At 69.7% G+C, this 56,977-nt stretch carries 51 protein-coding genes (2 of these 51 cut by a window edge); 28 read left to right on the top strand and 23 right to left on the bottom strand.

From position 1 onward, the window contains the following. The 4 genes from RN607_RS06070 to ctaC all read right to left on the bottom strand — a co-directional run. Positions 1 to 937, bottom strand: the 5' portion of a protein-coding gene (locus RN607_RS06070; protein WP_313545052.1) for a GNAT family N-acetyltransferase. 482 nt of this gene lie to the left of the window's left edge; the window shows 937 of its 1,419 coding nt (coding positions 1–937); the start codon lies at positions 935 to 937; its stop codon lies beyond the left edge, outside the window. A 176-nt stretch (positions 938 to 1,113) separates the two neighbouring features. Beyond that, complete coding sequence (locus RN607_RS06065; RefSeq protein ID WP_313500999.1) at positions 1,114 to 1,515, bottom strand: cytochrome c oxidase subunit 4; 402 nt, start codon at positions 1,513 to 1,515, stop codon at positions 1,114 to 1,116. A gap of 12 nt (positions 1,516 to 1,527) precedes the next feature. After that, positions 1,528 to 3,240, bottom strand: a complete 1,713-nt coding sequence (ctaD, locus tag RN607_RS06060) for an aa3-type cytochrome oxidase subunit I (RefSeq protein WP_313500996.1) — start codon at positions 3,238 to 3,240, stop codon at positions 1,528 to 1,530. Further along, entirely contained in the window at positions 3,240 to 4,082 is an 843-nt protein-coding gene (ctaC, locus tag RN607_RS06055; RefSeq protein WP_313500993.1) for an aa3-type cytochrome oxidase subunit II, read from the bottom strand. The genes ctaD and ctaC overlap by 1 nt, the downstream gene beginning before the upstream one ends. A 56-nt stretch (positions 4,083 to 4,138) precedes the next feature. Between ctaC and RN607_RS06050 the strand changes: the two genes are divergently transcribed. Next, positions 4,139 to 5,314 (top strand): cysteine desulfurase family protein, encoded by a 1,176-nt coding sequence (locus RN607_RS06050; RefSeq protein WP_313500990.1) that lies wholly within the window; start codon positions 4,139 to 4,141, stop codon positions 5,312 to 5,314. An 82-nt stretch (positions 5,315 to 5,396) separates the two neighbouring features. On the opposite strand, the gene erpA is transcribed toward RN607_RS06050, so the two are convergent. Together erpA and RN607_RS06040 are read right to left on the bottom strand one after the other, a co-directional pair. Further along, positions 5,397 to 5,750, bottom strand: coding sequence for an iron-sulfur cluster insertion protein ErpA (gene erpA, locus RN607_RS06045; RefSeq protein WP_313500987.1), 354 nt, complete (start codon positions 5,748 to 5,750; stop codon positions 5,397 to 5,399). Between the two features lie 172 nt (positions 5,751 to 5,922). Then, a complete protein-coding gene (locus tag RN607_RS06040) occupies positions 5,923 to 6,915 on the bottom strand; it encodes a glycerate kinase (RefSeq protein WP_313545049.1) in 993 nt (330 codons plus the stop codon). Between the two features lie 77 nt (positions 6,916 to 6,992). Here RN607_RS06040 and nadA point away from each other — a divergent pair, with 77 nt between their 5' ends. From nadA to RN607_RS06020, 4 genes are all read left to right on the top strand, one after another. Further along, positions 6,993 to 8,198 (top strand): quinolinate synthase NadA, encoded by a 1,206-nt coding sequence (gene nadA, locus RN607_RS06035; protein ID WP_313545047.1) that lies wholly within the window; start codon positions 6,993 to 6,995, stop codon positions 8,196 to 8,198. A 35-nt stretch (positions 8,199 to 8,233) separates the two neighbouring features. Continuing rightward, positions 8,234 to 8,803, top strand: coding sequence for a DUF3043 domain-containing protein (locus RN607_RS06030; protein ID WP_313500978.1), 570 nt, complete (start codon positions 8,234 to 8,236; stop codon positions 8,801 to 8,803). 98 nt (positions 8,804 to 8,901) lie between these two features. Further along, complete coding sequence (locus tag RN607_RS06025) at positions 8,902 to 9,918, top strand: aldo/keto reductase family protein (RefSeq protein ID WP_313545045.1); 1,017 nt, start codon at positions 8,902 to 8,904, stop codon at positions 9,916 to 9,918. A gap of 183 nt (positions 9,919 to 10,101) precedes the next feature. After that, a complete protein-coding gene (locus RN607_RS06020; RefSeq protein WP_313545043.1) occupies positions 10,102 to 10,518 on the top strand; it encodes a hypothetical protein in 417 nt (138 codons plus the stop codon). Here RN607_RS06020 and RN607_RS06015 read toward each other — a convergent pair. Then, positions 10,511 to 11,410 carry a LysR family transcriptional regulator gene (locus RN607_RS06015; RefSeq protein WP_313500969.1) on the bottom strand — a complete coding sequence of 300 codons (900 nt, stop codon included), beginning with the start codon at positions 11,408 to 11,410 and terminating at the stop codon, positions 10,511 to 10,513. The genes RN607_RS06020 and RN607_RS06015 overlap by 8 nt on opposite strands. Positions 11,411 to 11,491: 81 nt before the next feature. Here RN607_RS06015 and RN607_RS06010 point away from each other — a divergent pair, with 81 nt between their 5' ends. Further along, the gene (locus RN607_RS06010; RefSeq protein ID WP_313545042.1) at positions 11,492 to 12,571 is read left to right on the top strand and encodes a TDT family transporter; all 1,080 of its coding nucleotides are present in this window, start codon (positions 11,492 to 11,494) and stop codon (positions 12,569 to 12,571) included. Here the strand turns inward: RN607_RS06010 and RN607_RS06005 are convergent. Then, entirely contained in the window at positions 12,563 to 13,579 is a 1,017-nt protein-coding gene (locus RN607_RS06005; protein WP_313545040.1) for a quinone-dependent dihydroorotate dehydrogenase, read from the bottom strand. The genes RN607_RS06010 and RN607_RS06005 overlap by 9 nt on opposite strands. Before the next feature lie 32 nt (positions 13,580 to 13,611). Here RN607_RS06005 and RN607_RS06000 point away from each other — a divergent pair, with 32 nt between their 5' ends. Beyond that, complete coding sequence (locus RN607_RS06000; RefSeq protein WP_313545038.1) at positions 13,612 to 15,069, top strand: leucyl aminopeptidase; 1,458 nt, start codon at positions 13,612 to 13,614, stop codon at positions 15,067 to 15,069. Between the two features lie 92 nt (positions 15,070 to 15,161). Here RN607_RS06000 and RN607_RS05995 read toward each other — a convergent pair whose 3' ends face one another. After that, positions 15,162 to 15,500: an oxidoreductase gene (locus tag RN607_RS05995; RefSeq protein ID WP_313500957.1), complete on the bottom strand. Its 339-nt coding sequence runs from the start codon at positions 15,498 to 15,500 to the stop codon at positions 15,162 to 15,164. A 93-nt stretch (positions 15,501 to 15,593) separates the two neighbouring features. Here RN607_RS05995 and lpdA point away from each other — a divergent pair, with 93 nt between their 5' ends. The 3 genes from lpdA to RN607_RS05980 are packed head-to-tail and all read left to right on the top strand — an operon-like array spanning position 15,594 to position 19,623. Next, positions 15,594 to 16,979: a dihydrolipoyl dehydrogenase gene (lpdA, locus tag RN607_RS05990; RefSeq protein WP_313500955.1), complete on the top strand. Its 1,386-nt coding sequence runs from the start codon at positions 15,594 to 15,596 to the stop codon at positions 16,977 to 16,979. 25 nt (positions 16,980 to 17,004) lie between these two features. After that, a complete protein-coding gene (gene sucB, locus RN607_RS05985) occupies positions 17,005 to 18,726 on the top strand; it encodes a 2-oxoglutarate dehydrogenase, E2 component, dihydrolipoamide succinyltransferase (protein ID WP_313500953.1) in 1,722 nt (573 codons plus the stop codon). 6 nt (positions 18,727 to 18,732) lie between these two features. Further along, entirely contained in the window at positions 18,733 to 19,623 is an 891-nt protein-coding gene (locus RN607_RS05980; protein WP_313500950.1) for a TIGR01777 family oxidoreductase, read from the top strand. Here the strand turns inward: RN607_RS05980 and RN607_RS05975 are convergent. Next, entirely contained in the window at positions 19,610 to 20,986 is a 1,377-nt protein-coding gene (locus RN607_RS05975) for a serine/threonine-protein kinase (RefSeq protein WP_313500947.1), read from the bottom strand. The two genes, RN607_RS05980 and RN607_RS05975, sit on opposite strands and share 14 nt — an antisense overlap. 63 nt (positions 20,987 to 21,049) lie before the next feature. Next, positions 21,050 to 23,272: an MMPL family transporter gene (locus RN607_RS05970; protein ID WP_313500944.1), complete on the bottom strand. Its 2,223-nt coding sequence runs from the start codon at positions 23,270 to 23,272 to the stop codon at positions 21,050 to 21,052. Positions 23,273 to 23,400: 128 nt separating this feature from the next. Here RN607_RS05970 and lipB point away from each other — a divergent pair, with 128 nt between their 5' ends. From lipB to RN607_RS05955, 3 genes are read left to right on the top strand one after another with little or no spacing between them, the layout of a single operon-like run. Further along, positions 23,401 to 24,096 carry a lipoyl(octanoyl) transferase LipB gene (gene lipB, locus RN607_RS05965; protein WP_376784243.1) on the top strand — a complete coding sequence of 232 codons (696 nt, stop codon included), beginning with the start codon at positions 23,401 to 23,403 and terminating at the stop codon, positions 24,094 to 24,096. 9 nt (positions 24,097 to 24,105) lie between these two features. Then, positions 24,106 to 25,113 carry a lipoyl synthase gene (gene lipA / locus RN607_RS05960; protein ID WP_313500941.1) on the top strand — a complete coding sequence of 336 codons (1,008 nt, stop codon included), beginning with the start codon at positions 24,106 to 24,108 and terminating at the stop codon, positions 25,111 to 25,113. Between the two features lie 48 nt (positions 25,114 to 25,161). Next, the gene (locus tag RN607_RS05955; protein WP_313500938.1) at positions 25,162 to 25,884 is read left to right on the top strand and encodes a DUF4191 family protein; all 723 of its coding nucleotides are present in this window, start codon (positions 25,162 to 25,164) and stop codon (positions 25,882 to 25,884) included. 89 nt (positions 25,885 to 25,973) lie between these two features. Here the strand turns inward: RN607_RS05955 and RN607_RS05950 are convergent, their stop codons facing one another. Beyond that, positions 25,974 to 26,399 carry an RDD family protein gene (locus RN607_RS05950; RefSeq protein WP_313500935.1) on the bottom strand — a complete coding sequence of 142 codons (426 nt, stop codon included), beginning with the start codon at positions 26,397 to 26,399 and terminating at the stop codon, positions 25,974 to 25,976. A 166-nt stretch (positions 26,400 to 26,565) separates the two neighbouring features. On the opposite strand from RN607_RS05950, the gene glnA reads away from it, so the two are divergent. After that, positions 26,566 to 27,999, top strand: coding sequence for a type I glutamate--ammonia ligase (glnA, locus tag RN607_RS05945; RefSeq protein ID WP_313500932.1), 1,434 nt, complete (start codon positions 26,566 to 26,568; stop codon positions 27,997 to 27,999). A 101-nt stretch (positions 28,000 to 28,100) separates the two neighbouring features. On the opposite strand, the gene RN607_RS05940 is transcribed toward glnA, so the two are convergent. Genes RN607_RS05940 through RN607_RS05920 form a run of 5 tightly spaced genes read right to left on the bottom strand, consistent with a single transcriptional unit; the run spans position 28,101 to position 34,574 of the window. After that, positions 28,101 to 30,728 carry a cation-translocating P-type ATPase gene (locus tag RN607_RS05940; RefSeq protein ID WP_313545035.1) on the bottom strand — a complete coding sequence of 876 codons (2,628 nt, stop codon included), beginning with the start codon at positions 30,726 to 30,728 and terminating at the stop codon, positions 28,101 to 28,103. Between the two features lie 43 nt (positions 30,729 to 30,771). Next, positions 30,772 to 32,004: a multidrug effflux MFS transporter gene (locus tag RN607_RS05935; RefSeq protein ID WP_313545033.1), complete on the bottom strand. Its 1,233-nt coding sequence runs from the start codon at positions 32,002 to 32,004 to the stop codon at positions 30,772 to 30,774. Further along, positions 32,001 to 32,423: a VOC family protein gene (locus RN607_RS05930; protein ID WP_313500893.1), complete on the bottom strand. Its 423-nt coding sequence runs from the start codon at positions 32,421 to 32,423 to the stop codon at positions 32,001 to 32,003. Before RN607_RS05930 ends, RN607_RS05935 begins: the two co-directional genes overlap by 4 nt. Then, positions 32,416 to 33,807 (bottom strand): FAD-binding oxidoreductase, encoded by a 1,392-nt coding sequence (locus RN607_RS05925; protein WP_313545031.1) that lies wholly within the window; start codon positions 33,805 to 33,807, stop codon positions 32,416 to 32,418. The genes RN607_RS05930 and RN607_RS05925 overlap by 8 nt, the downstream gene beginning before the upstream one ends. After that, entirely contained in the window at positions 33,804 to 34,574 is a 771-nt protein-coding gene (locus tag RN607_RS05920; protein ID WP_313545029.1) for an SDR family NAD(P)-dependent oxidoreductase, read from the bottom strand. Before RN607_RS05920 ends, RN607_RS05925 begins: the two co-directional genes overlap by 4 nt. Before the next feature lie 295 nt (positions 34,575 to 34,869). Here RN607_RS05920 and RN607_RS05915 point away from each other — a divergent pair, with 295 nt between their 5' ends. The 7 genes from RN607_RS05915 to RN607_RS05885 all read left to right on the top strand — a co-directional run bounded on the left by RN607_RS05915 (position 34,870) and on the right by RN607_RS05885 (position 41,521). Then, positions 34,870 to 35,628, top strand: a complete 759-nt coding sequence (locus RN607_RS05915) for an SDR family NAD(P)-dependent oxidoreductase (protein ID WP_313545027.1) — start codon at positions 34,870 to 34,872, stop codon at positions 35,626 to 35,628. Next, positions 35,625 to 36,596: a heme-binding protein gene (locus RN607_RS05910; protein ID WP_313545025.1), complete on the top strand. Its 972-nt coding sequence runs from the start codon at positions 35,625 to 35,627 to the stop codon at positions 36,594 to 36,596. Before RN607_RS05915 ends, RN607_RS05910 begins: the two co-directional genes overlap by 4 nt. After that, positions 36,593 to 37,531, top strand: a complete 939-nt coding sequence (locus tag RN607_RS05905) for a ketopantoate reductase family protein (protein WP_313545023.1) — start codon at positions 36,593 to 36,595, stop codon at positions 37,529 to 37,531. Before RN607_RS05910 ends, RN607_RS05905 begins: the two co-directional genes overlap by 4 nt. Next, entirely contained in the window at positions 37,528 to 38,415 is an 888-nt protein-coding gene (locus RN607_RS05900) for an NAD(P)H-dependent oxidoreductase (RefSeq protein WP_313545020.1), read from the top strand. The genes RN607_RS05905 and RN607_RS05900 overlap by 4 nt, the downstream gene beginning before the upstream one ends. Positions 38,416 to 38,571: 156 nt before the next feature. After that, the gene (locus tag RN607_RS05895) at positions 38,572 to 39,594 is read left to right on the top strand and encodes a sugar ABC transporter substrate-binding protein (protein WP_313545018.1); all 1,023 of its coding nucleotides are present in this window, start codon (positions 38,572 to 38,574) and stop codon (positions 39,592 to 39,594) included. 23 nt (positions 39,595 to 39,617) lie between these two features. Further along, on the top strand, positions 39,618 to 40,727 hold the full coding sequence (locus tag RN607_RS05890; RefSeq protein WP_313500872.1) for an ABC transporter permease: 1,110 nt from the start codon (positions 39,618 to 39,620) through the stop codon (positions 40,725 to 40,727). 5 nt (positions 40,728 to 40,732) lie between these two features. Continuing rightward, positions 40,733 to 41,521: an ATP-binding cassette domain-containing protein gene (locus RN607_RS05885; RefSeq protein WP_313545016.1), complete on the top strand. Its 789-nt coding sequence runs from the start codon at positions 40,733 to 40,735 to the stop codon at positions 41,519 to 41,521. Between the two features lie 76 nt (positions 41,522 to 41,597). Here the strand turns inward: RN607_RS05885 and RN607_RS05880 are convergent, their stop codons facing one another. Both RN607_RS05880 and RN607_RS05875 read right to left on the bottom strand, forming a co-directional pair. Next, a complete protein-coding gene (locus RN607_RS05880) occupies positions 41,598 to 42,227 on the bottom strand; it encodes an MBL fold metallo-hydrolase (protein WP_313545014.1) in 630 nt (209 codons plus the stop codon). 117 nt (positions 42,228 to 42,344) lie between these two features. Continuing rightward, on the bottom strand, positions 42,345 to 44,627 hold the full coding sequence (locus tag RN607_RS05875; protein WP_313545012.1) for a family 65 glycosyl hydrolase domain-containing protein: 2,283 nt from the start codon (positions 44,625 to 44,627) through the stop codon (positions 42,345 to 42,347). A 161-nt stretch (positions 44,628 to 44,788) separates the two neighbouring features. Here RN607_RS05875 and RN607_RS05870 point away from each other — a divergent pair, with 161 nt between their 5' ends. From RN607_RS05870 to RN607_RS05850, 5 genes are all read left to right on the top strand, one after another. Further along, positions 44,789 to 45,430, top strand: coding sequence for a YesL family protein (locus RN607_RS05870; protein ID WP_313545010.1), 642 nt, complete (start codon positions 44,789 to 44,791; stop codon positions 45,428 to 45,430). 263 nt (positions 45,431 to 45,693) lie between these two features. Continuing rightward, a complete protein-coding gene (locus tag RN607_RS05865) occupies positions 45,694 to 47,052 on the top strand; it encodes an ABC transporter substrate-binding protein (protein ID WP_313545008.1) in 1,359 nt (452 codons plus the stop codon). 107 nt (positions 47,053 to 47,159) lie between these two features. Further along, positions 47,160 to 48,002, top strand: coding sequence for a carbohydrate ABC transporter permease (locus RN607_RS05860; protein ID WP_313500859.1), 843 nt, complete (start codon positions 47,160 to 47,162; stop codon positions 48,000 to 48,002). Continuing rightward, a complete protein-coding gene (locus RN607_RS05855) occupies positions 47,999 to 48,832 on the top strand; it encodes a carbohydrate ABC transporter permease (protein WP_313500857.1) in 834 nt (277 codons plus the stop codon). The genes RN607_RS05860 and RN607_RS05855 overlap by 4 nt, the downstream gene beginning before the upstream one ends. Before the next feature lie 146 nt (positions 48,833 to 48,978). Next, on the top strand, positions 48,979 to 50,049 hold the full coding sequence (locus RN607_RS05850; RefSeq protein ID WP_313545005.1) for a LacI family DNA-binding transcriptional regulator: 1,071 nt from the start codon (positions 48,979 to 48,981) through the stop codon (positions 50,047 to 50,049). A 35-nt stretch (positions 50,050 to 50,084) separates the two neighbouring features. Here RN607_RS05850 and RN607_RS05845 read toward each other — a convergent pair whose 3' ends face one another. From RN607_RS05845 to RN607_RS05835, 3 genes are all read right to left on the bottom strand, one after another. After that, positions 50,085 to 51,413 carry an oligosaccharide MFS transporter gene (locus RN607_RS05845; RefSeq protein ID WP_313545003.1) on the bottom strand — a complete coding sequence of 443 codons (1,329 nt, stop codon included), beginning with the start codon at positions 51,411 to 51,413 and terminating at the stop codon, positions 50,085 to 50,087. Further along, positions 51,410 to 52,426 (bottom strand): glycoside hydrolase family 43 protein, encoded by a 1,017-nt coding sequence (locus tag RN607_RS05840; protein ID WP_313545001.1) that lies wholly within the window; start codon positions 52,424 to 52,426, stop codon positions 51,410 to 51,412. The genes RN607_RS05845 and RN607_RS05840 overlap by 4 nt, the downstream gene beginning before the upstream one ends. 421 nt (positions 52,427 to 52,847) lie before the next feature. Continuing rightward, positions 52,848 to 53,570, bottom strand: coding sequence for a GTP cyclohydrolase II (locus tag RN607_RS05835; RefSeq protein WP_313544999.1), 723 nt, complete (start codon positions 53,568 to 53,570; stop codon positions 52,848 to 52,850). Between the two features lie 216 nt (positions 53,571 to 53,786). Here RN607_RS05835 and RN607_RS05830 point away from each other — a divergent pair, with 216 nt between their 5' ends. Both RN607_RS05830 and RN607_RS05825 read left to right on the top strand, forming a co-directional pair. Continuing rightward, positions 53,787 to 55,451: a glycoside hydrolase family 13 protein gene (locus tag RN607_RS05830; protein ID WP_313544997.1), complete on the top strand. Its 1,665-nt coding sequence runs from the start codon at positions 53,787 to 53,789 to the stop codon at positions 55,449 to 55,451. A 33-nt stretch (positions 55,452 to 55,484) separates the two neighbouring features. Beyond that, positions 55,485 to 56,537, top strand: coding sequence for a LacI family DNA-binding transcriptional regulator (locus tag RN607_RS05825; RefSeq protein WP_313544995.1), 1,053 nt, complete (start codon positions 55,485 to 55,487; stop codon positions 56,535 to 56,537). A gap of 28 nt (positions 56,538 to 56,565) precedes the next feature. Here the strand turns inward: RN607_RS05825 and RN607_RS05820 are convergent, their stop codons facing one another. Beyond that, positions 56,566 to 56,977: the final stretch of a hypothetical protein gene (locus RN607_RS05820; RefSeq protein WP_313544993.1), read on the bottom strand. It continues 461 nt past the right edge of the window; only the last 412 of its 873 coding nucleotides appear in the window; its start codon lies off the right edge, out of view — the gene reads right to left on this strand; the stop codon is at positions 56,566 to 56,568.

Below are 56,977 nucleotides of genomic sequence, written 5' to 3'. Positions count from 1 at the left end.
AGGCGATCAACGCCCCCGCGCTGTCCCCGGCCAGAGCCACGGGCCGGCCTGGCTCATCGGTGGCCAGTGCACGGACGACGGCGCAGACGTCGTCGACGGCGGCCGGCGCGGCGTGCTCAGGCGCGAGCCGGTAGTCCACGGCGATCACCTCCACAGCGGCAAGCGTCGCGAGGCGCCTGCACACGCGATCATGCGAGTCCAGCCCGCCGTGGACGAAGCCACCGCCGTGCACGTACACGACGCAGGCGGCGTCAGCGTCGGCCGGGACGTAGCGCCTCACCGGCAAGGGGTGCGGCGTCCCCATGGTCGCATCCACGGCCGACGCCACCTCCGGCCCGGGCCGACGCTCGCGGGGTGCCCTGAGCTCGCTCAGCAGGGGTGTCCTTGGCGCCTCGCGCCGGCTCCGTTCCACCCACTCCTCGAGTTCCGGGTCCGCGAGGCGCCCGCGGAACGGCTCCGGCGGGACCAGACCCAGAAGCATCGTGTCCGAGCTGCCCGCGCGCCCGACGGCGACGAAGCCCAGCGACTCGTACAGACGCCTCGCGCCGTCGTTGCCGTCCTCGACGGACAGGCTCAGGCCGGGCAGGCCCTCGGCCCGCGCACGCGCGATCAGCGTCTCGAGAAGCTTCCTGCCGACGCCCCTGCCCTGGAGCTCCGGGACGACGGCGAGACCGATCTCCGGGACATCCTCGGCCACGAAGCCGTAGCCAGGGTCCGAGGCGTCGGCCAGGCGCCACCACGCGCAGCCGACGGGCGTGTCGGCATGCTCGGCCAGCAGCCCTGCATCGCCGTCGCGCATCCACCCCTCGATGTAGTGGGCGATCGCGGGAGCCGCGAGCACCCGGGCCTCGTCCCAGTCGCGGCCGGCCTCCCAGTTCATGGTGAGCACCAGGAACGGCATGAGGTCGTCTTCCGGGGTCATCGGGCGGATGTGCACGGGGTTCCTTTCGCGGGCGAACGGCACTGGCTCACCCCTCAGGCGCACGAGTCTCTCAGAAGCGGCACTGGCTCACCCGGACACGTTCGGAAGCGTTCTCGTGGAACAAGCGCGCCACGGGCAGACGCCGGAGGGCCCGGCTCCCACGGAACCGGGCCCTCCGCGCGTACGACGGGTCAGTGCGCGAAGCGTCCCGTCGAGAACTCCATGACCCAGCCGACCAGGCCGACCGTGCCGACGATCGCCGCCGGCACCATGAGCCACCACCCGACGGCGAGCGCCAGGAACCCGATCGCGCCGCCACCGGCGAGGACGATCGGCCACCAGCTCCAGGGCGCGTACAGACCCTGGTCGCCCGACAGCTCGGCGATCTCCGCGTCGTCCCTGTCCTCGGGACGGACGCCGTGACGGCGCTCCAGCATCTTGAAGTAGATGCCGACCATGAGCGCCAGACCCGCGGTCAACAGGATCGCGGGGAAGCCGACCATCTCCTCGAAGTGCGTGAGCGCCCCGTAGACGATGCCGATGAACAGGAAGAATGCTCCTGGGAGCAGGAAGAGGTTGGACTCGATCTTCATCTCAGGTGCCTCCTACTTCGCCGCGACCTTGACGGGCTTGTCGTGATCGTGCGCGTGGTCGATCGCGGCCACCTCGGGGTGGTGCAGGTCGAACGCGGGGCGCTCGGATCGGATGCGCGGGATGGACGTGAAGTTGTGACGCGGCGGGGGGCAGGAGGTGGCCCACTCGAGCGAGCCACCGAAGCCCCACGGGTCGTCGACCGTCACCTTGGGCGCGCGCTTGTGCGTGATGTACACGTTCCACAGGAACGGCAGCGTGGAGATGGCCGTGAGGAACGCGCCCACGGTGGAGACCTGGTTCATCCAGGTGAAGCCATCCTCCGGGAGGTAGTCGACGTAGCGTCGCGCCATGCCCGCCGCACCCAGCCAGTGCTGGATGAGGAACGTGGTGTGGAAGCCGATGAACAGCAGGAAGAAGTGGACCTTGCCCCACGTCTCGTTCAGCATCTTGCCGGTGAACTTGGGCCACCAGAAGTAGAAGCCGGCGAACATCGCGAAGACCACCGTGCCGAACACCACATAGTGGAAGTGAGCCACGACGAAGTACGTGTCGGAGATCGGGAAGTCAAGGACCGGCGAGGACAGGATGATGCCTGTCAGGCCACCGAAGAGGAACGTGATGAGGAAGCCGACGGACCACAGCATGGGCGTGGCCATGACGATCTTGCCTCGCCACATGGTGCCGATCCAGTTGTAGAACTTCACGCCCGTCGGCACCGCGATCAGCATGGTCATGAACGAGAAGAACGGCAGCAGCACCGCACCCGTCACGTACATGTGGTGCGCCCACACGGAGACGGACAGCGCGGCGATCGCGATCGTGGCGTAGACCAGCCCGTGGTAGCCGAACAGCGGCTTGCGGCTGAACACCGGGAAGATCTCGGACACGATGCCGAAGAACGGCAGCGCGATGATGTAGACCTCGGGGTGACCGAAGAACCAGAACAGGTGCTGCCACAGGATGGCGCCGCCGTTGTCAGGGTTGAACACCTGCGCGTGAAGCACGCGGTCGGCACCGAGCGCGAAGAGGGCCGACGCGAACGGCGGGAACGCGATGATGACCAGCATGGAGGTCACGAGCGTGTTCCAGGTGAAGATCGGCATCCGGAACATCGTCATTCCGGGGGCACGCATCGTCACGATCGTCGTGATGAAGTTGACCGAGCCCAGGATGGTTCCGAATCCGGCGAGGGCCAGGCCGAACACCCACAGGTTGCCTCCGACGCCCGGCGAGTACACCTCGTTCGACAGGGGCGCGTAGGCGAACCATCCGAAGGAGGCGGCGCCGGACGGAGTGAAGAAGCCGGAGATCGTGATCAGACCGCCGAACAGGTAGAGCCAGTAGGCGAACATGTTCAAGCGCGGGAACGCCACGTCGGGCGCGCCGATCTGGAGCGGCATGATCACGTTCGCGAAGCCTGCGAAGAGCGGGGTCGCGAACAGCAGCAGCATGATCGTGCCGTGCATCGTGAAGAGCTGGTTGTACTGGTCCGCCGACTGCACGATCTGGATGCCGGGCTCGAAGAGCTCGGCGCGGATCAGCAGGGCGAGGATGCCGCCCACGATGAAGAAGAAGAACGACGTGATCAGGTACATGTACCCGATGGTCTTGTGGTCGGTGGAGGTGATCCACTTGATGACCTGCGACCCGGAACGGCTGGGGGCTGCCGGGATCGTGCGGACGGTGTCGAGAGCGCCTGGCTCCTCGTATGCGACGGTGGCCATTACTCCCCGCTCTCCTCGATGCCGATCCGAACTGCCTGGTCGCGCGAGTAGTCGAGGCCGATGGCGCCGGTCTGACCCTTGGCGCGCAGCGACTCGATGTACGCGTCGTACTCCTCGCGGGAGACGACCTTGACGTTGAACAGCATGGAGGCGTGGTACTCGCCGCAGAGCTCGGCGCACTTGCCGACGTAGGTGCCCTCCTCCTGGGGCACCACCTGGAAGACGTTCGTCTTGCCGGGGATCGTGTCCTCCTTGTAGAGGAAGGCGGGGATCCAGAAGGAGTGGATGACGTCACGCGAGTTCAGGTGGAACTCGACGGTCTCGTCGACCGGGAGGTACAGCGTGGGGATGGTGTCCTCGACGTCGGTGCCGTTGTTCAGCTGCGCCTGCACGCCGATCGAGTGGACGTCGTCAGTGAGGTAGTTGAAGTCCCACGACCACTGCTTGCCGATGACCTGGATCACCACGTCCGGCTCGGCCGAGGTGTCCTTGATCTCCCACACGCCGCGCACGGTCCAGGTGAAGAGCACGCCGACCATGACGATGGGGACGATCGTGTACATGAGCTCGAGCGGCACGTTCGCGCGCGTCTGCTTGGGCAGCTTGTCATCGCCCTTGCGCTTGCGATAGACGGCCACCGCCCAGAGGATCAGGCCCCAGGTGATCACGCCCACGGTGAGGGCTGCGATCCAGGAGCCGTTCCACAGCCGGATGATGGTGCCGGTGTGGTTGGTGACCTCGGGGGTCGAGGGAAGCGCACCGTTCTCGATGCCGGTCGAGCAGCCTGCGAGCAGCGTTGCCGCGCCGGCGAGCACGACCGCAGTCAGGGTGCGCCTGAGCATACGGGGACTGGTATTTGGGGACACGTCCACAGCATAGCGCGCGGTACCGTTCTGTCATGGCTCTGACCCGCACGTATCTTGACGCGAGCGGCAGTTCTCCGATGACACCCAGGGTCCTCGAGGCCATCCGCGCAGGATTCGCAGACGGGTGGGCGGATCCGCGTCGTCTCCACGCCGAGTCGCGGCGCGCGCAGGCCCTGGTGGAAGGCGCGCGCGAGGCGATCGCAGAGGTGCTCGGCTGCCCCACCCACGAGGTCGCGTTCTCCCCCAGCGCCGTCATCGCTCTGGAGCGGACGATCGGCGCCGTGCATACCGCCCGGCGCGGCCGCGAGCGGATCGTCGCCTCCGCCGTCGAGCGCGACGCGACGCTCCATGCCGCCCACTACTACGCGCAGGGTCGTCTGGAGACTGTCGCGGTCGACGAGCAGGGCCACCTGGATCTCGAGGCCTTCGCCGCCGCGCTCGACTACCCCGACGTGACCATCGCCGCCGTGCAGCACGTCAACCACGAGCTGGGCACCGCGCAGCGGCTCGACGACGTTCATGAGATCGCCAAGGCTCACGAGGTGCCGCTGGTGGTCGACGCGACCGCGTCCATCGGGCACATGGAGTCGCCGGCGGCGTGGGATGCGCTGGTCGCGAATCCGGCCGACTGGGGCGGGCCCGCAGGCATCGGCGTGCTGGCGATCCGTTCCCGCACCCGTTGGCTCCCCGCATGGCCGGAACGCTCCGGCTGGGAGGCCGGCGGGATCTCGGTGCCGCTGGTGCTCGCTGCGGCGGTCGCCCTGCAGGAGCGCGTGGAGCATCGGCAGGCCGTCGAGGCCCGCATGCGTGCGATGACGGAGTGGATCCGCTCCACGGCTGCCACGATGCCCGGAGTGACTGTGGTCGGGGACCCGTTGGAGCGCGCCCCACATCTGGTGACGCTCCTGTGCAGCGGCGTCGACGGGGAGGCCGTCCTGGCCCGCCTGGACAAGGAAGGCATCGCCGTCGGATCAGGGTCGGCGTGCGAGCACGACGGGTTCGAGCCGAGCCGCGTGCTCGCGGCGATCGGGTCCCCCTCCACCGGCAACGTCAGGATCGGTCTCCACCCGGGCGTGGACGAGCCGATGGTGGACCGGTTCCTCGCGCTGCTCCCGCGCATCATCGGCGAGGCTCGCGCCGACGCGGGGCTGGGGGTGCCGTGGGCCGGCGCCCAGCATCAGCCGTCATGGGGCCGCGTCCAGCACTGAGGCCGAGCACTCCACACCGACACGAAGAAGGACGGCGGGGCCGAGGCCCACGCCGTCCTTCTTCGTCAGACGATCGCGCCGATCAGGCGAACGAGTCTCCGCACGCGCAGGAGCTCGAGGCGTTCGGGTTGTCGATCGTGAAGCCCTGCTTCTCGATCGTGTCCGCGAAGTCGATGGTCGCGCCGTCGAGGTACGGCACCGACATCTTGTCGACCACGACGCCCACGCCGCCGAACTCACGGATCGCGTCGCCGTCGAGCGTGCGCTCATCGAAGTACAGCTGGTAGATCAGGCCGGAGCACCCGCCGGGCTGCACGGCGAGTCGCAGACGGAGATCGTCGCGGCCCTCCTGCTCCAGCAGGCTCTTGACCTTCGCGGCAGCGGCGTCGGTGATGGCGACGCCGTGGGTGGGGGTCTCGGTGGCGGTGTCGGTCATGGCCACTTCCTTTCGTTGATACCTCTACAAGCGTACGACGCGCGGGTCGATTCCCGAAGAGCCCCCACCAGCACGGAAGGGAGAGGCGGACCCGACGGCAGCTGAGGGGTTCCACCGCCGGGCCCTGCTCAAGTGAACGCGCGACGCTCCGACGTTGTGCCCGGCCGGCTCCTCAACACGCTCCGGATCCGCGCACGGGGGTCCATGTCTGCGCTGCTCGGGTCACCGCGTCTCGCAGTCCTTCCATGCCCGGAGAGCCGATGTGGGCCGCATGGATGCCCGCAGCCATCAGGTCACGTCGTCCGACGTGCGAGTCGGACGTGACCACCACTGCCGGCACGCCCCGCGCGGCCGCCAGCGCGCCGACCGGAGCGCTCACGCCGTGGTCGAGCGCCGCATGCGAGAGCGTCCCGACGATCGCCACCGCGACGTCGGCTCCTTCGATCGCCGCCGCCACGCCCGCGCGCGACGCAAGGTGGTGCGCGCCAGGCTCAAGCCGGGCGCCCAGAGCGGCGAGCGCGTACGCGAGACCGCCCGCCGCACCGGTGCGCGGCTGGTCCGACAGGCGACGCGGTCCGAGCAGCATGGCGTGCGCCGAGGCGATGTCGTCGGCGGCGAGCGCACGCTCACGCCACCGGTCCTCCTGCTGCTGCGCAGCGACGGCGAGGGCCGCGTCGGCCTCGCGTCCTTCGCGCACCGCGGCGCTCATGCCGTGGAAGCCGAGCAGCGGCCGGTCCGAGGCGACCAGCGCGACGATCTCGAGCGGCGACAGCGTCTGTCGCGTCGCGGCCAGCGACTCTCCCCAGAGGTCGGCTGCGTCCCCTGCCGGCGGCGCATCACCCACGGGAACCACGACGCGTCGAGGTGCCGACGGGTCCGCCGCGACGGTCAGCAGCGCCTGACGGAGCGCCTGAGGATCCCAGCGGAGCGCACCGGCGGCGGGCGCCAGCATCACGGCGTCGTCGAGTGCGACGGCATCCGCCGCGGCGATCGTCCCCTGGGTGCCTGCCTCCGCGTCCAGGCTCCGCGGACCGCCATCACCGACCGCCAGGGCCTCGACGTCCACCCCGGGCGCGGCGACCCCCCAGGCCTCGCGCGCGACGTCGACGCCCGGGCCGCCGGCGGGCAGGCCCGGCCACCCCTCCATCACCAGCACCACTCGCATGCCACCAGTGTGCCTGCAGTTCCGAGCGCCCCTGACCGTCGAGATTCCCGATCTCGCGAGCGTGAGACAATGCACAGATGAGCGCGACCTTCACGGAACCTGCCGAGTCGCCCGCCCTCCTTCTGCTGGGTCAGCGTCGTGACCTGCTGTCGGAGCGAGGCGTCGACTGCCCCGGAGACCTTCCCGCACCGTCGGATCCCGACCTCGTGGAACGGGCTCGCAAGGCCAAGGAGAAGCTGGGCGACCGCGTGTTCGTCCTGGGCCACCACTACCAGCGTGACGAGGTCATCCAGTTCGCCGACGTGACGGGCGACTCCTTCAAGCTGGCCCGCGACGCGCAGAACCGTCCTGAGGCGGAGTTCATCGTCTTCTGCGGCGTCCACTTCATGGCGGAGTCTGCCGACATCCTCACGTCGGACGAGCAGCAGGTGGTGCTGCCCGACATGGCAGCCGGCTGCTCGATGGCCGACATGGCGGACATCAACCAGGTCGAGGATGCGTGGGCGCAGCTCGCCGAGGCGGGCATCACCGACCGCACCATCCCGATCACGTACATGAACTCCACCGCTGCGCTGAAGGCCTTCTGCGGGCGCCACCGCGGCGCGGTGTGCACGTCGTCGAACTCCGAGACCGCCTTGCGCTGGGCGTTCGACCAGATCGGCGGCGTGGAGGGCGACGGCAAGGTCTTCTTCTTCCCGGATCAGCACCTGGGCCGCAACACCGCCGTGCTGAAGCTCGGGATGAGCCTCGACGACTGCGTCGTGTGGGACCCCCGAAAGCCGCTGGGCGGCAACACCGTCGAGCAGCTCGCCGCCGCGCGGATGATCCTGTGGAAGGGCCACTGCTCCGTGCACGGCCGCTTCCGCAAGGAGAACGTTGACGCGCTGCGCGAGCGGGTGCCTGACATCACAGTCATCGTGCACCCCGAGTGCGCGCACGATGTCGTGAACGCTGCGGACATGGTGGGCTCCACGGAGTACATCATCAAGGCGATCGAGGCCGCCGAGCCCGGCACCGCCTGGGCCATCGGCACCGAGTTGAACCTGGTGCGTCGCCTCGCGAACGCACACCCCGACAAGCAGATCCACTTCCTGGAGGACACCGTCTGCTTCTGCTCCACGATGAACCGCATCGACCTCCCGCACCTGGTGTGGGCGCTCGAGTCGCTCGTCGCCGGCGAGGTGCCCAACCGCATCGTCGTCGACACGCAGACCCAGGCAGAGGCCAAGGTGGCGCTGGACCGGATGCTCGCGCTTCCGGCCCCCGCACCAGCGAACGACTGACCCACCGCACTGACGCGGCAACCCACCGGAGAGCAATGAGCAGCAAGGACAGCACCATCGACCTTCCCGACGAGGACAGCACCATCCCTGTCGGCAAGGGACGCCCCACTCCCAAGCGCAAGGAGCAGGAGGCCGCGAACCGGCGGCCTCTGGTGGGAGGGACCAAGGAGGACGCGAAGGCCCGCAAGGAGGCGTCACGCGCGCAGCGCGCGAAGGAGAACGCGGCGCTCATGAGCGGCGACGACCGCAACATGCCGCTCGAGCACCGCGGCCCCGAACGCCGCTGGATCCGCGACTTCATCGACGCGCGCTCGTCCGCCGCCGAATGGGCCATGCCCGTCATGCTCGGCTTCGTGGTGCTGACCCTGTTCGTGGGCAGCTCCGCGATCGGCACCATCCTGATCCTCGGCTTCTACATCGTCCTGCTGGGCATGGCGATCGAGGTCTGGATGATCACACGGTCGCTGAAGAAGCACTTCGAGACGCGGTTCGGCGTCGGCAGGATGCCGCGCGGATGGCGCCTGTACGCCATCACCCGGGCCATGAACCTGCGTCGCATGCGCGTGCCCAAGCCCAAGGTGAAGCGCGGCGAGTACCCCAGCTGACCGAAGCGTCGTCACGAAGGCCCCTGGATCTGTCCAGGGGCCTTCGTCGTACCACCGCGGCCGTCGCTCGCCTCCGGCCACGGCCTAGGGTGGGGAGCATGATCGAATACCGCTACCTCGGCAACTCGGGGCTCAAGATCACGGAGCTCACCTACGGCAACTGGCTCACCCATGGATCGCAGGTGGAGAACGACCAGGCGAGGGCGTGCGTCAACGCCGCGCTCGACGTGGGCATCTCCTCCTTCGACACGGCCGACGTGTACGCGAACACTGCGGCCGAGACCGTCCTTGGTGAGGCGCTCAAGGGTGAGCGACGCGAGAGCCTCGAGATCTTCACCAAGGTGTACTGGCCCACAGGACCCGGCGGCCCCAACGACACCGGCCTGTCACGCAAGCACATCATGGAGTCCATCAACGGGTCCCTGCGACGCCTGCAGACCGACTATGTCGACCTCTACCAGGCGCATCGCTACGATCACGAGACGCCGCTCGAGGAGACGATGCTCGCCTTCGCGGACATCGTGCGTCAGGGCAAGGCGCTCTACATCGGCGTGAGCGAGTGGACTGCAGAGCAGATCAGGGCCGGTGCCGCGCTCGCCAAGGAGCTGCGGGTGCCGTTCATCTCGAACCAGCCGCAGTACTCGATGCTGTGGCGCGTGATCGAGGACGCGGTGGTGCCTGCGTCCGAGGAGGCAGGGCTGTCGCAGATCGTCTGGTCCCCTGTCGCGCAGGGCGTGCTCACCGGCAAGTACCTGCCCGGCGCGCCCGCACCCGCGGGGTCACGCGGGACGGACGAGAAGGGCGGCAAGGGGATGATCGCGCGCTTCCTGGACGATCAGGACCTGCTGGCACGCGTGCAGGGGCTGAAGCCGATCGCGGAGGAGCTGGACCTGACGATGGCACAGCTCGCCGTCGCGTGGGTGCTCCAGAACCGGAACGTGGCTGCGGCGATCATCGGGGCCTCCCGCCCGGAGCAGGTGATCGACAACGCGAAGGCGTCGGGCGTGTCCATCCCTGCCGAGCTGATGGCGCGGATCGACGAGGTGCTGGGAGACAAGGTGGCGCGTGACCCGGCGCTCACCGCCCAGACCAGCCCCGCGACGCGGCGCGCCTGACGGGCCCCGAATCTCCTGCACGCATGCGAAGGCCCCCGGAATATGTCCCAGTTCCGGGGGCCGACGCACGTTCAAAGGAGAAAACAATGCACTTGTACGCCTGGCAGGTGCGTACACAGTCTTCAACGCGCCAACCCGCGGCAGCGTTCCCGGGTGCGCGACGATTCTTGCAAGGAGGTGCGCATGCTCGACTGGGATGAGGTGCGAGCAAGGATCGTCGCGCTGGGGATGGGCCTCGACGACGTGATCCTCATGGGATCCGGACCGATGCTGGCGCACGGGTTGGTGGACCGCATCGGGGACGTGGATCTGGTCGCCCGCGGCGCTGCGTGGCGTCACGCCGCCCTGTGCGGCAGGCCGGAGGCGGGGGCGCGCGGCGACCAGGTGGTCCGGCTCCACGGCTCGGTCGAGGTGTTCTCCGGCTGGTTCGGACGCCCGGCCGATGAGGTGTTCGCCACCGCGTCGCGCGTCGACGGCATCCTTGTCGGGTCGCTCGAGGAGGTGCTCGCGTTCAAGCTCGTGCTGGGCCGCCCCAAGGACCTTCCCCACATCGCGATCCTCCGTGAGGCCATCCGGCGCTCGGGGACCTCCTTCAGCTGACCGCCGACGCGATCTCCAGGATCCTCGACGCACCGGGGGCGAGCCGTCGCCGCGGGTCCCACACCGCGGCGAACGGCCGGACCATCGGCGGACCGTCGACGCGCACCGCCCGCAGGCGTCCGGCGTCGAGGTCGTCCCGCACCGCGCGCGCGCTGAGCGCCCCGACTCCCCCGCCTGCCATGATCGTCGCTCTCACCGCGGCCGTGGTCGAGAGCTCGGCTGCGGGAGCGACCACCGTGCCGAGGCCCGTGATCGCCTCGACGGCGCGCTCGAGTGTGAGCCGCGTGCCCGAGCCCGCCTCGCGGCTGACCAGCGGCGTGCGCGCGACCTCAGCGGGGCTGACGGAGGTGCGCCGGGCCCAGGGGTGCTCAGGGGCTACGACGAGCACCACCTCATCGCGCATGAAGACGAGGCTCGCGAGCCCGTCGGGCAGGTCGGGCGACTCGACGAAACCGAGGTCGTCCTTGCCTGCGCGCACCCGCTGCGCGACGGTCACGGAGTTGACGGCGGTGAGCTCCACGTGCGCCGCGGAGGGATCGGCAGCGTACGTGACGAGCCAACCGGGCACCAGGTGCTCGGCGATGGTGAGGCTCGCGCCGACGCGCACGTGCGCTGCGCGGTCGCTGCGCAAGGACGCGACGGCGGAGTCGAACGCCTCCGCGTGACCCACCATGGTCGCCGCCCACTCGGCGACGAGCGTGCCGTGATCCGTGAGCCGGGTGCCGCGCGCGCTGCGCGTGAACAGCGAGAGGCTCCACCTGCGCTCGAGCGCGCGCATGCGCTGGGACACGGCCTGCTGGGTCACCCCCAGCGCCGTCGCGGCGCCGGTGAGGCTGCCGTGCTCCTCCACCGCCACGATCATGCGCATCTCGTCGAGCGTGGTGCCGTTCACTCCGCCTCCCACAATCCAGACTTGTGGATACCCACGGGATCCACCCTACCGGCGCCCGCGATCGCTTGGAACGCTGGAGACATGAGCCCGCGCACACCTGCTCCCGCCGTCACCCCCAACTGGTTCGCCGTCGTGATGGGCACCTCGATCCTCGCCACCGCCGCCGCGACGCTCCCTGTGTCCAGCCCGGTGCTCACCGGCATCGCGTGGACGGCGTGGGCGCTCGCCTCCGTCGTCCTCGTGGCAGCGGTGGCCACCACGACACGCCACTACCTCGACGACCGCGGCGCGATCCGGCGGTACCTCGACGACCCGGGCATGGCGCACTTCTACGGCGCGCAGGCGATGGGCCTGCTCGCCTACGGCGCGGCCACCCTGGTGGTCGCGAAGCCGCTGCTGGGCCAGGGCGTCGCGGTGGGAGCCGATGCGACGCTGTGGATCCTCGGCACCGCGCTCGGTCTTGCGACGGCGGTCGGCGTGCCCGTGCTGGCGTTCACCCGGCACAGCGTCGCGCCCGGTGCCGCCTCAGGCGCCTGGCTGATGCCCGTCGTCCCGCCGATGGTGTCCGCCGCGACCGGCGCCATGCTGCTCCCTTACGTGGGCGGCGAGCTGGCGCGAACGCTCGCGCTCGCGTGCTACGCCATGTTCGGGCTCAGCGGCCTCGCGGCGATCATGGTGATCGCCTCTCTCTGGAACCGCCTCGCGCACCATCAGGTGGGTGCCGCCGCAGCGGTACCGACGCTGTGGATCGTGCTGGGTCCGCTCGGACAGTCCGTCACCGCGGTCGGGCTGCTCGCCGACCACGCCGCCCAGCCCCTGGGCATCGACAGCCACGCACTGCTGGTGTTCTCGCTCCTCTACGGAGTGCCGGTGATGGGCTTCGCGCTCATGTGGCTCGCCATCGCGCTCGCGGTCACGGTGCGGACGGCGCGCGTCGGCCTCCCCTTCACCCTCGCCTGGTGGGCGTTCACGTTCCCCGTGGGCACCTGCGTGACGGGAGCCAGTCAGCTCGCCAAGCACACGGGCTCCGCAGCGATGACCGGGCTGGCCGTGCTCCTGTACGCACTCCTGGCCGCGGGTTGGGGCGTCGCTGCGACCGGTACCCTGCGCCACCACCTGCCGCGTCGGGAGCGCGCCCACGCGCTCAGCGTCTCAGCGTGAGCCGAGCGCCGCGTTGATGCGCGCGGGCCAGGCCGGGCCCTCATAGACGAACGCGGTGTAGCCCTGCAGCAGGGTCGCGCCCGCGGCGAGCATCGCGCGCGCGTCCGCGACGGTCGTGATGCCTCCGACGCCCACCAGGCACATGCCGGGCCCCACGCGCGCACGCAGGCGCGTGATCACCTCGAGCGCACGCGGAAGCAACGGAGGGCCGGACAGCCCCCCGGGCCCCCTGTCATGACCGATGGTCGTGTTCGTGGCGACGATGCCGTCGAGGCCGAGCTCGACGGCCAGGTCCGCCACGGCGTCGACGTCCTCGTCGGCAAGGTCCGGTGCGATCTTCACGAGCAGCGGCACGTGCCTGTCGCCCACCGCATCGTCCGCAGCCGCCCTCACGTGCTCGAGGATCGGCCGAAGGGCCTCCGTGGACTGCAGGTCCCGCAGGCCCGGCGTGTTGGGCGAGGACACGTTGACCACCAGGTAGTCGGCGTACGGGGCGAGCAGACGCGCCGAGTAGCCGTAGTCCGTCGGAGCGTCCTCGGGGGAAGTCACCTTCGTCTTGCCGATGTTGACGCCCAGGATCACGTCCCCGCCCTTGCGACCCGACCGGAGCCGCGCGAGCCGCCGGGCCACCGCGTCGGCGCCCTCGTTGTTGAATCCCATCCTGTTGCGCAAGCCGCGCACGTCCTTCTCCCGGAAGGAACGCGGACGGTCGTTGCCCGGCTGCGCGCGCGCCGTCACCGTGCCGATCTCGATGTGCGAGAAGCCGGCGGCGGCGAGACCCCGCACCGCCTCCCCGTTCTTGTCCATACCGGCGGCGAGGCCCAGCGGCGCGGCGAACTCCATCCCGAGCGCGTGCACCGCCGCGGAGGCGGGCGGGGCGGGAAAGGACCGGCGCCCGCCGAGCGCCCGCAGCAGCCTCCCGCCGTAGCGGAACCCGACCACGGCGAAGCGATGAGCGAACTCCGGATCCATCCGGTAGATGACATTCCTGAGGACGAGGTCGTACATGGGTCCAAGGTAGTCGGGGCTAGGCTCGAACCATGACATCACTGAACGCCACAAGCGACATCGTCACGTCCATCGAGGCCGACGCTCTCATCCTCGGCGTCGACGCGCAAGGCACCATCCTCGCGCACCCCCAGCTGCCTACGGAGGCCGTTGCGCCGCTGCAGGCCGCCGCCGAGCTGCTCGACGTCAAGGGCGCCTGCTGCTCCACCACCGTGCTCCCCGGGAGCGGCACGTCCGCACGCCGCGTCGTGCTCGTCGGCGTCGGCGACGGCTCTGCGCGCAGCCTCCGCGAGGCCGCCGGCACCGCCGCGCGGTGCTGCGGCACCGACCCAGACACCGTCGTGGTCGCCATCCCCGCCGCTGACGACGACGGCTACGCAGCCATCGCCGAGGGCGCCGTGCTGGGCGCATACACGTTCCGCGACTACAAGACCGACGCAGAGCCCGCCGAAGGCGAGGAGCCCTGGGCCGGCACCGACTGGCTCGTCGCAAGCGCCTCCGACGCCGCGATCGACCGCGCCTCGATCCTCGTGGCCGCCATCGCCGGAGTGCGTGACCTGGTGAACACGCCTCCGCGCGACATGTACCCCGGCGCGGTCGCCGCGATCGCCCAGGAGCTCGGCTCCAAGGTGGGCGTCGACGTGCAGGTGTGGGAGCCCGAGCAGCTCGCGAAGGAGGGCTTCGGCGGCATCCTCGGCGTCGGCATGGGCTCGTCGCGTCTGCCCCGCCTGGTGCGGGTCGAGTGGAAGCCCGCCGATTCGAAGGGCCACGTCGCACTCGTGGGCAAGGGCATCACGTTCGACACCGGCGGCATCTCGCTGAAGCCGCCGAAGGGCATGGAGACCATGAAGTCCGACATGTCGGGCTCGGCCGTGGTGCTGCACGCCACGCTCGCCGCGGCACGTGCCCAGCTTCCCGTCACCGTCACCGCCTGGCTCTGCCTCGCCGAGAACATGCCGTCCGGCACCGCGCAGCGCCCGTCCGACGTCATCAAGATCTACGGCGGCAGGACGGTCGAGGTCATGAACACCGACGCCGAGGGTCGCCTGGTCATGGCCGACGGCCTCGCGAAGGCGATCGAGGAGAAGCCCGACATGGTGCTCGACGTCGCGACGCTCACCGGAGCCCAGGGCGTCGCGCTGGGCTCGCGCACCTCAGGCGTCATGGGCGACGAGGCCATCCGCACCGCCGTGGTCGAGGCCGCCGAGCGCGCGGGCGAGGACTTCTGGCCGATGCCGCTGCCCGGCCACCTGCGCAAGGCCCTCGACTCGCAGGTCGCCGACCTCAAGAACATCGGTGACCCCATGGGAGGCATGCTCTCGGCAGGTCTGTTCCTCAAGGAGTTCGTGGGCGACACGCCGTGGGCGCACCTCGACATCGCACGTCCCGCGTTCAACGAGGACGCGCCGTGGGGCTGGACGACCAAGGGCGCCACCGGCCACTCCGTCCGCACCCTGCTGGAGCTGTTCACGGCGCACGCCCAGGCGTAGCCGCAACGTGCACGACGCCCGCCCTGCATCACTGCAGGGCGGGCGTCGTCGCGTCCGCAGACCTCGGCCCGAGCATCAGGCCACCCGCCCGATCAGAGCGGCTTGCGGTGCGTCTCGTTCCACTCCCGCATGCGTGACGGATACCCCGAGAGATTGACGTCGAAAGCGGGCACACCGAGCTGGGTCGCGAGCTTGCGGGCCGTGACCTCGTCGGGCACCTTGCGCCGCGTCCACTCCCCCGAGCCAGCGACGAGGACCATCGTCGTCTGCGTCACACGCGTCGCCGGCTCGATGAACGCCTCGCAGCCCGGCCGCGACGCCGCGAAATCCTTGAAGTGCGCGACAGTCTGCGACTGAGCGCTTCGTGACGTCGAACCCGCTGCCGGGCCCGCCGCCTTGCGGGAGCCGAAGATCCTGGACAGGAAGGACATGAGGCCAGCGTATGCCAAGGCCCTTGCGGTTCGCGCGAAGCGCGCCAGGTGGCAAGATGGGCGGTACCGAATTCCTTACAAGGAGAGCTCATAGTGTCCGAGTCCACCCCGCGCTCGTTTGATGTCCTGATCCTTGGAGGCGGTTCCGGCGGCTACGCCGCCGCGCTGCGCTCCGCCCAGCTCGGCCTCACGGTCGGTCTGGTCGAGGAGGCGAAGGTCGGAGGCACATGCCTTCACAACGGCTGCATCCCCACCAAGGCGCTGCTGCACGCTGCCGAGGTCGCCGAGACCGCCGCGCACGGCCCGTCGATCGGCGTCGCCACCACGTTCGCCGGCGTCGACATGAACGGCGTGAACGCCTACAAGCAGGGCGTCATCGACCGTCTCTACAAGGGCCTGCAGGGTCTGATCAAGTCACGCAAGGTCACCGTCATCGAGGGCCACGGCACGCTCGTGGGCCCGGACGCGATCGAGGTGCGCGGCGAGCGCTACACCGGCAAGAACATCGTCCTCGCCTCCGGCTCCTACGCCCGCTCGCTTCCCGGCCTCGAGATCGGCGGCCGTGTCATGACGTCCGACCAGGCGCTGTCGCTCGACTTCGTGCCCCGGTCCGCGATCGTGCTCGGCGGAGGCGTGATCGGCGTCGAGTTCGCTTCGGTGTGGAAGTCGTTCGGCTCCGAGGTGCACATCATCGAGGCGCTGCCCCACCTCGCGCCGAACGAGGATGAGTCGCTGAGCAAGGGCCTCGAGCGCGCGTTCCGCAAGCGCGGCATCGGCTTCACGCTCGGCAAGCGCTTCCAGTCGGTCACGCAGGACGCGAACGGTGTGACGGTCACCCTCGAGGACGGCACCACCCAGCAGGCCGACATCCTGCTCGTCGCCGTCGGCCGCGGACCGCGCACCGCCTCGCTCGGCTACGAGCAGCAAGGCTTGAACATGGACCGAGGGTTCGTGCTCACCGACGAGCGTCTCCACACCGGCGTGGGCAGCATCTACGCCGTGGGCGACATCGTCCCGGGCCTTCAGCTCGCGCACCGCGGCTTCCAGCAGGGCATCTTCGTCGCCGAGCAGATCGCGGGACTGAACCCCCAGCCGATCGTGGAGTCGAACATCCCGCGCGTCACCTACTGCGAGCCCGAGGTCGCCTCGGTCGGCCTCACCGAGGCGAAGGCAAAGGAGCAGTACGGAGACGCCGCGATCAAGACGGTGGAGTACAACCTCGGAGGAAACGGCAAGAGCCAGATCCTCGGCACGACCGGCTTCATCAAGCTGGTCCGCGTCGTCGACGGCCCTGTGGTCGGCGTCCACATGCTCGGCGCCCGCGTCGGCGAGCAGATCGGCGAGGCTCAGCTGATCGTGAGCTGGGAGGCGCACCCGGAGGACGTCGCGCCCCTGATCCACGCCCACCCCACCCAGAACGAGGCGCTGGGCGAGGCCCACCTCGCACTCGCCGGCAAGCCGCTGCACGCGCACGACTGATTCGAACTGAAGGAAGTTCCCTCTGATGAGCAACGAAGTCACCCTTCCCGCGCTCGGTGAGTCCGTCACCGAGGGCACCGTCACCCGCTGGCTCAAGAACGTCGGCGACACCGTGGCCGTCGACGAGCCCCTGCTGGAGGTCTCCACCGACAAGGTCGACACGGAGATCCCCTCGCCGTTCGCGGGCACCCTGACCGAGATCCTCGTGGCCGAGGACGACACCGTCGAGGTCGGCACCGTGCTGGCCCGCATCGGCGACGCATCCGAGGCCGCCGCAGCTCCTGCCGCGCCTGCACCCGCCGAGGCCCCTGCACCTGCCCCCGTCGCAGCGACGCCGGCGCCCGTGGCCGAGGCACCCGCGCCCGCCGCAGCACCGGCTGCGGCACCCGCCGTCGCGCCCGCTGCCGCTGCCGCTGGTCGCGACGTGACGCTCCCCGCGCTCGGTGAGTCCGTCACCGAGGGCACCGTCACCCGCTGGCTCAAGAACGTCGGCGACACCGTGGCCGTCGACGAGCCCCTGCTGGAGGTCTCCACCGACAAGGTCGACACGGAGATCCCCTCGCCGTTCGCGGGCACCCTGACCGAGATCCTCGTGGCCGAGGACGACACCGTCGAGGTCGGCACCGTGCTGGCCCGCATCGGCGACGGATCCGCGGTCGCCGCCGCCCCGGCGCCTGTTGCGGCTCCGGCTCCCGTCGAGGCTCCGGTCGCAGCCGCACCTGTGGCGCCCGTCGCACCTGTCGCCCAGGCCACGGTTGCTGCCCCCGCACCCGCGCCCGCACCTGCAACCGTCGCCACCTCGGTGCCTGCGGGAGGCTCGGGCTACGTGACCCCCATCGTGCGCAAGCTGGCCTCCGAGCGTGGCGTGGACCTGTCTGCTGTCGCTGGCACGGGCGTGGGCGGACGCATCCGCAAGGAGGACGTCATCGCGGCAGCGCAGGCCCCTGCTCCTGCCGCCGCACCGGCTCCTGCCGCGACGGCTGCTGCTCCTGCTGCTCCGACCGCCGCTCCTGAGACCAAGGTCTCCGAGCTGCGCGGCCAGACGGTCAAGATGTCGCGGATCCGCAAGATCACGGCGGACAAGATGATGGAGTCGCTGCACGGCATGGCGCAGCTGACCTCCGTCGTCGAGGTCGATGCCTCGAAGATCTGGGCGCTGCGTGCTCGTTCCAAGAGCGCGTTCGCGGCGAAGCACGGCACGAACCTCACGTTCCTGCCGTTCTTCACGCGCGCGGTCGCTGAGGCGCTCACCGAGCACGCGTTCCTGAACGCGTCGGTGGTGGACGACTCGATCGTGTACCACCCGACCGTCAACCTGTCCCTCGCGGTCGACACTCCCAAGGGCCTCATGCTTCCGACCATGAAGGACGCGGACAGCAAGACGGTCGCTGAGCACGCCAAGGCGATCGCGGACCTGGCCAACCGTGCCCGCAACGGCGGCCTCGCGGCCGACGAGATCTCTGGCGGCACCTTCTCGGTCACCAACACCGGCTCCGGCGGAACGCTCTTCGACACGCCGATCGTCCCGGCCCCGCAGGTAGGCATCCTCGCCACCTGCGCGATCGTGAAGAAGCCTGTGATCGTCAAGGGTCCGGACGGTGAGGAGGTCATCGCGATCCGTCCGATGGTCTACCTGCCGCTGAGCTACGACCACCGCATCGTCGACGGTGCCGACGCCGCCCGCTTCCTGCAGACGGTCAAGGCTCGTATCGAGGGCGGCGCCTTCGAGGACGAGCTCGACCTGTAGGACCTCATGCGCGTCGTCATCTCAGGGGCCTCTGGCCTCATCGGCACCGCGCTATCCGCTTCGCTGCGCGAGGGCGGCCACTCCGTGGTCGCCCTCGTGCGGCGTCAGGCCCGTTCCGCAGACGAGTCGTCGTGGGCGCCTGCGGCAGGGACCATCGACCTCGACGTCATCGCCTCCGCTGATGCGATCGTCAACCTCGCCGGCGCCTCGATCGGGGCGCGACGGCTGACCTCGTCGTATCAGCAGGTGGTGCGGCAGTCACGCGTCGACTCGACATCGACCATCGCCCGCGCGATCGTTCAGGCGAAGCCTGATGCGGTGCTGCTCCAAGGCTCCGCGATGGGCTACTACGGCTCGCGCGGCGAGGAGCCGCTGTCCGAGCGGTCCAGCTCCGGGCAGACGTTCCTTGCGAGCATCTGCCGCGACTGGGAGGCCGCCGCCGTGCCCGCACAGGACGCAGGTGCTCGAGTGGTGTACCTGCGCACAGGCCTCGTGCTCGCGCCGCACGGCGGGTTCGCGGAGCGGCTCCTGCCACTCGTGCGACGGGGGCTCATCTCCTCGCTGGGCTCCGGAAGAGCATGGCACTCATGGATCTCGCTGCAGGACGCGATCCGAGCGCTCGAGTTCCACCTCACCTCGGGCCACCACGGTGCCTCCAACGTCATCGCCCCCGTGGCGGTGCGGGATCGTCCGTTGATCACGGCGCTGTGCGAGGCGATGGGCACCTCCCCGGGTCTGTCGGTCCCCGCGTGGGCGATGAGGCTCGCCGTGGGCCCCGCCGCCGATGATCTCCTGAACTCGCAGCTCGCCTCGCCCGGCGTGCTCAATCGGCTCGGCTTCACGTGGGATCACGCGCAGATCGACGCCGCCGCGCGGTGGATCGTCACTCCTGACTGACGTCGCTCACACGCCATCCACCGTCCTGCGCGACGAGCGCCAACTGCACACTCTCCTCAGCGGGCGGCACAGTGGTCTGCTCTCCGTCCACGGCGACCACGTACTGACTCGTCGAGTAGGCGACCGACACGAGCGCCGAGTCCGGGGCGCTGCTCAGCACCTGCACCTCGCCCACGGTGACCGCCAGCCCTTCGTAGGCGAGGCCACCTCCGGTCAGGGAGATCGCCTGCTCCTCCGCGCGCTCACGGGCGGGCGAGCCCGCCGCTGTCGTCGCGATCAACGCCTCCGCGTCGGATGCCGCGAGCGCGCCGAAGCGCTGCGTGGTCAGCTGTGCCGCGGCCACGCCTGGATCGCCTGGCCCTGACGTCTGGACCTGCTCGGGGTCCCCGCTCGGCGTGGTCGTGAAGCCCTCCTCCGTGCGGGGCGCTCCCGTCTCTGTGCTCGCTGAAGGCGACGCTGACGCCGACACGTCCGGCGCGGACGAGGTGGCGGACAGCTCACCGGCCGCGGTCGCCTGCGCGTCGCCGTCCCGGGTGAGGACTGTCGCGGCCAGCACGCCTGCCAGGAGGAGGAGTACGAACGCGACGCCGGCGACCCCGAGCGTCAGGCGTCGCGGAGTGGTCGACAGCCGTGCGGCGAGGCTCCTGCGGCCCGGCGCGACGGCACGCGCGGGGGCCGCCGCACGCCCGCGCGCGCCGGAGGACGTGGGCTTCCCCGCTCCACGTCCCCCGGCCGGCTGAGCGGACAGCGAGATTCCGGCTGCGCTGTCACGCATGTGGGAAGCCACCGACGGCCCCGGCAGTGCGACGGGACGCTCCTGCGCGGCTCCTGGCAACGCCCGCGCGATCATGGCGGCTGTGGGGCGTGCCGCCGGATCGTCCGCCGCCATGGGATCCGTCCACGCCCTCATGACCTCGCCATCGACGGCGCGAACCGCCGCACGGAGCAGGCCTCCGAGGGCGGCGACGTCATCCGCGGGGCTCGCCGAAGCGACGCCCGTGCCCGGATCCAGCAGCACCGCGCTGCCGTCCTCGATGACGATGCTGTCCGCGTCCACGGCGCCGTGGGCCATGCCTGCGCGGTGCAGACGGGCGAGGGCCCGAGCGGCCCTGGTGCCCACCCAGACGCACGCTCCCGCGCTGAGCGGCCCGGTCGCGCGGGTCACCTCTGCGAGCGTCATGCCGCTCGACACCGGCATGAGCGCCACGACCGCCTCGCCCTGCATCACGATCTTGTCGGGTGCGCGCAGCTCCGGCGCGGCGAGCGCCCTCACCACCTCGGCGCGTGCCGTGGCGGCCGCGTACACCGCCTCGCCGACTCCTACGACGCGCCTGATCTGCGCGATCTCGGTGCCGTTGTCCATGGGGCAAGGCTGGCAGGACGGCGGCGGCCCGTGGGGTAATCCACAGGTCGCCGCCGTCGACGGTCAGTCGGCGATGCGCTTGTGGACGGGCCACCACGAGCGGCGGCCCACGTCCGTGATCAGCCCAGGCACCAGCAACGACCGCACGACGAAGGTGTCGATCAGCACCCCGGTGCCGACGATGAAGGCGATCTGCGCGAGGAAGATCAGCGGGATCACTCCGAGCGCCGCGAACGTGGCGGCCAACACGATGCCCGCAGAGGTGATCACTCCACCGGTCACGGCGAGCGCGCGCCGCATGCCTTCGCGGTTGCCGTGCTCGAGCGCCTCCTCTCTCGCTCTCGACATCAGGAAGATCGAGTAGTCGACGCCCAGAGCCACCAGGAACACGAAGGCGAGCAGGGGCACCGCCGGATCCGTGCCGGGGAAGTCGAGGACGTGGTTGAACACGATCGCTGCGAGCCCCATGGTCGCTCCGAAGCTGAGCACGTTCGCCAGGATGATCAGCACCGGCGCGACGAGCGCGCGCAGCAGCAGCGTCAGGACGACGAGGATCACGGCGAGGATCGTGGGCAGGATCACCCTGAGATCGCGCTCGGAGGTGAGTCGGGTGTCCAGCTGCTCGGCAGCCTCGCCGCCCACGAGCGCGTCGGCATCGATCGCGTGGACCGCCTCGCGCACGTCGGACACGATCTGAGTGGCCTCGACCGAGGAGGCGGCCACATGCGTGACCGCCACGATCTCGACGCGTCCGTCGATCACGAGCGGAGCCTCGTCGGGGACCACGCCCGCCGGCGCGCCGGCGGCGACTGACGCGGTCAGCAGGGACGCCTGGTCGACGCCGTCGACGCCTTGGACGGCGGCGAGGGCTGCGTCGGCCTCGTCCTCAGCGACGATGATCCGGATGGGCGACGTCGCTCCCGCCTCGAAGTGCTGCTCGAGCACCTCGAAGCCGGTGATGGACTCGACCTGACCCAGGAAGACGTCACGGGACCCGAGGCCTCCCGACTGGAAGGTGGGAAGGAACGCGGCGAGCGCGGCCAGGCCTCCGGCAGCCGCGAGCCACACCATGCGAGGACGACGATCGACGCTGCGCGAGATCCTCCCCCACAGCCCGGCTCCGGCCTCGAGCTCCGCAGTCACGCGCTCGCGCTCCTGCGGGGAGAGATCGGCATGGCGCGTCTCAGCGGGCGCATGCGTCCCGCGGTAGCGCGGCATCGCCGGCCAGAAGACGCCTCGCGCATGCCGGCCTCCGATGAGGAGCAGTGCGGGAAGCAGCGTCAGCGCGGCGAGGAACGACGCGACGATGCCGATCGCGCCCGCGGGCCCGAGCGAGGAGTTGGACTTCAGGTCGCTGAGCAGCAGCACCAGCAGACCGAGCACCACGGTCCCGGCTGAGGCGGCGATCGGTTCGAGCGAGCGCCTCCACGCCGTCCACAGCGCCGAGTACGGCGACTCGACGCGCACCAGCTCCTCGCGGTAGCGGGCCACGAGCAGCAGCGAGTAGTCGGTGGTGGCGCCGACCACGAGGATGAACATGATGCCCTGCGACTGGCCGTTGAGCGTGATCACGTCGGCCACGGCGAGCGCGTAGACCAGGATGATCGCACCGGTGAGGGCGATCATGGCGGTGGCGAGCACGAGGAACGGCAGCACGGGGCTGCGGTAGACGACCAGCAGGATCAGCAGCACCACGGCGAGCGCGACGAGCAGGAGGATCCCGTCGATGCCGGCGAATGCCGCCGAGAGGTCCGCGACCAGTCCCGCGGGCCCCGTCACGTAGCCGTCGAGCCCGGTGTCCGCCTCGGTCCAGCTGTCGCGGAGGGTGCTGACGAGCACCTGGGCGAAGGAGTCCTCGCCGATGCTCTGCGCGAACACGTCCGAGTCGACGGCCATCGTGACGAGGATGCCCTGCCCGTCGTCCGACAGCACCGCCTGCGGCCCCTCCCCTGTGGGCCCTGTGAGGATCACGTCGCCGACGGTGCGGCCGTCTGGGTCGCCCTCGAGCGGGGTGGCGAGGACATCGTCGACGAAGGTCTGCACCGTGGCGACGTCCGGCTCGCCTCCCTCGACGACGAGCAGCACCGGCACGGACTGGGTCGGCGCGAACAGCTGGTGGGCGGCAGCGGCCTCGGTGGACTCGGCCGACGAGGGCAGGAATGCCGCCGAGTCGTTCTCCTGGACATCCGACAGCTTGCCGAAGGTCTGGCCTCCGGCGCCGCCGATCGCGAGCCACGCGACGATCGCGAGGACCACGAGAACGGGGCGGAGCAAGGTGTGCTTCACAGCGGGTCTCATCCTTAAGGCTCGGGGGTTGCACCATGCAGGTGAGGCCGGAACGCCGCTCCGCGCGTTCTCATTCCCGGTATTTGACACGGCACCCGGTCGCGCGTCGGGCGGGTTAGCCTGGTGCGGTGGAAACCCTGGATCTGCTCCCCGAAGGCCCCCGCGACTATCGCGAGATCTGGGACCTCCAACGGCATCTTCACGACGAGGTGGTCGCCGGACGACGCACGGACACCCTGGTGCTCGTCGAGCACGCGAGCGTGTACACGGCGGGCAGGCGGACCGCTTCCTGGGACCGCCCGCTCGACGGCACGCCCGTGGTCGAGGTGGATCGCGGAGGGAAGATCACCTGGCACGGACCCGGCCAGCTGGTCGGGTACCCGATCATGCGTCTCGCCGAGCCCGTGGACGTCGTCCGGTACGTCCGATGCCTGGAGCAGGCGGTCATCGACGCCTGCGCCGCGCTCGGCGTCAGGACGATGCGGGTCGAGGGCCGCTCCGGCGTGTGGCTGCCCGCCGACGGCGACCGGCGTGAGCGCAAGATCTGCGCGATCGGCGTGCGCGTCGCGAAGGGTGTCACGATGCACGGCTTCGCGCTCAACTGCGACCCGGACCTCTCCGAGTTCGACAGGATCGTGCCGTGCGGCATCAGCGACGCGGACGTCACCTCGCTCACCGCGGAGCTCGGTCACGACGTCGCCATCGCCGACGTCGTGCCTGCCGTGCTCGCCGCTCTGGAGCGCGCGCTCGCCGACGTACGATGGACCCCTGCCGCTGAGGACGCCCCCACCCCCGGCGCCTTCCAGCCGGCCTCGCACACCTAAGGAGACCGCGTGACCCTCGCACCTGACGGCCGCCGCATGCTGCGGATCGAGGCCCGCAACGCCGAGACCCCGATCGAGCGCAAGCCCGAATGGATCCGCACCAAGGCCACGATGGGCCCCGAGTACAACGAGCTGAAGTCGCTCGTCAAGGGTGGCGGCCTGCACACCGTGTGCGAGGAGGCCGGCTGCCCCAACATCTTCGAATGCTGGGAGGACCGCGAGGCCACCTTCCTCATCGGGGGCGCGCAATGCACCCGCCGCTGCGACTTCTGCCAGATCGACACGGGCAAGCCGTCTGCCCTGGACCGCATGGAGCCGCTCAAGGTCGCGCGCTCCGTGAAGGAGATGGGCCTCAAGTACTCGACCGTCACGGGCGTCGCCCGCGACGACCTCGAGGATGGTGGCGCATGGCTCTACGCGGAGACGGTGCGCCAGATCCACGAGCTGAACCCCGGCACCGGAGTCGAGCTGCTGATCCCCGACTTCAACGCCGAGCCCGACCAGCTCGCCGAGGTCTTCTCCTCGCGCCCCGAGGTGCTCGCCCACAACGTGGAGACCGTGCCTCGCATCTTCAAGCGGATCCGTCCTGCTTTCCGTTACGAGCGGTCGCTGCAGGTGCTCACCGAGGCCCAGAAGGATGGGTTCGTCACCAAGTCCAACTTGATCTTGGGGATGGGCGAGACGATCGACGAGGTCCTGCAGGCGCTGCAGGACCTGCACGACGCAGGCTGCGATCTGCTCACCATCACGCAATACCTGCGGCCCAGCCCGCGTCACCACCCGGTGGACCGATGGGTGCGCCCCGAGGAGTTCGTGGAGCTCTCTGCCGCTGCCGAGGAGATCGGCTTTCTTGGCGTCATGTCCGGTCCGCTCGTACGCTCCTCGTACCGTGCCGGACGGCTCTGGGGTCAGGCGATGACCCGCAAGGGACGCCCGATCCCCGAGGCCCTCAAGCACCTGGGCGAGCCGATGGAGGCGCGCCAGGAGGCGGGCGCCGTCCTCGCGCGCACACGCTGACCCCGACGGGACCACGAGGCTCCGCCACCCACTAGACTTGGGCGCATCATGGCCAAGAACGAACCAGAGAAGAAGCAGCGCTGGTACCAGCTGATCGCGCAGGCTTACAAGTTCACCAAGCCCTACGACAGCGCGCTCCTGCCGCTGATGATCGGCGTCCCCGTCATCGTCATCGGTGCCGCGGTGGTCGCGGGCCTGCTGCTCGGCAGCACTGTCGCTCTCGTGTACGCGATCATCCTGGGCGTCCTGCTCGCCGTGCTCGGCGACCTCTTCCTGCTCACGCGACGCTTCGAGAAGGTCGCGTTCGAGCGGATGGAGGGCCAGATGGGCGGCTCGCTCTACGTGGCGCAGTCGATCCGCCGCGGCTGGCAGTTCGAGGACGACCCCATCGCGGTGGACCAGCGCGGCGCCGCGATCGTGTTCTACGGCGTGGGCGTCGGCGGCATCGTGCTGCTCGCCGAGGGCACGGGCGCCCGCAAGCATGTCGACAAGGTGAAGGCGCGCCTCACGAAGGTGGCGTCCGGCGTCAAGGTGACCCCCATCTATGTGGGCACCGGCGACGGCCAGGTGCCGGTCAAGACGCTCCCGAAGGCGATCCGCAAGGTGAAGGCCGAGGCCTACGGCCGCGGCCTGTCCAGCGGCCTCAAGAAGGACGAGCAGGAGGTCGTGCGTCAGCGCCTGCGCGCCATGGGCGGCGCCCAGCTCCCCATGCCGAAGGGCGTCGACCCGCTCCGGGCACGCCCCGATCGCAAGGGCATGCGCGGCCGCTGAGCCGTCTCAGCACACGTATCACGATGCCGACGCTCCATCGATGGGGCGTCGGCATCGTCGTCTCTGCCGGTCCGCCTCCATGGTTGCGCTCAGCGCGTGACGACCAGCCGGGTGCGTGCGATCGCGTCGTGGTAGCCGCGCCCCGACGCATCGGTGAAGATCGCGGGGAGCACGAGCACCGTGAGCGCCGTGCGGATCGCAGCGCTGATCAGGCCCACTGCGGCGGCACCGTCCTCACGCACCACCTTGAGGCCGACTGCGCGGTGACCGATCGTCGTCCCCAGGGTCGCGACGAGGACCAGATGCTGAGCCGCCCATACCGCCACAGTCGCCCACTCGTTGCCGGAGAACAGCACGCGCTCGATGCCGGATGCCGCCTGCGGGTCGAAACCGGGCGCACGCAAGAACGCCGAGGTTACCAGGAGCGACAGCGTCCAGTCGATCGCGAGGCCGCCGACGCGGCGCCCGATCGAGGCGGAGCGCGTTGCCTGGGAGGGGGACTCTGCGGTAGGCATGGGGACAAGGCTAGGCGATGCGCCCGCACCTCCGCGCCCCTCCGTACCCATGGATTTCACACCTATGTAACACGCACGAAACAGAAGTTGAACGTCAGGGCAACAGCGTGGCTCTAGGGTGTGAGGTGCTAGTCCTAGCAACCTGTCTCTCCTAAGGAGCAATCGGATGTTCAAGACCGCCGAAGAGGCGATTGCGTTCGTCAAGGAGGAGGGCGTCGAGTTCGTCGACATCCGCTTCTGCGACCTGCCCGGCCAGATGCAGCACTTCAACATTCCTGCATCGCAGTTCACCGAGGACGTCTTCACCGATGGCGCCATGTTCGACGGTTCGTCGATCCGTGGCTTCCAGGCCATCAACGAGTCGGACATGAAGCTGCTGCCGGACGTCGCCACCGCGTTCGTCGACCCTTTCCGCGCCGCCAAGACGCTCGTCATCAACTTCTCGATCGTGGACCCGTTCACGAACGAGCCGTACTCGCGTGACCCGCGCAACGTCGCGACCAAGGCCATCGAGTACCTGAAGTCCACCGGCATCGGCGACACCGCGTACTTCGCCCCCGAGGCCGAGTTCTTCATCTTCGACTCGGTTCGCTTCGACACGAACCAGCACGAGGGCTACTACCACATCGACTCGTCCGAGGCCTGGTGGAACACCGGCGTCGACATGGAGCAGGACGGCGGCCCGAACCTGGGCTACAAGACCCGCATCAAGGGCGGCTACTTCCCCGTCTCCCCCGGCGACCAGATGGCGGACCTCCGCGACGAGATGGTCCAGGTCCTGGAGCAGGTCGGCCTGTCCGTCGAGCGTGCGCACCACGAGGTGGGCACCGCCGGTCAGCAGGAGATCAACTACCGGTTCAACACCATGCTGCACGCCGGTGACGACCTGATGAAGTTCAAGTACGTCATCAAGAACGTCGCGTGGCAGAACGGCAAGACCGTCACCTTCATGCCGAAGCCCCTCTTCGGCGACAACGGCTCGGGCATGCACGTGCACCAGTCGATCTGGAAGGACGGCGAGCCGCTGTTCTACGACGAGAACGGCTACGGCGGCCTGTCCGACATGGCTCGCTGGTACATCGGCGGCATCCTGAAGCACGCGCCGTCGCTGCTCGCGTTCACCAACCCGACCGTCAACTCGTACCACCGCCTGGTGCCGGGCTACGAGGCCCCGGTCAACCTGGTGTACTCGGCTCGCAACCGCTCCGCAGCGGTCCGCATCCCGATCACCGGCTCGAACCCGAAGGCCAAGCGCATCGAGTTCCGCGCCCCCGACTCGTCCGGCAACCCGTACCTCGCGTTCGCGGCCCTGCTCATGGCGGGCATCGACGGCATCAAGAACAAGATCGAGCCGCCGGCCCCCGTGGACAAGGACCTGTACGAGCTTCCTCCCGAGGAGCACGCCCTCATCCCGCAGGTGCCGGACTCGCTCGACAAGGTGCTCGACACCCTCGAGGCAGACCACTCCTACCTCACCGAGGGCGGCGTGTTCACCGAGGACCTCATCGAGGAGTGGATCGACTACAAGCGCACGGCCGAGATCGACCAGCTGCGCTTCCGTCCGCACCCCCACGAGTTCGAGCTCTACTACGACTGCTAAGTCGTAGCCCAGGCCCACGGAAGGCCCCCAGCACCCGATGGTGCCGGGGGCCTTCCTGCACGTCAGGCGGGTCGCAGCACCCGGGTGTCCGCTCGACGACTTCACCGTCGACGCAGGACCTTGAGCGCCGCGTCGACCAGCAGCAGTGCCACCGCTCCCCCGACCGCCATCACCCAGCCGAGCGTGGACGGAGGCGCGCCTCCCAGCAGCCCCTGCATGAGAGGCGGCACCAGGAACAGCGCCAGCAGCAGGGCCTCGGTCGCGACGGCCCACAGGAGCAGCCGGTTCGATCCGAATCGCAACCGCCACACGGGGCGGTGCTCGCTGCGGCACGCGAACGCGTTGGCCATCTGTCCCACCGAGATCGAGGCGAAGACCGTGCCGGACGCGAGCGCGAGCACCTGAGAGGACGGAGTGCCTCCCCACGTCCACCCATGCGAGGCGAGCAGCAGCAGGAAGGCACCGAGCGCGACGGTCGCCTCCACCAGTCCGTGCACGCCGGCCCTGCCGAGCAGCCGTCCGTCGAGCACCGACGAGTCAGGCGCCCCTTGCATCACCCGTCGGCTCGGCGGCTCCGCGCCTAGCGCGAGCGCCGGCAGCATGTCGGTGCCGATGTCCAGCGCGAGCACCTGCAGGACGGTGATCGCGAGCGGGACCTGGCCCCCTGAGAGCGCCCACAGAGCGAACGGTGCCAGCTCGGCGACGTTGTCGGTCAGGTGGTACGTGAGGAACCGTCGGACGTTCCGGAACGTCGCGCGCCCCAGCTCCACCGCCTGCACGATCGTCTGAAAATGGTCGTCGAGCAGCACCAGGTCGGCGGCCTCGCGCGCGACGTCGCTGCCGCCTTCGCCCATGGCCACGCCGACGTCCGCCTCCCGCAGGGCCGGCGCGTCGTTCACGCCGTCGCCGGTCATGGCGACCACATGCCCGCGGGCTCGAAGGGCCCTGGCGATCCGCAGCTTGTCCGCCGGGCTCACACGGGCGACGACGACTCCACCGGGTCGATCGAGCAGCTCCCCCAACGCCGCGTCACCCGGCGGCAGCTCCGGGCCCGACACCACGAGCCCGCCGTCGTGCAGCAGCCCGATCTCGCGCCCGATCGCGCGGGCGGTGTCCGGGTGGTCGCCCGTGAGCATCGCCACGCGGATATCGGCGCGCCGGCAGCGCACGAGCGCGTCGCGGACGCCCTGCCGGGGCGGGTCCTCGATCGCGAGCAGCGCGAGCAGCAGCAGGTCGCGCTCCGCGGCGTCGTCACCATCGCCTCCTTGCCACGGACGAGCGGCGACTGCCAGCACCCGGCGTCCCTGACGGGTGAGCCGCGCGAGCGCCTGCGGCATCGTCGGATCCACGTCGAGGCACCGCGCGAGCACCTGCTCGGGTGCACCTATGACGCGCGACTCCTCGTCCACGATCGCCGAGGACAGCATGCGGTCCGGTGAGTAGGGCCGCCTGCGCGGCGCGTGCTCACGGATGCGGGAGACGCCGAGCCGTGCGGCAAGGCAGTCGACCGCGGCCTCCATCGGGTCGCCCTCGGCGCGCCATCCACCAGTTCCGTCGGGCACGACGCGGCCGGTGACGCAGGCGTCGGCCGCCGCCGCCGCACGTTGCGCCGCCTGCGCCGCGTGCCGCGGTCCCCTGACCACGGCGACCGGCTCGTAGCCCTCGCCGACCACGCGGATCGTGCCTGCGGGAGTGACCACCTCCACCACGGCCATCCTGTTCTGGGTGACGGTTCCTGTCTTGTCGGTGCAGATGTAGGTGGTCGCGCCGAGCGTCTCGACGGAGTCGAGCCTGCGCACCAGCGCGTGGTCCTGCGCCATCTGGCGGGCGCTGCGCGCGAGCGACAGTGTCACGGTGGGCAGCAGACCTTCGGGCACGAGCGCGACAGCCACTCCGACGCCGAACAGGAATGCCTGCGTGCCTCCGAGTCCCAGGAGCGAGCCGACCACGCCCAGCAGCACCCCCGTCCCGATCGCGAGCACGGCGACGACGCGCGCGATGCGTGCGAGCTGCCGGGTCAACGGGCTGGGCGGGCGGGTCGCCGTGCGCGTCAGCTCCGCGATCTCCGCCAAGGACGTGCCCGCGCCCGTCGCGGTCACGACGCCCTCCCCGTCGCCCTGGACCACGAAGGTGCCTGCCATCACCGCATCGCCCACGCCGTGCACCACCGGCTCGCTCTCGCCCGTGGTCATGGATTCGTCGACCTTGAGACCTTCAGCCGCGTGCAGGCGGAGGTCCGCGGGCACCCGGTCACCCGGGTCGAGCCTCACCACGTCGCCGACCACGACCGACTCCGCGTCGATCGTGAGCAGCCTGCCGTCGCGGCGCACCCGGCACCGCGCGGGCATCATGGCGGCCAGGTGCTCGGCAGAACGGTCGGCACGATGCTCCTGCGCGAAGGCGAACGTCGCATTGAGCACCACCACCACGACGATCGCGATCGCGAGCTCGGTCATCCCCGCGAGGAGCGCCATGGCGGACGCCGCCCAGAGCACCAGCGCGAGCAGATGCGTGAGCTGGCGTGCGAGCTCCCGAAGCCAGCCTCGCCGTCGCGGGGCCGGGACCACGTTGGGGCCGTCGCGGTCGAGGCGGCGCGCGGCCTCCGCGGTGCTCAACCCGGCCTCGGGCTCACCCAGCTCCATGACGACGCCTCCACGCTGCTCCCACAGGGTGGAGGGGCCTCGGCCCGCGCCCAGCTCCAGCACACGCCCGGTCGTCGGCGTTGTCAATCCGTGCAGCGCGTCGTCGCAGCAGAGCGAGCGCGGCGACTCGTCAGCCTTCGCTCGATTCCCCGTCCCGGAGGCTGCGCACCGACCGGGGCCGATGGATCATGACCATGAGCAGTGGGCCGGCGAGCGCGCCTGCAGCCACCACGGCGACAAGCGACCATGCGGAGCCGCCCGCGCCGGCGAGCGGGGAGGCGAGCGCGCCGAACGTGAACTGGCAGATGCCCAGCAGCCCCGAGGCGGCTCCGGCGTTGTTCCGCGCGACCGCCATCGCGAGCGTCGTCACCGACGGGATCACGAACCCGATGCTCGCGATGGCGACGAAGAGCCCGACCATCAGGACCACGAGCGAGTGCAGCCCGACGCCGAGGCCCAGGATCCCGGCGCCCGCCGCCGACGCCGTGTGGCCGAGCGCGAGGAGCCTCACCGAGCCCATCCGCGACACCAGCTGCCTGGTGGTCAGGGAGGCTGCCACGATGCCGACAGCATTCATCGCGAACACCAGGCTGTACTGCTGAGGGGACAGCCCGTACCCCTCCTGCAGCACGAAGGACGAGGCACCGATGTAGCCGAAGAGGACCGCACCCACCGCCGACGCCGCCGCGAGGTACGCGAGGAATGGTCGCATCGCGAGCACGGCGCCGAGCTCGCTCACGATGGGCCCGAACCGAGGCGGGATGCGCCTCTCGCGCGGCAGCGTCTCTGGGAGCGCGCGGGCGCCCAGCGCCACCAGCAGCACCGCCGCCCCCGCCAGCACGAGGAACATGCCGCGCCAGTCCATGACCCGCGCGAGCAGGCCGCCCAGCAGGGGCGCGATCACAGGGGCGACCGAGCCGACCGCGCCGAGCGTCGCGAAGGCACGTCCCGCGGCGGCACCCGGATACACGTCCGCCACGATCGCCCTCGTCACCACCAGGCACGTTGCCGCAGCGAGACCCGTCACGAACCTCAGCAGGAGCAGCACCTCGATCGTCGGTGCGAAGGCGCTGAGCACGTGCGCGACCGAGTACGCGATGCCTCCCACGAGAAGCGGCAGCCGCCGTCCCACGGCATCGCTCACGGGGCCGAGCACCACCTGGCCTCCTGCGATGCCCACCAGCACGGCCGACAGCGTCGCTGCCGCCACGGCAGCGTTGGTGGCGAAGTCCTGCTCCAGTCGCGGGAGCACGGGCATGTAGACGTCGGTCGTGAAGACGACGAGCGCGGTGTAGGCGCCGAGCAGCAGGACGAGCCACCGGGGCGTCGTCTGCGCGGTCGCGTCCCGCCCGTCCCGCGTCACGCGGTCCTCGGCCGCTCGACGAGCTCGAGCAGGTTGCCTTCCGGGTCGGCGACGTACGCCATCCTCACCCCTGCCTCCGGCGACGGCTGGGGCGGCATGACTGCGCGCGCCCCGTGCGCGACCAGGCGTGCGAACGCTTCGTCCAGTCCGGCGACATCGAACGCGAGGTGGCCCAAGCCTTCGGTGAGCGCGGCCTCGGCCGGGTTGTCCGCGCGCAGCCCGCGCACCGACCCCGGGCGGTGCAGCAGCTCGAGCCGGGTGCCGTCGGGATGCAGCAGCATCACGATGTCCAGGTCGATGGGCGCGATCCGCAGCTCGAGCTCGACCGAGTACCCGAGCGCGGCGACGTACCAGGCGCTCGCGGCTGCGAGGTCCGCGACGTTGAGGCCCACATGGTCCAGCCGGCCCGCGTCAGGCATGGATGTTCAACCCCTCGCGGTCAGCGGTCAGGTAGCCGCTGATGCGCCCTGCCGGGTCTCGCCGCGCGCGGATCTCCTCCAGCCGCGCGTAATGCTCGGGGCTGAGGAACCGGTCCTGACGGGCAGTGAAGTCCGTGTCCCCCAGGTAGACGCCCACTCCCCCGGCGCGGGCGATCGCTGCGGTGCGGGAGTGCACCCGTTCCCGGTACATCCCGTCGTCCGCCGCGTCGGGGTAGATGAGATACGTCGCGACGTACACGTTGCCCTCGATCGAGAACGCCATGTCGGGCAAGGCGCGTGCAGGTGCCCAGCCGTACCAGATCGAGAACGAGTGCTCCGTGTCGAGCTCGCGCCAGATGTCGAGCAGCAGAGGCGCGAGCACCTCGGCCGGAGCGTCGGTCCACGCGCAGTCCACGGCGTAGCGGTAGCCCTCCGGATTCTGCGCGGTCTGCGCGATGCTCTCGTCGGCCACGGTGGTCGGGCCGGTCGCGCGTCCCAGCTCGCGGCCCGCGACCGGGCAGTCGCCGAGTCCCGCCAGCAGGTTCCGCGCCTCCTCCTCGGAGCCTGCCATGCAGGTTGCGTGGAGCAGCAGCACCGTGCCGCCGGGGTGCTCCACGCCGTCGTAGAGCGGCACGTCGGGCAGCCTTGTCGCCGCCATCACCGGTTCCACCCTGCGATCGAGGGTCGGCAGGACGCGGTGGAGCCAACCGATCACGGCCTCGGCGTCGTCCAGGCGGAACGTCCAGGTGTCGTGCCACATCGCCTCGGGCAGCGCATACGTCTGGAGGTGGAAGCGGGTGACGATGCCGGGGAAGCCTGGTCCCGCGCCCCGTGCCGCCCAGTACAGGTCGGCGTTCTGCCCGGCGTCCGCCCGCACGTGCTCGCCGTCCGCGGTGACGACGTCCACCGCGACCACGCTCTCGCACGCCCATCCCTGGGCGCGCCCGTTCCAGCCCTGCCCTCCTTGCAGCAGGTATCCGCCGATGCCGACGGTGGCGCAGTGGCCACCGGGGAACGCACGTCCGCGCTCGGCGAGGAACGGTGTCAGCTCGAGCGCACCCATCGTCGCGGGGCCTGCGGCGACGATGCCGGTCGCGTCGTCGTACTCGATCGACCGGAGCGATCCGAGGTCGAGCAGCAGGGCGTCGTCGCGGACGCTCCACGCCGCCCACGAGTGCCCGCCGGAGCGGACGCTCACGTCCCAGCCGTGCTCGATCGCGAGCCGGACGCCCGCGACCACGTCGTCGGCGTCGGCGACCTCGAGGATGGCCGCGGGATACCTGTCGGGCTTGCGGGCGTTGAACACGCGGCCGATGCGTGCCTCCTCGTAGTCCGCATCGCCGCGCCGCACGAGCCGTCCGCGCACGGCCTCAGCCGCGCTCATCCCACCACCGCCGCGCCGCCGTCGACGGGGATGTTCGCGCCTGTCACGTGACGCGACTCGTCGCTCGCGAGGAACAGGATCGCGTGCGCGACGTCCTCCGGCTGCCCCCACCGACCGAGCGGCACGCGCGACAGGATCTGCTCGGCTGGCCCGTCGGGGTCCATGAGCATCGGCGTCGTGTGCGGGGTCTGCGTCATGGCGGGCGACACGGCGTTGACGCGGATCGCGTGGGGGCCGCCTTCGACCACCAGCTGGTAGGTCAGTGCGAGCACCCCGCCCTTCGCGGCGCCGTGCGCGTTCTGCGGCATGAACCAGGCGCCGCGTGACGCGGTGATCGACGCGACGTTGACCACCGACCCGCCGCCGCGGGCCACCAGATGCGGCCAGGCCGCGCGTGTCACGAGGAAGACGATGTCGAGCTCGTTCCTCATGGTGAAGGACCAGTCCTCGTAGGACAGCGCGTCGATGGCTCCGAAGCGGATCGCAGAGGCGTTGTTGACGAGGACGTCCACGCCGCCTGCGATCCGCGCCGCCTCGTCGACCCATGCTCGGGCGCCGTCGGGCGTGGACAGGTCGACGGGAGCGATCGCATCCATCCGCCCGCCCTCGGAGCGGACGAGCTCGACCGTCTCCTCCGAGGGTGCCTGGTTCAGATCGCAACCGACCACGTGCGCCCCCTCGCGTGCGCAGAGGATCGCCGTCGCGCGCCCTATCCCGCCGCCGGTGCCGGTGACGAGCACGGATCTGCCCGTGAGCCGGCCGCTCATGCGCGTCGGCTCGCCGTGTGCGACGCGGCGGCGCGGCTGCGGGGAACCCGTGCGCAACCGCGCAGGGACACAGGATGAAGGGTGGGCGCGACGGTCACGGTTGCACTCCTTTGTGCGGGCGGACTCCGGGCGAACCGGGGATCTTTCGATTAGCGAAAGCGACTTTCATAGGGATGGTAGCGGCATGGGCGGCGCGATTCCACCTCCCGCGCGCCGTCTGGACATGGGCTCGCAAGTCGTCTACTGTTTTTGAAAGTTACTTTCATTCTGTGAGAACTCAAGGAAGAGTGCACACATGACGGGCTGGTTGAACCTCGAGGGCAAAGGCGCCCTCATCATCGGTGCCGGCGGTCTGGGCGGAGCCTCCGTGCTCAGCCTCGCCGCCGCAGGCACACGTGCCGTGGTCGTCGACCGCGACCCTGAAGCGCTCGCCGCCGTGGCGCGCGAGGCCCAGGACCAGGGGCTTCACCTCCACACCCTCGAGGCCGACATCTCCACCCCCGACGCATGTCGCGAGATCGTCGCCGCCGCCGTCTCCCTGGTGGGGACGCCGACGGCGTTCGTACATGCCGTCGGCCGCAACGACCGTCGGCCCGTGCTCGAGCTAGGCGACGAGGACTGGCAGGCGATCCTGACCCTGAACCTGTCCACCGCCTGGTGGCTGGGGCAGGAGGTGGGACGACGCATGGTCGCCGCGGGCGCGGGCCGCATGGTGTTCGTCTCCTCGGTCTCCGCCCTGCTGGCTCACCCCCATCACGCGCCGTACGCCGCGTCGAAGGGCGGGATCAACCAGATGATGCGCGTCATGGCGCGGGAGTGGGCACCCCATGGGGTCACCGTCAACGCGGTGGGCCCCGGGTACGTCGAGACCGACCTCACCCGCGCGTACCTCGACCGCGACGGCCACCGGGAGGACCTGGAATCCCTGGTGCCCGCACAGAGGCTGGGCGTCCCCTCCGAGGTGGCGGACGCCGTGACGTTCCTGGTCTCCGACCGCGCCGGCTTCATCACGGGGCAGTGCGTCTACGTCGACGGCGGACGGACCCTCGTATGAGCTCCCATCCTCGCGACCTCCCGCTCGCTGAGGCGCAGATGCTGGTCCAGCGGGCCGTCGACAAGGCCGAGCAGCTCGGTCTGCGCGGCGGAATCGCCGTGGTGGGCGCGAGCGGTGCCCTGATCACGGCGTCCCGGCTGGACCACGGCGGACCCGGCGGGATGGCGCGGGCACGGTCGAAGGCGTGGATCTCCGCGACCCAGCAGGTCCAGAGCTCCGAGCACCTGCACCGCATGACCTCGCTTCCAGGCCCGATCTCGGCAGGATTCGTGGCCGTGTCGCCCGAGGCGGTGTTCCCCGGCGCGGGTGGCATGCCGATCGAGCGCGACGGCGTGATCGTGGGCGGGATCGCCGCCTCCGGTGCCACCGTGAGCCCGTTCCTCCCGGCCGGGGTGGCACCGGAGGCGGTGAGCGCCGACGGTCAGCCGGCGAACCCCGAGGACCTCCTCATCGCCTACGCGCTCACCATCCCGTACGAAGGGCAGCACGGCGACGACGCGGCGCGGTGGCAGCAGAGGTTCGGCGACCTGGTCGTCCCACCGCAGGAGAGCCTGGGGATGCGCGCGGCACCGCCGGCCGTGTCGCAGCACGAGCTCGCCTGGGCGGCGGAGCTCAGCGAGGCCGCCACGGCGTCGGCGCAGAGGCACGGCGCACGGATCAGCGTCGCGGTCGTGGACCGCGGCGGCGACCCCCTCAGGCAGGACCGCATGGACGACGCGGTGGCGGGCGGCGTCGACGTCGCACTGGCGACCGCGTGCACCGCCGCCCGCTTCGGCATGCCGAGCGGAGACCTCGTCATGACGTACGGGGCCGCGGCCGATGCTCTCGGCGCTCTCGGCCCGCAACCGTTCCTCCTCGCTCCCGGCGGATCGCCGATCCTCGACGCCGGACGGGTCGTCGGGGCCATCGGCATCGGCGGAGCAGACCCTGCACTGTGCGCTCTCATCGCCGCCGAGGTGGCCGGGTGACGACCGCCACGCGGGTCGCCGTGCTCGGCTGCGGGGCGATCGGGAGCCTCTACGCGGCCCACCTTGCGCGCGTGCCCGGCGTCGAGGTGTGGGCAGTGGACCCGTGGGCGGAGCACATGCGGACGATCGCGCATGACGGCCTGCGCGTCACCGGTGCCGCGGAGTTCGTCGCCCCTGTGCACGGCGTGACACGCGCCGACGACCTGCCGCCCTGCGAGTTCGCGATCGTCGCCACCAAGTCCCAGCACACGCGTGCCGCGGTCGAGGCGGCACGCGCGCCGCTGCAGGGCGCTGCGGTCGTGAGCGTGCAGAACGGGATCGGCAACGAGGACACGATCGCCACGGTCCTGCCGCATGTGATCCGAGGCAGCATCGTCACCGCGGGAACGGTCACCTCACCAGGCATCGTCCGATACGACGCCCCCGGTGACTCGTGGTTCGGACCCTTCGAGCCCAGCCCGGCACCGTTGACGCGCGTCGAGCGCCTGGCAGCGCTCCTCACCGAGGGCGGCCTGCGCACCCACGCGCTGGCCGACGCGCGCGGCCCGCAGTGGACGAAGGTCGTGTTCAACGCCTCGACGAGCCCGCTGTCAGCGCTCACCGGACTGAGCATCGGGCAGGTGTGCACCGATCCGGGCCTGCGCCCGCTGGTCGACGCCCTGATCGCCGAGGCGGAGGCCGTCTGCGAGGCCGCGGGCATCACGCTGCTGCGCGACCCGAGCGACGCGGTGGAGGAGGCGATCACGGAGGCGTTCTGGCATCGGCCCTCCATGCTCCAGGACGTCGAGGCGCGCCATCTCACCGAGGTCGACGTCCTGTGCGGCGGCATCGTCGCCGAAGGCGCCCGCACCGCAGTGCCCACGCCCCTGCACCAGGCGATGACCGCCCTGATCCATGGGCTCGAATTCAGCTGGACCACGGGAGGCCCACGATGACGACCACCATGCTCGGACTGTCCTGCGGGAATCCCGGCGGAAGCGTCGAGATCCTGGTCATCGAGGCGCTTCGCGCCGCCGCAGCGGCCGGCGCCGCGACCGAGCTGGTGCGCCTGGACGACCTGCGCCTCGACGGCGGACCCGAGGACGACGCCGAGTGGTTCTGGGAGCGCCTCATCGGCTGCGATGCGTGGATCGTGGGCGCGCCGATCATCAGCCGCACGGTCCCCGGGCGCTTGAAGCTGCTCGGCGATCGCCTCTTGGGACCCAACGCTGACGCGGCGATCATCGAGGGCCTGCTCGAGGTGCGACGCCACGGCGGCGAGCCCGCGGTGCCCTTCCGGGTCGACGAGCGCGTCCTCCGGCCCCGCGTCGCGGGCTTCATCGCGTGCGGTGGGGCGCTCACGACCCAGTGGAAGGCGCTCGCACTGCCCGTGATGCACACCCTGACGTTCTCGATGAGCACCTCCGTCGTCGACCAGATCGTGGTCGAGGGCGCGGGCACGCCACGCTCGGCGGTGCTGGACGCCGCGGCGATCGCCAGGGCGGCAGAGCTGGGACGCCACGTGGCGAGCCAGGCAGGCAGGCCCCTGGGCGAGGCCGAGTACCTGGGCCCGCCGGGCGCATGCCCGCTGTGCCATCTGGACGTGGTGGTGCTGCGAGGCACCTCGTTGGAGTGCGCCACGTGCGGCGCTCGCGGCGTGCTCGGCGATGAAGGCGTGGCGTGGACCGACCTGGAGTCGTCGGTCATCTCGATGGAGGAGAGGAGGGCGCACTACCGGGAGATCGTCGACACCGCGCGATTCCATGCCGCTAGGCGGGATGAGGTCGCCCAGCTGGCGGCGCAGTACGAGGGCTTTCCGGTCACCCGGCCTCCACGCTGACGCGACGCATCCGGGTCGGCTCGACCGACGCCACGATTCTGATCGTGGACAACGTTCGGCAAGGGGCCTAGCATAGGCACCACCGACGAAAGTGGCTTTCATTCATTGAAAGCGTGCAGGACAGTCCCCCCATCGCGGAAATCAAAGGAGATCCCCGTGAGCACCATTCGTCATCACCTCACCCGTTCGGCAGCAGGCGTCAGCGCCGGCGCGATCCTCATCCTCGTGACAGCCTGCTCATCCTCCGACGGAGGCGCCGACGCCTCGACCTCGGAGTCTGCCTCCTCGAGCGCCACGGCGTCCGAGCCGGCGATGTCCGATCTGCCCAAGACTCTCGTCTTCTCCCCCATCGGACTGCAGATCCCCGCCATGCAGGGGCTCTCCGACGGCGTCAACGGCTACGGCGGCAGCCAGGGCTGGGAGGTGATCGTCCAGGACCCGAACCTCGACCCCAGCACCCAGGTCCAGCAGGTGACCGACGTCCTCGAGTCGGGCCGCGCAGGAGCGCTGTGGATCATCGCCATCGCGCCGGCCTCCATGTCCGACGTGCTCGTCACCGCCCAGGAGAAGGGCGTCCCCGTCCTCATCAACGGAGTGCCGGCAGACTACGGATTCGACGGCGCCCAGGCCGGCATCAGCTTCGACACGATCGACTATGCAGCGGGCGGCACCGCGCTCGGCGAGCAGACGGGCAAGTGCATCAACGAGAAGCTCGGCGGCACGGCGACGGTGATCTACGGCGAGTCCGCCGCAGGCACCGCCGGCAAGGAGGAGTCCGACAAGGCGTTCCTCGACGCCCTCACAGCCACCGCCCCCAACGCGACGGTCGTCCAGAACTGGGAGATCAGCGACCGCGCCGCATCCCAGACCGATGTGGGCGCTGTGCTTCAGGCGCACCCCGACGTGAACGTGGTCGCAGCGGCGAACGACGAGGGCGCGCTCGGCGCGATCGGCGCGTTCAAGGCCGCGGGCAAGGACCTGCCGTGCGTCACCGACTTCGGTGGGAACGACGAGGTGCTCGGCCTGGTGGCGGACGGCACGATGTACGCCACCGTCGCCCTGCAGTTCCAGGACGACATGGTCCAGTCGTTCGACACCCTCGTGGCGATGCAGGCCGATCCCACGGCGCTGGGCCCGGTGCTGACCGTCCCGCTCAAGGTCACCACGTCCGAGGGCTGAGAGACACGCGACGAGACATGAAGATGGCCAGCCCCACCGAGGCGGACGGCGCCGTGACCCCCGGAACCCCGGGGGCCACGGCGCCCGCCGCGCCCACTCCGTCCCCCAAGCCCGCACCCGCGGCCGCTGTGCCCCACAAGGACAGCGCGAGCGTGCGAGGCATGATCTTCCTGCGCGACCGCGGCATCTTCGTCCTGTGGGCGCTGCTGATCGTCGTGTTCGCCCTCTGGGCGAACCCCTACTTCGCCACGCTCAACAACGGGATCCTCATCGCGAACGCCGCGGCGATCAGCGCGATCTTCGCGGCCGGCGTCGCCGTGGGGATCATCTGCGGGGCACTCGACCTGTCCATCCCGGGAGTCGCCGCGATGGCGAGCTGCGTCGCCGGCTGGATGCTCGTGCACGACCTGCCTATCTGGCTCGCACTCACCACGGGCATCATCCTCGCCGCGCTCGTGGGCCTTGCCAACGGCCTGATCTCGCTTCGCGGCTTCAACCCGATCATCGTCACGATCGCCACCCTCTCGATCACGTCGGCGATCGCCGCGATCGTCGCGGGCGGCTACACCTTCCCTGGCCTGTCGATGCTGGACTTCATGGGCACGCAGCGATACCTCGGCGTACCGGCCCCCGTCTACATCGCCGCGGGCGTGTTCACCGTCGGAACGGTGTTCCTCACGAAGACCCGTGACGGCATCCGTCTCATGGCGGTCGGCGGCAACCCCGAGGCGGTCCGGCGCTCCGGCATCCACAGCGACCGCTACCGCGTGTTCGCCTTCATCATCAGCAGCACGTGCGCCGGGCTCGGCGGCCTGGTGACCACAGCGGTCGTCACCGAGGCGAACCCGTCGGCAAGCCCTGCGTTGATCTTCACCGCCCTCACGGCGGTCGCGCTCGCCGGCGTGTCGCTCCAGGGCGGCCGCGGGAGCCTGCCCCGCGTGCTCGTGGGGGCGCTGGTGCTCGCGACGATCTCCAACGGGCTCACGATCAAGGGCATCCAGCCCTACTGGGCCACGGGCGTCACGGGCGTGCTGCTGATCGGCTCGCTCACCCTGGAGCGCTGGGTCACGCTGTCGGTGTCCAAGCGCCTCATGGCCACCGCTCAGGCCTCCGTCCACACGGGAACGAGGTGACCGCCATGGAGACCACGAAGACCACGGTGCCGGTCCTGGAGCTCTGCGGGATCGATATGCACTACGGCTACGTCCAGGCGCTCGACTCGATCGACTTCCATGTGAACCCTGGCGAGGTGGTCGGCCTGCTCGGCGACAACGGCGCGGGCAAGTCGACGCTGCTCAAGATCATGTCGGGCGCGCACCGGCCGACCGGCGGCAAGGTCCAGGTTCACGGCAGGAAGGTGGAGCTCGACTCCCCGAGCCAGGCCACCGCCGCCGGGATTCAGATGGTGTACCAGGACCTTGCACTGGTCGACGCGCTCGACATCGCGACGAACCTGAACATCGGCCGGGAGATCCTGCGCAAGGGCATCTTCGGACTGCTCGGGTTCGTCGACCACAAGGCGCAGCGCAAGCGCTCGGAGGCCGAGCTGGACAAGCTCGGTGTCCGGACCGCAGCGATGACCCGTCCCGTGGAGATGCTGTCCGGCGGACAACGGCAGGTGGTGGCGCTCGCGCGAAGTGCCACTAGGGTCGCCGGCGACCGCAACGGGGTCCTGCTTCTCGACGAGCCGACGGCGGCGCTGGGATACGAGCAGACCCAGCAGGTGCAGGCGCTCATCCGCCGCATGGCCGACCAGGGCATCGCGATCGTCCTGGTCACCCACAATCTGCAGCTCGCCACCGCGGTCTGCGACCGCATCGCGGTGCTCAACCGGGGCCGGAAGGTCGCGGACATCGCCACGGAGGACACGGACAACGACGCGCTCGTCGGCTGGATCACAGGGGCGCGCCCGTCGATGTTCGAGTAGCACGTCCTCGACGCCGGTCGGGCTCAGGCTCGGCCGGCGTCGTCGTGTTCGCGCACCCCGAGGGCAGGCCGCACCTTCAGAGCGTGAACGGCTCGCCCAGGTCGATCCTCCGCACCACCCCGTCTGCGCTGAACGCGGCGAGCATTCCCGCGTACTTGCCCGGGTCCGTCGTCTCGCCCTCATGCATGGGCACCGCGACCCTCGGCGCGACAGTCGAAACATAGGCGACGGCCTCGGACAGCTTGAGCCACGGCCCGTCGATCGGGACGGCGAGGACGTCGACGGGCACGTCAGGCACCACGAACGCGTCGCCAGGGTGCAGGAATGCTCCCCCGTCGATCAGGTAGGCGTTGCTCGTGCACCCAGGGATGTCGGCGTAGACCGCCGCATGCAGGCCCCCGAGCACATGGACGACGGAGCCGCCGACCGTGATCCGGTCGCCCGGTCGCACGACGTTCGCCTGCGCACGGAGCACCGGCAGCTCGGCCACGGTGTCGGGGTCGACGTACAGCGCCGCGCCCTGGTTGTGGTCGAGCAGCACCTCCAGGCGATCCCCGTCGACGTGGTCCGCGTGCTGGTGGGTCACGAGGACCGCGTCGAGCCCGCGTAGATCCTCGAAGCGTGAGAGGCAGCCAGGGTCGATGAGCACACGTGCTCCCGCCGTCTCGACGAGAAAGCAGGCGTGACCCAGGTGCGTGAGCTTCACGGGACTCCTTCGTCGGCGTGCGCGCATCCCTCAGGGACACCGCAACGTCTCACTGGCAGAAAACTGCTTCCACACAGTGACTCTAGCGCGACCGAGGATCCGGGGCCACGCCACGCCTCAGGAGACGTTCCGATGCCTCACCACCGTGTCCACCGCCAGCCTCACGACGTCGGCGTCCACACGGATGTCTACCGCGTCGCCCTCCACGAGCCGGTACTCCGTCGACTCCGGCCCCACCTGGACCGAGATGACCCGGCCGCGGTACCGCACCGAGAATCCGAAGCCCTGCCACCCCTGCGGGCAGAACGGCGCGAACCGCAGCCCGTCCGCGCCGACACGCATGCCCCCGAAGCCCTGCACGATCGCGAGCCAGCTGCCGCTCATCGAGGTGATGTGCAGCCCATCCTCGGTGTCCTGGTTGTAGTTGTCGAGGTCGAGCCGCGCGGACCGCCGGTACAGCTCCATGGCCTTCTCGTGACGCCCCAGGGAGCTGGCGAGCACGGCGTGCAGGGACGCCGACAGCGACGACTCGTGCACCGTCATGGGCTCGTAGAAGTCGAAGTCCCTGCTGATCTGCTCCTGCGAGAAGTCGTCCGCGAACAGGTAGAGCCCCTGCAGCACGTCCGCCTGCTTGATGTAGCACGAGCGCAGGATCCGGTCCCACGACCAGTGCTGGTTGATCGGGCGGTCGCCTTCGGGGATCGCGTCGACGGGCGCCAGCGCCTTGTCGAGGAACGTGTCGTGCTGGACGTGCACCCCGAGCCGCTCGTCGTACGGGAGGTACATCTCGTCTGCGATCTCGGTCCAGCGCTCCCGCTCCTCGAGAGGGACCGCGAGCTCTGCGCGCCGCTGGTCGGACAGCTCCGACAGTGTGGCTGAGGTGAAGCGCAGGACCCAGCGGGCCAGGTAGTTCGTGTACCAGTTGTTGCTGACGTTGTTCTCGTACTCGTTGGGACCCGTCACCCCGTGGATCATGAACGCGCCTGTGCTCGACGACCGGTGCACGCGACCGGCCCAGAACCTGGCGATCTCGACGAGCACCTCGATCCCCTCGCCCTCCAGATAGGAGCGGTCGCCCGTGTGCTCGGTGTAGTGGCGGATCGCGTAGGCGATCGCGCCGTTGCGATGGATCTCCTCGAAGGTGATCTCCCACTCGTTGTGGCACTCGACCCCGTCGAAGGTGACCATCGGATACAGCGCGCCAGGCAGCCCCTGCTGGGCGGCGTTGTGGCGAGCCTGCGGCAGCTGACGGTGTCGATACCGCAACAGCGACTGCGCCACCTCGGGCTCCGCGATGGACATGTACATAGGGAAGAGGAACGCCTCCGTGTCCCAGTAGGTCGCGCCGCCGTACTTCTCCCCCGTGAACCCCTTGGGACCGATGTTGAGGCGCTCGTCCTCGCCGTAGTAGGTGGAGAGCAGCTGGAAGATCGTGAACCGGATCCCTTGCTGAGCGGGTTCGTCCCCCAGGATCTCGACGTCGGCGAGCTGCCAGCGCTCAGCCCATGCCGCCGCCTGCGCGGCCCGATGCGCACTGTGGTCCTGCAGAGCAGCGTCGCCGAGCAGCCGTGCCGTGGTGGCGAGGTGCACGTCCGGCTCATGGTCGCGGGACGTCACCACCGCCACGGTCTTGTGGAGCACCACCGCGGAACCTGGCGCGACAGGGCCCGACCAGGTGGTTCCCACCGACCACTCGTCACGCCACCGCGACGTCTCGTCCAGGCCCGACAGGCTCGCCTCCATGGCGGCCGTGACGGTGAATCGAGGGGTGCCGAACGGATTCGGGACGGTCTGGAAGGTCAGCGCGGACGCTCCCACCCCCCATGTCGGATCCGGAGCCCAGAACTGCTCGCCGTAGTTGCTGTCGAGGTTGTGCACGTCACCGTCCAGGAGCGGGGTGACCTCGAGCACACCTTCACCCTCGAGCACGTCGATCTCCACGCGCTGGAAGGACAGCTCGGGAGTGACGACGCTGAGGAACCTCTCGAGCCGGAGGCGCAGCGTCACCCCCGCGACGCGGCAGCGGAACTCCCGCGTCAGGACTCCGGCACGCATGTCCAGCCGCATCTCGAAGTCGGAGCACGGCACCGTCGCGAGGTCGACGGGCACGCCGTCGACCGCGATGCGCACCGCGGCGAAGTTCACCGCGTTGACGACCTTGCCGAAGTAGTGCGGATATCCGTTCTTCCACCAGCCGACCCGGGTCCGGTCAGGGAACCACACCCCCGCGAGGTACGTGCCGAGGTGCGAGTCGCCGCTGTACCCCTCCTCGAAGTTCCCTCGCATGCCCATATGGCCGTTGCCGGTGGCCATCACGCTCTCCACGAGCCTCACGCGCGCAGGGTCGAGGCCCCGGACGGACACCGCCCATGGGTCGATGTCGAAGATTCCTGTGCTCACGGGCCAACCGCCTTTGCTCGACCGATACGGGTTCACGCGCGGCACGCCCTCGAGGCGGCGCCCCCGTTCTCACTCCCGCACCTTAACCCTAATCCGCCGAAGTCCGGAACCCTTTCCGGTGAGGTGGCGGGGTGGCAGCGCTCGGGATAGGATCCGATGCCATGCTCGACAGGCTGTTCCGCACCGACTCCCCCTTCTGGCAGACGATGGGCCTCCTGTACGACGTCGCGGTGGTCAACCTGCTCGGCCTCGTGCTGTCGATCCCGATCATCACTGCGGGCCCAGCCATCACCGCCGCACACGACACCGCGCGACGCGTCCTCGAGGATCGGGGCGACTCGGCGATCCGGCTCCTCCTCCATTCCTTCCGCACCAATCTCCGGCAGGGGATGGCGGTGGGAGCTGTCGCCCTGATCGCCGCGATCGTGACGATCGGGGCGTGGCTCCTCACGACGCGGAGCTCGCTGGCACTGCCGGCGGCCGTGCTGCTCACCGTCCTGGTGCTCCCGACGTGGACCTATGCGTTCGCGGTGCTGGCTCGTTTCGATAACCCCTGGCATCGCACGATCTTCGTCGCCTTCCTGCTAGCCTTCGCCAATCTCAGGTGGACAGCGCTCGCTCTCGTGATCGACGCCGCGCTCGTCGGCGTCGCCGTCGCGACGCTCACCCAGATGCCTCAGGGGATCCCCGTGCTCGTGATCTTCGGATACGGGGCGCTGATCTTCGCGAACACCCCGATCCTCGAGCGCGCCTTCCGTCCGCAGCTCGACGCGGACGCACCTCAGGAGACCACCGCTCGGTAACGATTCGGCCACGCCGCACTCGTGGCGCGTATGCCGATCGACAGCCCTTACGGCCCCTTAGCAGGCACTCCAGCTCCGGCGTCGCCTCGACCTGCACGGAACCGCCTCACCTCCCGACCTGATCCACGGCATGTGCACTTGCCAGCGCGCACCCTGACGTGAGTAACATGTCGCTCATCCGAACGGAATCGTTTCCGGGCTGGATGCTCGCAGGCAACGATGCCCGCGATCCGGAGCCCTAGCCAATGGAGGAACAAGGGATCATGAAGAACCTCAAGTCACTCGCCAGGACCGGCGGCATCGCAGCTGTCACCGCCCTGGCGATCGGCAGCCTGGCGGCATGCTCGTCCTCGGACAACAGCACCGATGGCTCGTCCGGCGCGGCCGCCGACGGCTCGGTCTACTACCTGAACTTCAAGCCCGAGGTCGCCGACCAGTGGACCGCGCTCGCCAAGGAGTACACCTCGGAGACCGGCGTGCCCGTGACCGTCGAGACCGCGGCGTCAGGCACGTACGAGACCACGCTCAAGTCCGAGATGGGCAAGTCCGACGCGCCGACCCTGTTCCAGGTGAACGGTCCCGTCGGCCTCGCGACGTGGAAGGACTACGCGGCCGACCTGTCCGGCACCGCCGCCTACTCGCACCTCGTCGACCAGTCGATGGCCCTCACCAGCGACGACGGCAGCCAGGTGCTCGGCATCCCCTACGTGATCGAGACCTACGGGATCATCTACAACAAGGCGCTGCTCGACGAGTACTTCGCCGCCGACTGGTCCACCGTGAAGTCCATCGACGACCTCGACAACTTCGCGGCGCTCAAGACGGTCGCAGACGAGATCCAGGCGAACAAGGACGCACTCGGCGTCGACGGCGCCTTCACCTCGGCCGGGTTCGACTCCTCATCCGACTGGCGCTTCAAGACCCACCTGGCCAACCTCCCGCTCTACTACGAGTTCAAGGCGGACGGCGTCACCGGCCAGCCCGCGACCATCACCGGCGAGTACCTGCCGAACTACAAGCAGATCTTCGACCTGTACATCACCGACTCGACCACCGCGCCGACGCTGCTGTCCGGCAAGACGATCGACGACGCGAACTCGGAGTTCGCCCTGGCCAAGGCCGTCTTCTACCAGAACGGCACGTGGGCGTACGGCGACATCTCCGGCCAGAGCGTGGCCGACGACGACATGGGCATGCTCCCCATCTACATCGGCGTCGACGGCGAGGAGAACCAGGGCCTCACCACCGGATCCGAGAACTACTGGGTGATCAACAGCCAGGCCTCCGAGGCGGACCAGCAGGCCACCGCCGACTTCCTCGAGTGGGTCATCACCTCGGACGCCGGTCGCTCCGCGATCGCGGACGACATGGGCTTCACGACCCCGTTCGACACGTTCGGCGACTACCAGTCCACGAACCCGCTGACGATCGCGGCCAACGAGTCTCTCGCCTCCGGCAAGACGCCCGTGTCGTGGAACTTCACCGTCATGCCCTCCGAGGAGTGGAAGAACGGCGTCGGCAACGCGCTGCTCGCCTACGCCCAGGGCACCGGCGACTGGAGCGCCGTCGAGACGGCCTTCGTCGACGGCTGGGCCTCCGAGTACACGCTCGCGAACGGCTGACGACGCGGGGTCAGCGGTCGGAATCCGGCCACCGACCCCGACCGTCACGGCGGGGAGGTGCTCCACGCGCCTCCCCGCCTCACCCCTTCCGAGATGAGGAGAGACACATGATCCGAACGCTGCGCCGCTGGGGCTGGCTCTTCGCCGGCCCCACGTTCCTCGCGTTCCTCGTCGGGTTCATCGTCCCGTTCGCGCTGGGCATCTACCTGTCGTTCACCAAGTTCACGACCGTCACCGACTCGACCTGGGTCGGACTCGAGAACTACTCCAAGATCCTGGGCGACGAGGTGTTCGTCCATTCGCTCTGGTACACGGTGGCCTTCACCATCGTCACCACCGTGATCATCAACGTCGCCGCCTTCGCCGTGGCATACATGCTGACCAAGGCGATCAAGGGCCGGAACCTGTTCCGCGGCGTCTTCTTCATGCCGAACCTCATCGGAGGGATCATCCTCGGCTACGTGTGGCTGCTGCTGCTCAACGGGGTGCTCGCCTGGTGGGAGCGCTCGATCTCGTTCTCCGAGTGGTACGGCTTCTGGGGCATGGTGGTGCTGCTGTCCTGGCAGCAGATCGGCTATCTCATGGTGATCTACGTGGCCGGCATCCAGGGCATCTCCGACGAGGTGATCGAGGCCGCACGCGTCGACGGAGCGAACAACCGCCAGATCGTGCGCCGCGTGATGCTCCCGCTGCTCATGCCGTCGATCACCGTCTGCACGTTCCTCACCGTCACCAACGGCTTCAAGATGTTCGATCAGAACCTGGCGCTGACCAACGGCGCACCGTCGCGGCTGTCCGAGCTGCTGGCGCTCAACATCTACAACACGTTCTACGGGCGCCCAGGATTCGAGGGCGTGGGACAGGCCAAGGCCGTGGTGTTCTTCGTGATCGTCGCGGCGATCGCGATCATCCAGAACCGTCTCACGACCGCCAAGGAGGTGAAGGCATGACCACGGTCAGGCATCCTCGGCTGTGGACCGTCGTCTTCAGCCTGCTGTCGCTGGCGTACATCTATCCGATCGTGCTGGTGCTGATCAACTCGTTCAAGAACAAGGTCTTCATCAGCTCCGAGCCGTTCGCGCTGCCCAACTCGGAGACGTGGGCGGGCATGGACAACTACGTCCGCGGCATCGAGCAGACGGACTTCTTCGCCTCGTTCGGCTGGACCGTCGTCATCACGGTGGGATCCACCCTGATGATCCTGCTGTGCACGTCCATGACCGCCTGGTGGATCGTGCGCGTGGACAACCGCACCGCGCGGACGCTCTACCTGCTGTTCCTGTTCAACATGATCGTCCCGTTCCAGATGGTGATGTTCACCCTGTCCAAGGTCGCGAACATGCTGCACCTGGGCAACCCGTTCGGCATCTGGATCATCTACCTCGGCTTCGGCGCGGGACTCGCGGTCTTCATCTTCACCGGCTTCGTCAAGGCGATCCCGTTCGAGATCGAGGAGGCGGCCACGATCGACGGCGCAGGCCCGGTACAGATCTTCTTCAGGGTCATCATGCCGATCATGCGACCCAGCATCATCACGGTGGCGATCCTCGAGGTGATGTGGATCTGGAACGACTACCTGCTCCCCTACCTGGTGCTCGACATCCGCAAGTACAAGACGCTGTCGATCGCGATCCAGTACCTCAAGGGCGGATACGGCACGGTGGACATGGGCGCGATGATGGCCGTCCTCGTGCTCGCCATCGTCCCTGTCATCGCCTTCTACCTCTTCTCGCAGCGCCACATCATCAAGGGCGTGGTCGCTGGAGCGGTCAAGGGCTGAGCGGACCCTCCGCCCGGCTCCCTGGCGCCGCTCTGCGCCTCGGGAGCCGGGCAGAGCCGTCCCGCTAGAGTAGGGAGGCGCACACGGATCGGGAGCGCCTGTGCCCCGCACCGACCCTCCGCGCCGGAGGCAGGGATCAAGGAGACATGGCGAACACCACCATCAAGGAGATCGCGGCACTGTGCGGTGTCGCCGTCAGCACCGTCTCCCGCGCGATGAACGGCAGCCCCGACGTGAGCGAGGAGACCCGCCGCAGGGTCCTCGAGATGGCCGCGAAGTACAACTACGTGCCGAACGCGAGCGCCCGCAGCCTGAAGGCCCACTCCACCAACGTGATCGCCGTGCTCGTGCAAGGCGAGCTCAGCCCGATCTTCCTGCCGATGATCCAGATGTTCGAGGAGAGGATCAAGGGCACCGAGTTCTCGATGATGCTGACGTTCATCCCTGACGACGAGGCGGACCCGGAGACTCTCGCCCGCATCGTCCGGGACAGGAAGATCAGCGGCGTCGTCTTCCTGGGCCGATACGGGGACCGGGCCAAGGGTGCCATGGCAGGTCAGCGGCTCGCAGAGATGGGCACCCCTCTGGTGTTCTGCACCACCACCGACTTCTCCGGGACGCGGATGGTGCATTCCTCCGTCTCCGTCGACGACCGCGGCGCGTCGCGCGCGATGACCCAGCATCTCCTCGAGCAGGGCCACCGCGAGATCGCGTACGTGGCCGCCGGAGGCCCAGGCGACGTCGAGCAGGTGTGGGCGCTGCGCATCGAGGGCTTCAGGGACGCGATGATCGAGTGGCCTGAGCCCACCAAGGCGACCGTCGTGGACTCGGCCCTGCCGGATCACCTCTACACGATGGACAACGGCTACGAGTCGATGCTCGCGGCGCTGGACGGCGGCCTGGAGGCGACCGCGGTGATGGCGGTCTGCGACGCGGTCGCGGTCGGGCTGTACCGTGCGCTCGCCGAGCGGGGCATCCGAGTGCCCCAGGACATGTCGGTCGTGGGATTCGACGACATCGACATCGCGAGTTACACGGTCCCCGCGCTGACGACCGTGCGACAGCCGCTGGAACGGATCGTCGAGGAGTCGACTCGAGCGATCCTGGACGCGATCACGAATCCGGACGGCTCCGCAGGGACGATCTTCGTCCCTGCGGAGATCATCGACCGAGACTCGGTCGCCGCACCGCGAGCCAACGCCTCGCGCCGCGCCTGACCTGCGCCCGCCGCCAGCGGTTGGCGGCACCTGTCCTACACGCCTACGGGCGCGGCCTCCTCATCGTCCGCTCCATCGGCGAGCTCTCCAGTGGGAGCCTCGCGACCCTTGTCGTCGCCCATGAGCAGGCTCGCGACCCCTGTGATGAGAGCGATCGAGATCGCCATGACCACGTAGGCGCTCGAGAATCCGATCGTGTCGTACGCGTATCCGAAGGTGAGCGAGAACACGGCCACGCCGAGCGCCTTCGCGAAGCCGAACCCGAGCGTGTACGCGGTGGCAGAGATCTTCACGTCGAACATGCGGGTGATGTACTTCATGACGGACACGAGCATGAAGGGCATCTCGATCGCCGCGAGCAGGCGCCAGGCGATCAGCGCCTCCGTGGTGGTCACGAAGGCGGAGCCGAGCACGCGCAGGACCAGGATGCCCGCGAAGATCTGCAGGCCCCGCTTCGCGCCGATCCGATTCACGATCCACGGCGTGAAGACCATCACGACGGCCTCGCACAGGATCTGGATGAAGACCACGCGGCTGAACAGCGTCTCAGGGTCGCCGTGCAGCACATGCTCGGAGAAGTAGATCGCGTACTGCTGGTCGAACACGTCGTAGAGCGCGGCGGTGCCGAACATGAGCACGACGAAGCCGAGGAAGCTGCGGTCCTTGAGGAGCCTGAGGACCGTGGCCTTGCTCACCTTGTGCGCGGACGCGTCGGCTTCGGAGCGATGCCCCTCCGGCGCCTGGTGCGGGACCTTGGCCAGGAACAGGAGCACGCCGAGCACGAGCGCTGCGAGCGACGCGGCCCACCACACGTTGTCGGGATTGCCGGCGTAGATGACGCCGCCGACGAGCGAGGCGGTCGCACCGCCGAGCGACCCGAACAGGCGCGCATGACCGTACTCGAATCCGTTCGCACGGCTCGCCCGCTCGTTGAACGCCTCCACCACGGACACGCCTGACATCAGCACCAGGCTGAGGTAGACGCCTCCCACGACCGCCGCCAGGGTCTCGTCGACCCCGATGAGCGGCTTGAAGACGAACTGGAAGAACGGCCCCATGAGCGCAGCGCACACGACCACGAAGGAGTACAGCGGCTTGCGGAAGCCCAGGCGGTCCTGGGTGTAGCCGTAGATCGGCTGCAGGCCCATCGCGACGAGCGCCATCACCGTGCTGACCAGCCCGATGTTGGTCGAGTTCATGCCCTCGGCCTTCAGCCAGAGGCCCATGAACGTGAAGACGAGCTGCCAGCCGAAGAAGTAGAAGAAGAAGGTGCCGCCGTAGTTCCATACGACGCTCCGCTTGAGGGAGTCGAGCACGCTCGGCTCGGTGCGGGTCGCCTCCAGGGCGGTGTTCTCGGAGCTCATACCATCGTCCCTTCGGGTGAGAGCAGCGCAGCGGTCGCGGGCACGGGTCGGGTGAGGGCCGCCGGGCGCCCCCACACGGGCCGGCCGTCAGCGTCGAACGGAAGCACCTGCGCGCACGCGTGGCGGTTGGGCTCCCACAGCGGATCGCCGTCGAGCCGAGTGTAGGTGCGTGCGTGGTAGACCAGCACGGTCTCACCCTCGGGCGTCTCGGTGAACGAGTTGTGGCCGGGGCCGTAGATCCCGACGCTCGCGTCGGATGCGAGCACCGGATCCGGCGACTTGGTCCAGCTGGCCGGGTCGAGCAGGTCCGCGTCGGCGTCGGCGGTCAGCAGACCCATCGCATACTCGGTGCCCGTGCCTGATGCCGAGTAGGTGAGGGAGACCTTGCCGTTCTTGACGAGCACGGAGGGGCCCTCATTGACCCAGAAGGTGACGGTCTCCCAGTCATGCTCGGGCCTGGTGAGGAGCACCGCAGGGGTCGCGAGCGTCCACGGATTCCGCATGCGCGCGATGTAGATGTTCGAGTGGCCCTTGATCGCCAGATCCTGTTGCGCCCACACGAGGTGCTGAACGCCGTCCAGCACGACGCTCGTGGCGTCGAGCGCGAAGGACTCCCAGCCGGTGTCGACCTGCCCGCGGTCCACCCACGTTCCAGTCAGAGGGTCCTCGTCCCTGCACTCGAGGCAGTACACGCGGTGGTTGAAGGTGGGGTCCGCCTCGCCGTCGTCCGACGTGACCTCCTCGTCGGGGGCGGCCGCGTAGTAGAGGTACCAGGCTTGGTTCACGCGATGAAGCTCGGGCGCCCAGATCAGGTGCGACTGGGGGCCTGAGTCGGGCCTGCGCCAGACCGTCACCTCGTCCGCGGCCTGCAGGCCGTCGAGGGTCGCCGCCCGACGCAGGACGATGCGGTCGTAGGCGGGGTGCGAGCCGGTGAGGTAGTACTCGCCGGCATGGCGCAGCACGCACGGATCGGCGCGCTGCAGGACGATCGGGTTGTGGATCGGGGTCGGCATCGACTCTCCTCGGATTGACTTCGCGAGGCGGAGGCGCACCGCTGCGGCTCCGCGTGGGGCGTCCGAACCGTGAGGGGAGGGCCGCCTGTTGAGTCGATTATTGCATCGTTGTAAACGTTCTCAGGACGCCGAAGGTCCTACCTCGTGGACGATTCGCCTTCACCAGCGCGGCCAGCTGCCGATAGGACGATCGCAGGGCACCGGGGAGCCGTTCCCCGTCCCTGCACCGCAACCGCTGGAACCGCCTTCGCCGATTCGCTCCGTGGGCCGGTGCCAGAGCCTCGGCGCCCCTTCGCGCCCCGCCTCGGCGGGCGACGCGGAGGGGCGTTGTCGCGCGAGGCGCCTGCGCCGAGGGCCTTCGAGCGCCGTCACCGTGGGCAGGCGCAGGCTCGCGCCGCACCGACGCGCACGGCGAGTCGTCTCAGCCGATGCCGGGAAGCGAGATCAGGTGACCCGTGTGCCGCACCTTCGCCTGCAGGTACCGCGCGTTGGCGTCGGTCAGGTGGACCCCCGTCGGCACCTGCTCGTCGACGCCGATGCCGAGCCGCTCGAGCTGGTCCGCCTTGTCAGGGTTGTTGCTCAGCAACCGGATGCGATCCACGCCCACGGCTCCCAGCATCTGGGCCACCGCGGTGTAGTCGCGCTCGTCGTCGCCCCGGCCCAGGGCACGGTTCGCCTCGTACGTGTCGAGCCCCGAGTCCTGCAGCGCGTACGCATCGAGCTTGGCATACAGGCCGATGCCCCTGCCCTCCTGTCTCAGATAGAGCAGGAAGCCGCCGGCCTCGCTGATGCGCTCGACCGCCTCGCGCAGCTGGGGACCGCAGTCGCACCGCTCCGAGCCGAGCACGTCACCGGTGAGGCACTCGCTGTGCGGACGGACCAGCGGCGCCGCACCCCCGGACCTCGCGCGCTCGACCGCGGACTCCCAGTCGCCCAGCCCCAGCAGCAGGTGCTCCGCACCGTCCGCGAGGCCATGGAAGGTCATCACGGTCGCCGACGTCGCATAGCCGTCGGCGAACCTCATCGGGACCACCACCCGCGCCCTGACCTGCGCCACGGCGTCGGCGGTCGGGCGCTCGTGACGCACCACGGACTCGACTCGATGCTCGGCGCCTCCACTGGGGCAACGCAGTGCGACACTCATCGGGATCCTCCTCCTACGACGCTTGAAGGCGCGGGTGCCGATCACAACGTGCGACGCGCGCCCTGAATTCCCGCAGGGGCCTGCGCGGTCGCCGCCGATTTGCGGACTACACTGCAAGCGTTTACAACTGGAAGCGGTGGCAACGACGCCCCAGGCCTCACCGGACCTGCGTCTGCGCCCCGCGCCCGCCGTCCCGTGAGCGAGAGGACCCGCGCTGTGGTCTACCGAACGATTGCCGAGAGCCCCGCCGACTGGTGGCGCTCCGCCGTCATCTACCAGGTCTATCCGCGATCATTCGCCGACGCCGACGGCGACGGCGTGGGCGACCTGCCCGGGATCACGTCCCGGCTCGACTCCCTCGCAGACCTCGGCGTCGACGCGATCTGGCTGTCGCCGTTCTACCGCTCCCCTCAGCACGACGCCGGCTACGACGTGGCGGACTTCTGCGACGTGGATCCCCTGTTCGGCACGCTCGACGACTTCGACGCGCTCTGCGACTCCGCGCACGCGCTCGGGATGCGCGTGGTCGTCGACATCGTGCCGAACCACACGAGCTCCGATCACGCCTGGTTCCAGGCCGCGCTCTCCGCGGCACCCGGCTCGCCCGAGCGTGCCCGGTACATCTTCCGCGAAGGCAAGGGTCCCGACGGCGCGCTGCCGCCGAACGACTGGCAGTCCGTGTTCGGCGGCCCCGCCTGGACCCGCGTCACCGAACCCGACGGCAGCCCGGGCCAGTGGTACCTCCACCTGTTCGACATCACCCAGCCTGACCTCGACTGGACCCAGGAGCAGGTCCGCGCCGACCTCGACGACGTGCTGCGGTTCTGGCTCGCACGCGGCGTCGACGGGTTCAGGGTGGACGTGGCGCACGGCCTCGTGAAGGCGCCCGGCCTGCCCGACTACACCGCGGAGGAGCGAGCAGGCGCGGCGATCGGCGATCCTGCCACGTCGAGCCCGTACTTCGCGCAAGACGGCGTGCACGAGATCTGGAGACGCTGGCATAAGGTGGTCGCCGCGCATGGACCGGACCGGATCCTCGTGGCCGAGGCATGGGTCCAGCCGCTCACCCGCATGGCGCTCTGGGTGCGCCCCGACGAGATGCAGCAGGCGTTCAACTTCGCATTCCTGATGACCGGATGGGATGTCGACGAGATGCGCGACATCATCGACGACTCCATGTCCGCCTTCGGTGACGTCGGCGCGCCCTCCACATGGGTGCTCTCCAACCACGACGTCGTCAGGCACGCGACCAGGCTCTCCCTCACCGCCCCGAACCCGCAAGGCCACGGGGTCGGCCCCGGCTTCCCAGGCCTGCCCGAGGTCCAGCACGGGGTCCGGCGCGCACGCGCGGCCACCCTGCTCATGCTCGCCCTGCCCGGCGGCGCCTACCTGTACCAGGGCGAGGAGCTGGGCCTTCCCGAGGTGATCGACATCCCCGACAGCGCCCGACAGGACCCCTCCTGGTTCCGCTCCAACGGCGAGCGGCACGGGCGCGACGGGTGCCGCGTGCCCATCCCGTGGGAGTCGGACTCCCCCGCCTACGGATTCAACACGACCGGCGTCACATGGCTCCCCCAGCCCTCCGACTGGGCACCCTTCGCCCGCGACGCCCAGCGCGGCCACGACGGCTCCACCCTCGAGCTGTACCGCAGCGCGCTTCGCCTGCGAGCCGAGCACGGTCTCGGAACAGGCACCTTCGCCTGGTCCGACTCCCCTGCGGGCACGCTCGCGTTCGACAACGGTCCGGTGCGGGTCGTCACCAACGTCTCAGGAGCGCCGCTTCCCTTCACCGCTCTCGACGGCGAGGTCCTCCTCGCCTCGGCGCCGCTCGACCAGGACGTGCCCGCGGACACCACCGTCTGGCTTCGCTGTGCGCGCTGACCGCATCCGACGGCGACGCCGCGGGGAACGCGCATGAACGGCGTCTCCATCCTCAAGGTCGCCGAGCTCGCCGGAGTGTCCACCGCGACCGTGTCCCGCGCCCTCGCCGGCAAGCCGAGCGTCTCCGCCGCCACACGCGCCCGCGTCGAGGAGGCGGCGCAGTCGCTCGGGTACGTCGTATCCGCCACCGCGTCAGGGCTCGCGAGCGGACGCACCCGATCCGTCGGCATCATGATGCCCTTCCTCAACCGCTGGTTCTTCACGAGCGTGATGTCCGGCGCGCATCGCGTGCTCACCGACGCCGGCTACGACGTGACGCTCTACCACTGCGAGCCGAACAGGCTGGACGACATCCACGGCACCGAGAACGACCGGAGGGCGCGCCTGTTCCAGGAGTCCCTGCTGCGCCGGCGGGTGGACGCCCTCCTGCTGGTCACGCTGTCCCTCACCGCGACCGAACGGGACCGGCTGCGCGCCCTCGGCAAGCCGGTCGTCGCGATCGACCGGCCCCAGCCGGGCATCCCGACCTTCGCGGTCGACAACCTCACGGTCGCACGGTCCGCGGTCACGCATCTGCTCGACCTCGGACATCGCGACATCGCCTACGTGGGAGGCGTCATCCCCTACGACCTCGACTTCCAGGTGCCGGTGCTTCGCCGCGCAGGCTACGACGCCGCGATGGCCGAGGCCGGCATCCCCGTCAGGCCCCACCGCGCGCACGACGGCGACTTCACGAGCGCAGGAGGCTTCGACGCCGCGATGCGCGTGCTCACGGAGGGGACGACGCGTCCGACCGCCATCTTCGTCGCCTCCGACGAGATGGCGTACGGGGTGCTCAGCGCCGCGGCGGCACTGGGGCTCAGGGTCCCCGAGGACCTGTCCGTGATCGGCGTGGACGGCCACCCGACAGGTGACGTGCTGGGGCTCACCACGATCGACCAGCATCCGGCCGAGCAGGGCGCGACCGGCGCCCGCGCCCTGCTGGGCGAGCTCGAGCCCGACGCCGAGCACCCGCCGGCCCAGACACAGCTCCCGTTCGAGCTCATCGTCAGGAGGTCGACGGCGCCGCTGCAGCCCTCACGGTGACACCCCGGGGTCGATCATGCCTCCGAGATCAACGCCGACCCTGCAGCGCCCGAACGACCAGCGCAAGCACAGTTGCGCCCGCGAGCCCTCCAAGGCCCACCCAGAGGGTCCGTTGCATCAAGGAGGCAGAGGCCTCGTCCGTGAGCACGCCGCCCACCACCGTGCCGAGCGCACCGTCGCGACCGCCTGGCAGCAGCGCAAGAACGCCATCCGTGCCGAGCGCACGCACCAGGCCCCACGCGACCATCGCCATGACACCGATCGCGAGCAGGAGCTTCGGCAGGAACCACGCGCGCCGAGGCGACACGAGCAGGCCCACGACCACCAGGCCGATCCCCATCCACAGCCCGTACTGGGCCGCCAGCTCCATGACGTGATAGGCGGTGCGCGCGCGCTCGAACGTGTCCGCGTCCATCACGACGACCTCGACCGGCGCGATG

The organism is Demequina capsici (assembly GCF_032102965.1).
Classification (GTDB): Bacteria; Actinomycetota; Actinomycetes; order Actinomycetales; family Demequinaceae; genus Demequina; species Demequina capsici.
The sequence above is the reverse complement of the archived record's forward strand: the minus strand, read 5'-3'. Positions and strand labels throughout refer to the sequence as shown.

Bases quoted from the DNA above. Each gene is read 5' to 3' on its own strand.
- RN607_RS06000 (WP_313545038.1), top strand. From the start codon at position 13,612: ATGACATCACTGAACGCCACAAGCGACATCGTCACGTCCATCGAGGCC.
- RN607_RS05980 (WP_313500950.1), top strand. From the start codon at position 18,733: ATGCGCGTCGTCATCTCAGGGGCCTCTGGCCTCATCGGCACCGCGCTA.
- ctaC (WP_313500993.1), bottom strand. From the start codon at position 4,082: ATGCTCAGGCGCACCCTGACTGCGGTCGTGCTCGCCGGCGCGGCAACG.
- erpA (WP_313500987.1), bottom strand. From the start codon at position 5,750: ATGACCGACACCGCCACCGAGACCCCCACCCACGGCGTCGCCATCACC.
- RN607_RS06010 (WP_313545042.1), top strand. From the start codon at position 11,492: ATGAGCCCGCGCACACCTGCTCCCGCCGTCACCCCCAACTGGTTCGCC.
- RN607_RS05955 (WP_313500938.1), top strand. From the start codon at position 25,162: ATGGCCAAGAACGAACCAGAGAAGAAGCAGCGCTGGTACCAGCTGATC.
- RN607_RS06065 (WP_313500999.1), bottom strand. From the start codon at position 1,515: ATGAAGATCGAGTCCAACCTCTTCCTGCTCCCAGGAGCATTCTTCCTG.
- RN607_RS06050 (WP_313500990.1), top strand. From the start codon at position 4,139: ATGGCTCTGACCCGCACGTATCTTGACGCGAGCGGCAGTTCTCCGATG.
- RN607_RS06025 (WP_313545045.1), top strand. From the start codon at position 8,902: ATGATCGAATACCGCTACCTCGGCAACTCGGGGCTCAAGATCACGGAG.
- RN607_RS06040 (WP_313545049.1), bottom strand. From the start codon at position 6,915: ATGCGAGTGGTGCTGGTGATGGAGGGGTGGCCGGGCCTGCCCGCCGGC.
- RN607_RS05825 (WP_313544995.1), top strand. From the start codon at position 55,485: ATGAACGGCGTCTCCATCCTCAAGGTCGCCGAGCTCGCCGGAGTGTCC.
- RN607_RS05910 (WP_313545025.1), top strand. From the start codon at position 35,625: ATGAGCTCCCATCCTCGCGACCTCCCGCTCGCTGAGGCGCAGATGCTG.
- RN607_RS05845 (WP_313545003.1), bottom strand. From the start codon at position 51,413: ATGAGCTCCGAGAACACCGCCCTGGAGGCGACCCGCACCGAGCCGAGC.
- RN607_RS06005 (WP_313545040.1), bottom strand. From the start codon at position 13,579: ATGTACGACCTCGTCCTCAGGAATGTCATCTACCGGATGGATCCGGAG.
- ctaD (WP_313500996.1), bottom strand. From the start codon at position 3,240: ATGGCCACCGTCGCATACGAGGAGCCAGGCGCTCTCGACACCGTCCGC.
- RN607_RS05950 (WP_313500935.1), bottom strand. From the start codon at position 26,399: ATGCCTACCGCAGAGTCCCCCTCCCAGGCAACGCGCTCCGCCTCGATC.
- RN607_RS05920 (WP_313545029.1), bottom strand. From the start codon at position 34,574: ATGAGCGGCCGGCTCACGGGCAGATCCGTGCTCGTCACCGGCACCGGC.
- nadA (WP_313545047.1), top strand. From the start codon at position 6,993: ATGAGCGCGACCTTCACGGAACCTGCCGAGTCGCCCGCCCTCCTTCTG.
- RN607_RS05850 (WP_313545005.1), top strand. From the start codon at position 48,979: ATGGCGAACACCACCATCAAGGAGATCGCGGCACTGTGCGGTGTCGCC.
- RN607_RS05930 (WP_313500893.1), bottom strand. From the start codon at position 32,423: ATGCCTGACGCGGGCCGGCTGGACCATGTGGGCCTCAACGTCGCGGAC.
- sucB (WP_313500953.1), top strand. From the start codon at position 17,005: ATGAGCAACGAAGTCACCCTTCCCGCGCTCGGTGAGTCCGTCACCGAG.
- RN607_RS05900 (WP_313545020.1), top strand. From the start codon at position 37,528: ATGACGACCACCATGCTCGGACTGTCCTGCGGGAATCCCGGCGGAAGC.
- RN607_RS05835 (WP_313544999.1), bottom strand. From the start codon at position 53,570: ATGAGTGTCGCACTGCGTTGCCCCAGTGGAGGCGCCGAGCATCGAGTC.
- RN607_RS06030 (WP_313500978.1), top strand. From the start codon at position 8,234: ATGAGCAGCAAGGACAGCACCATCGACCTTCCCGACGAGGACAGCACC.
- glnA (WP_313500932.1), top strand. From the start codon at position 26,566: ATGTTCAAGACCGCCGAAGAGGCGATTGCGTTCGTCAAGGAGGAGGGC.
- RN607_RS05975 (WP_313500947.1), bottom strand. From the start codon at position 20,986: ATGGACAACGGCACCGAGATCGCGCAGATCAGGCGCGTCGTAGGAGTC.
- RN607_RS05865 (WP_313545008.1), top strand. From the start codon at position 45,694: ATGAAGAACCTCAAGTCACTCGCCAGGACCGGCGGCATCGCAGCTGTC.
- RN607_RS06020 (WP_313545043.1), top strand. From the start codon at position 10,102: ATGCTCGACTGGGATGAGGTGCGAGCAAGGATCGTCGCGCTGGGGATG.
- RN607_RS05855 (WP_313500857.1), top strand. From the start codon at position 47,999: ATGACCACGGTCAGGCATCCTCGGCTGTGGACCGTCGTCTTCAGCCTG.
- RN607_RS05840 (WP_313545001.1), bottom strand. From the start codon at position 52,426: ATGCCGACCCCGATCCACAACCCGATCGTCCTGCAGCGCGCCGATCCG.
- RN607_RS05915 (WP_313545027.1), top strand. From the start codon at position 34,870: ATGACGGGCTGGTTGAACCTCGAGGGCAAAGGCGCCCTCATCATCGGT.
- RN607_RS05995 (WP_313500957.1), bottom strand. From the start codon at position 15,500: ATGTCCTTCCTGTCCAGGATCTTCGGCTCCCGCAAGGCGGCGGGCCCG.
- RN607_RS05860 (WP_313500859.1), top strand. From the start codon at position 47,160: ATGATCCGAACGCTGCGCCGCTGGGGCTGGCTCTTCGCCGGCCCCACG.
- RN607_RS05870 (WP_313545010.1), top strand. From the start codon at position 44,789: ATGCTCGACAGGCTGTTCCGCACCGACTCCCCCTTCTGGCAGACGATG.
- RN607_RS05925 (WP_313545031.1), bottom strand. From the start codon at position 33,807: ATGAGCGCGGCTGAGGCCGTGCGCGGACGGCTCGTGCGGCGCGGCGAT.
- RN607_RS05890 (WP_313500872.1), top strand. From the start codon at position 39,618: ATGGCCAGCCCCACCGAGGCGGACGGCGCCGTGACCCCCGGAACCCCG.
- RN607_RS05885 (WP_313545016.1), top strand. From the start codon at position 40,733: ATGGAGACCACGAAGACCACGGTGCCGGTCCTGGAGCTCTGCGGGATC.